General features: G+C 59.6%; 50 protein-coding genes and 3 pseudogenes (1 of these 53 cut by a window edge). 23 read left to right on the top strand and 30 right to left on the bottom strand.

Translation table 11 applies throughout. From position 1 onward, the window contains the following. The first annotated feature begins 278 nt into the window (after positions 1-278). The 4 genes from X757_RS136725 to X757_RS136735 all read left to right on the top strand — a co-directional run bounded on the left by X757_RS136725 (position 279) and on the right by X757_RS136735 (position 4,945). Entirely contained in the window at positions 279-1,571 is a 1,293-nt protein-coding gene (locus X757_RS136725) for an integrase arm-type DNA-binding domain-containing protein (protein ID WP_023727934.1), read from the top strand. Positions 1,572-1,901: 330 nt separating this feature from the next. Then, entirely contained in the window at positions 1,902-2,729 is an 828-nt protein-coding gene (locus X757_RS1000000168290) for a hypothetical protein (RefSeq protein ID WP_155923549.1), read from the top strand. 273 nt (positions 2,730-3,002) lie between these two features. Then, positions 3,003-4,088, top strand: a complete 1,086-nt coding sequence (locus X757_RS136730) for a type IV toxin-antitoxin system AbiEi family antitoxin (RefSeq protein WP_023727932.1) — start codon at positions 3,003-3,005, stop codon at positions 4,086-4,088. Next, the gene (locus X757_RS136735; protein WP_023727931.1) at positions 4,076-4,945 is read left to right on the top strand and encodes a nucleotidyl transferase AbiEii/AbiGii toxin family protein; all 870 of its coding nucleotides are present in this window, start codon (positions 4,076-4,078) and stop codon (positions 4,943-4,945) included. The genes X757_RS136730 and X757_RS136735 overlap by 13 nt, the downstream gene beginning before the upstream one ends. 316 nt (positions 4,946-5,261) lie before the next feature. On the opposite strand, the gene X757_RS136740 is transcribed toward X757_RS136735, so the two are convergent. From X757_RS136740 to X757_RS136840, 21 genes are all read right to left on the bottom strand, one after another. Next, complete coding sequence (locus X757_RS136740; protein WP_023727930.1) at positions 5,262-5,960, bottom strand: helix-turn-helix domain-containing protein; 699 nt, start codon at positions 5,958-5,960, stop codon at positions 5,262-5,264. A gap of 277 nt (positions 5,961-6,237) precedes the next feature. Then, positions 6,238-6,588, bottom strand: a complete 351-nt coding sequence (locus X757_RS136745; protein WP_023727928.1) for a hypothetical protein — start codon at positions 6,586-6,588, stop codon at positions 6,238-6,240. Positions 6,589-6,693: 105 nt separating this feature from the next. Beyond that, complete coding sequence (locus X757_RS136750) at positions 6,694-7,647, bottom strand: ParB/RepB/Spo0J family partition protein (RefSeq protein ID WP_023727927.1); 954 nt, start codon at positions 7,645-7,647, stop codon at positions 6,694-6,696. After that, positions 7,644-9,260: a DUF2130 domain-containing protein gene (locus X757_RS136755; RefSeq protein ID WP_084629728.1), complete on the bottom strand. Its 1,617-nt coding sequence runs from the start codon at positions 9,258-9,260 to the stop codon at positions 7,644-7,646. The genes X757_RS136750 and X757_RS136755 overlap by 4 nt, the downstream gene beginning before the upstream one ends. 446 nt (positions 9,261-9,706) lie before the next feature. Continuing rightward, on the bottom strand, positions 9,707-9,967 hold the full coding sequence (locus X757_RS136760; protein ID WP_023727925.1) for a DUF2274 domain-containing protein: 261 nt from the start codon (positions 9,965-9,967) through the stop codon (positions 9,707-9,709). Positions 9,968-9,979: 12 nt separating this feature from the next. After that, positions 9,980-11,197 carry a TrbI/VirB10 family protein gene (locus X757_RS136765; RefSeq protein WP_023834066.1) on the bottom strand — a complete coding sequence of 406 codons (1,218 nt, stop codon included), beginning with the start codon at positions 11,195-11,197 and terminating at the stop codon, positions 9,980-9,982. 11 nt (positions 11,198-11,208) lie between these two features. Then, positions 11,209-12,237 (bottom strand): P-type conjugative transfer protein TrbG, encoded by a 1,029-nt coding sequence (gene trbG, locus X757_RS136770; protein ID WP_023727923.1) that lies wholly within the window; start codon positions 12,235-12,237, stop codon positions 11,209-11,211. Then, positions 12,227-12,958, bottom strand: coding sequence for a conjugal transfer protein TrbF (gene trbF, locus X757_RS136775; RefSeq protein WP_023727922.1), 732 nt, complete (start codon positions 12,956-12,958; stop codon positions 12,227-12,229). Before trbF ends, trbG begins: the two co-directional genes overlap by 11 nt. After that, positions 12,959-14,281: a P-type conjugative transfer protein TrbL gene (trbL, locus tag X757_RS136780; protein ID WP_023727921.1), complete on the bottom strand. Its 1,323-nt coding sequence runs from the start codon at positions 14,279-14,281 to the stop codon at positions 12,959-12,961. A gap of 36 nt (positions 14,282-14,317) precedes the next feature. Beyond that, a complete protein-coding gene (gene trbJ, locus X757_RS136785) occupies positions 14,318-15,043 on the bottom strand; it encodes a P-type conjugative transfer protein TrbJ (RefSeq protein WP_023727920.1) in 726 nt (241 codons plus the stop codon). After that, entirely contained in the window at positions 15,040-17,490 is a 2,451-nt protein-coding gene (gene trbE, locus X757_RS136790) for a conjugal transfer protein TrbE (protein ID WP_023727919.1), read from the bottom strand. Before trbE ends, trbJ begins: the two co-directional genes overlap by 4 nt. Next, positions 17,484-17,756, bottom strand: coding sequence for a VirB3 family type IV secretion system protein (locus X757_RS136795; RefSeq protein WP_023727918.1), 273 nt, complete (start codon positions 17,754-17,756; stop codon positions 17,484-17,486). The genes trbE and X757_RS136795 overlap by 7 nt, the downstream gene beginning before the upstream one ends. Then, on the bottom strand, positions 17,753-18,064 hold the full coding sequence (locus X757_RS136800; protein WP_023727917.1) for a TrbC/VirB2 family protein: 312 nt from the start codon (positions 18,062-18,064) through the stop codon (positions 17,753-17,755). The genes X757_RS136795 and X757_RS136800 overlap by 4 nt, the downstream gene beginning before the upstream one ends. Before the next feature lie 11 nt (positions 18,065-18,075). Next, the gene (trbB, locus tag X757_RS136805) at positions 18,076-19,044 is read right to left on the bottom strand and encodes a P-type conjugative transfer ATPase TrbB (RefSeq protein WP_023727916.1); all 969 of its coding nucleotides are present in this window, start codon (positions 19,042-19,044) and stop codon (positions 18,076-18,078) included. Continuing rightward, positions 19,041-19,454, bottom strand: coding sequence for a hypothetical protein (locus X757_RS136810; RefSeq protein ID WP_023727915.1), 414 nt, complete (start codon positions 19,452-19,454; stop codon positions 19,041-19,043). The genes trbB and X757_RS136810 overlap by 4 nt, the downstream gene beginning before the upstream one ends. A 119-nt stretch (positions 19,455-19,573) precedes the next feature. Continuing rightward, a complete protein-coding gene (locus X757_RS136815) occupies positions 19,574-21,604 on the bottom strand; it encodes a conjugal transfer protein TraG (protein ID WP_023727914.1) in 2,031 nt (676 codons plus the stop codon). 255 nt (positions 21,605-21,859) lie between these two features. Then, complete coding sequence (locus tag X757_RS136820; protein WP_023727913.1) at positions 21,860-22,714, bottom strand: hypothetical protein; 855 nt, start codon at positions 22,712-22,714, stop codon at positions 21,860-21,862. 368 nt (positions 22,715-23,082) lie between these two features. Then, entirely contained in the window at positions 23,083-24,303 is a 1,221-nt protein-coding gene (locus tag X757_RS136825) for a response regulator (protein ID WP_023727912.1), read from the bottom strand. After that, a complete protein-coding gene (locus tag X757_RS136830) occupies positions 24,300-24,767 on the bottom strand; it encodes a response regulator (RefSeq protein ID WP_023727911.1) in 468 nt (155 codons plus the stop codon). Before X757_RS136830 ends, X757_RS136825 begins: the two co-directional genes overlap by 4 nt. Continuing rightward, positions 24,745-27,948: a hypothetical protein gene (locus tag X757_RS136835; RefSeq protein WP_156933497.1), complete on the bottom strand. Its 3,204-nt coding sequence runs from the start codon at positions 27,946-27,948 to the stop codon at positions 24,745-24,747. The genes X757_RS136830 and X757_RS136835 overlap by 23 nt, the downstream gene beginning before the upstream one ends. Before the next feature lie 1,067 nt (positions 27,949-29,015). Next, positions 29,016-29,405: a phage integrase N-terminal SAM-like domain-containing protein gene (locus X757_RS136840; RefSeq protein ID WP_023727909.1), complete on the bottom strand. Its 390-nt coding sequence runs from the start codon at positions 29,403-29,405 to the stop codon at positions 29,016-29,018. Between the two features lie 378 nt (positions 29,406-29,783). On the opposite strand from X757_RS136840, the gene X757_RS136845 reads away from it, so the two are divergent. The 4 genes from X757_RS136845 (at position 29,784) to X757_RS01380 (ending at position 32,886) form a co-directional block, all read left to right on the top strand. Further along, positions 29,784-30,935: a PIN domain-containing protein gene (locus tag X757_RS136845; RefSeq protein ID WP_023727908.1), complete on the top strand. Its 1,152-nt coding sequence runs from the start codon at positions 29,784-29,786 to the stop codon at positions 30,933-30,935. 433 nt (positions 30,936-31,368) lie between these two features. Next, entirely contained in the window at positions 31,369-32,103 is a 735-nt protein-coding gene (locus X757_RS136850; RefSeq protein WP_084629725.1) for a helix-turn-helix domain-containing protein, read from the top strand. 109 nt (positions 32,104-32,212) lie between these two features. Further along, positions 32,213-32,401: a hypothetical protein gene (locus tag X757_RS136855; RefSeq protein ID WP_023727906.1), complete on the top strand. Its 189-nt coding sequence runs from the start codon at positions 32,213-32,215 to the stop codon at positions 32,399-32,401. A gap of 20 nt (positions 32,402-32,421) precedes the next feature. Beyond that, positions 32,422-32,886, top strand: a complete 465-nt coding sequence (locus X757_RS01380) for a hypothetical protein (protein ID WP_023727905.1) — start codon at positions 32,422-32,424, stop codon at positions 32,884-32,886. A gap of 61 nt (positions 32,887-32,947) precedes the next feature. Here X757_RS01380 and X757_RS1000000169480 read toward each other — a convergent pair whose 3' ends face one another. Further along, on the bottom strand, positions 32,948-33,082 hold the full coding sequence (locus tag X757_RS1000000169480; protein ID WP_023727904.1) for a hypothetical protein: 135 nt from the start codon (positions 33,080-33,082) through the stop codon (positions 32,948-32,950). A gap of 305 nt (positions 33,083-33,387) precedes the next feature. Next, on the bottom strand, positions 33,388-33,537 hold the full coding sequence (locus tag X757_RS1000000168285) for a hypothetical protein (RefSeq protein ID WP_023727903.1): 150 nt from the start codon (positions 33,535-33,537) through the stop codon (positions 33,388-33,390). 367 nt (positions 33,538-33,904) lie between these two features. Here X757_RS1000000168285 and X757_RS136860 point away from each other — a divergent pair, with 367 nt between their 5' ends. The 4 genes from X757_RS136860 (at position 33,905) to X757_RS136875 (ending at position 36,856) form a co-directional block, all read left to right on the top strand. Next, the gene (locus X757_RS136860; protein ID WP_023727902.1) at positions 33,905-34,201 is read left to right on the top strand and encodes a DUF2604 domain-containing protein; all 297 of its coding nucleotides are present in this window, start codon (positions 33,905-33,907) and stop codon (positions 34,199-34,201) included. A 22-nt stretch (positions 34,202-34,223) separates the two neighbouring features. Continuing rightward, positions 34,224-34,811 carry a putative metal-binding protein gene (locus X757_RS136865; RefSeq protein ID WP_245274146.1) on the top strand — a complete coding sequence of 196 codons (588 nt, stop codon included), beginning with the start codon at positions 34,224-34,226 and terminating at the stop codon, positions 34,809-34,811. A 98-nt stretch (positions 34,812-34,909) separates the two neighbouring features. Further along, complete coding sequence (locus tag X757_RS136870; RefSeq protein ID WP_245261414.1) at positions 34,910-35,296, top strand: hypothetical protein; 387 nt, start codon at positions 34,910-34,912, stop codon at positions 35,294-35,296. A 3-nt stretch (positions 35,297-35,299) separates the two neighbouring features. Continuing rightward, on the top strand, positions 35,300-36,856 hold the full coding sequence (locus tag X757_RS136875) for an E2 ligase fold family C protein (RefSeq protein ID WP_023727900.1): 1,557 nt from the start codon (positions 35,300-35,302) through the stop codon (positions 36,854-36,856). Between the two features lie 198 nt (positions 36,857-37,054). Here X757_RS136875 and X757_RS136880 read toward each other — a convergent pair. The 7 genes and pseudogenes from X757_RS136880 to panB all read right to left on the bottom strand — a co-directional run. Next, a pseudogene (locus X757_RS136880) lies at positions 37,055-37,645 on the bottom strand (cupin domain-containing protein); the annotation flags it as partial. A 6-nt stretch (positions 37,646-37,651) separates the two neighbouring features. Beyond that, complete coding sequence (locus X757_RS136885) at positions 37,652-38,062, bottom strand: DUF2285 domain-containing protein (protein ID WP_023673629.1); 411 nt, start codon at positions 38,060-38,062, stop codon at positions 37,652-37,654. A gap of 58 nt (positions 38,063-38,120) precedes the next feature. Further along, the gene (locus X757_RS1000000169855; RefSeq protein WP_352498917.1) at positions 38,121-38,495 is read right to left on the bottom strand and encodes a transcriptional regulator domain-containing protein; all 375 of its coding nucleotides are present in this window, start codon (positions 38,493-38,495) and stop codon (positions 38,121-38,123) included. Between the two features lie 22 nt (positions 38,496-38,517). Then, positions 38,518-39,139: pseudogene (locus tag X757_RS01000000165395) on the bottom strand (acyl-homoserine-lactone synthase). A 92-nt stretch (positions 39,140-39,231) separates the two neighbouring features. Beyond that, positions 39,232-39,957: a LuxR family transcriptional regulator gene (locus X757_RS136890; protein WP_023708081.1), complete on the bottom strand. Its 726-nt coding sequence runs from the start codon at positions 39,955-39,957 to the stop codon at positions 39,232-39,234. A 93-nt stretch (positions 39,958-40,050) separates the two neighbouring features. Next, positions 40,051-40,914 (bottom strand): pantoate--beta-alanine ligase, encoded by an 864-nt coding sequence (gene panC, locus X757_RS136895; RefSeq protein ID WP_023685567.1) that lies wholly within the window; start codon positions 40,912-40,914, stop codon positions 40,051-40,053. Beyond that, positions 40,911-41,771, bottom strand: a complete 861-nt coding sequence (panB, locus tag X757_RS136900) for a 3-methyl-2-oxobutanoate hydroxymethyltransferase (RefSeq protein WP_023707031.1) — start codon at positions 41,769-41,771, stop codon at positions 40,911-40,913. Before panB ends, panC begins: the two co-directional genes overlap by 4 nt. A 162-nt stretch (positions 41,772-41,933) precedes the next feature. Between panB and X757_RS136905 the strand changes: the two genes are divergently transcribed. From X757_RS136905 to groL, 11 genes and pseudogenes are all read left to right on the top strand, one after another. After that, positions 41,934-42,902: a membrane protein gene (locus X757_RS136905; protein WP_023673634.1), complete on the top strand. Its 969-nt coding sequence runs from the start codon at positions 41,934-41,936 to the stop codon at positions 42,900-42,902. 67 nt (positions 42,903-42,969) lie between these two features. After that, positions 42,970-43,944 (top strand): quinolinate synthase NadA, encoded by a 975-nt coding sequence (nadA, locus tag X757_RS136910; RefSeq protein ID WP_023697792.1) that lies wholly within the window; start codon positions 42,970-42,972, stop codon positions 43,942-43,944. Further along, positions 43,941-45,485, top strand: coding sequence for an L-aspartate oxidase (locus X757_RS136915; RefSeq protein ID WP_023697791.1), 1,545 nt, complete (start codon positions 43,941-43,943; stop codon positions 45,483-45,485). The genes nadA and X757_RS136915 overlap by 4 nt, the downstream gene beginning before the upstream one ends. Then, positions 45,482-46,336: a carboxylating nicotinate-nucleotide diphosphorylase gene (gene nadC, locus X757_RS136920; RefSeq protein WP_023713016.1), complete on the top strand. Its 855-nt coding sequence runs from the start codon at positions 45,482-45,484 to the stop codon at positions 46,334-46,336. Before X757_RS136915 ends, nadC begins: the two co-directional genes overlap by 4 nt. 92 nt (positions 46,337-46,428) lie before the next feature. Further along, positions 46,429-47,442, top strand: coding sequence for a biotin synthase BioB (gene bioB, locus X757_RS136925; protein WP_023727898.1), 1,014 nt, complete (start codon positions 46,429-46,431; stop codon positions 47,440-47,442). After that, entirely contained in the window at positions 47,439-48,590 is a 1,152-nt protein-coding gene (locus tag X757_RS136930; RefSeq protein WP_023727897.1) for an 8-amino-7-oxononanoate synthase, read from the top strand. The genes bioB and X757_RS136930 overlap by 4 nt, the downstream gene beginning before the upstream one ends. Next, the gene (bioD, locus tag X757_RS136935; protein WP_023673640.1) at positions 48,587-49,222 is read left to right on the top strand and encodes a dethiobiotin synthase; all 636 of its coding nucleotides are present in this window, start codon (positions 48,587-48,589) and stop codon (positions 49,220-49,222) included. The genes X757_RS136930 and bioD overlap by 4 nt, the downstream gene beginning before the upstream one ends. Then, a complete protein-coding gene (locus X757_RS136940) occupies positions 49,222-50,487 on the top strand; it encodes an adenosylmethionine--8-amino-7-oxononanoate transaminase (protein ID WP_023727896.1) in 1,266 nt (421 codons plus the stop codon). Before bioD ends, X757_RS136940 begins: the two co-directional genes overlap by 1 nt. Continuing rightward, on the top strand, positions 50,484-51,467 hold the full coding sequence (locus X757_RS136945; RefSeq protein ID WP_023727895.1) for a beta-ketoacyl-ACP synthase III: 984 nt from the start codon (positions 50,484-50,486) through the stop codon (positions 51,465-51,467). Before X757_RS136940 ends, X757_RS136945 begins: the two co-directional genes overlap by 4 nt. A gap of 432 nt (positions 51,468-51,899) precedes the next feature. After that, positions 51,900-52,196 (top strand): co-chaperone GroES, encoded by a 297-nt coding sequence (groES, locus tag X757_RS136950; protein WP_019863563.1) that lies wholly within the window; start codon positions 51,900-51,902, stop codon positions 52,194-52,196. Positions 52,197-52,335: 139 nt separating this feature from the next. Then, a pseudogene (groL, locus tag X757_RS01480) lies at positions 52,336-53,276 on the top strand (chaperonin GroEL) (it continues 698 nt past the right edge of the window).

The following is a 53,276-nucleotide window of genomic DNA, read 5'->3' as shown; positions in this document are numbered from 1 at the left end:
TGCTCTCCTTGCAAAGGGCCGAAAGTGTAACCCATGTCTCCGGAATGAACTGTCACCCATCTCTCGGGAAGGGCACCTCTCCCCATACTCCGTTTTGCCGAAGCTTCTACGCTTCCGTCTTTGCAAGCGGTTGAAATCACTTATTTTTTCGGTCCTAGTGGCGCACTTGGACGCATCTCGACTGCTTTCAGCGTATTTGGTCCAACGGGGCGCGGGGATGGTATTTCCGTTGGTATTCGGCATCCTGATGGTATCGAAACAGCCAAAGGAGATGTCGAATGGCCCTTTCCGACGTGAAATGCCGAAACGCTCGCCCAGGTCCCAAACTCGTGAAACTGTCTGACGGTGGCGGGCTCCAGCTATGGGTGCAGCCCACAGGATCTCGCCTTTGGCGGCTCGCCTACCGCTTTGACGGCAAGCAGAAACTTTTGGCGTTGGGCAGCTATCCCCTTATCTCCCTAGCCGAGGCACGTAAGGCCCGCGATGATGCTAAGCGTCTTCTGCTGGCTGGCATCGACCCCGGACAGGAACGCAGTTTGCGCAAGGCCGGTTCGGCAAAAGACTCCTTTCGGTCAATCGCGGACGAATACGTTGACAAGCTGAAGAAGGAGGGGCGTGCCGATCGGACGATTACCAAGGTCAAATGGCTGCTCGACTTTGCCTATTCGGCCATCGGCGACAAGTGCATTCGGGAGATCGATACGGCCACCGTCCTTACTGCCCTACGCCGCGTAGAGGTTCGCGGTCGATACGAGTCGGCCAGACGATTGCGCTCCACCATTGGCACCGTGTTTCGATACGCAATCGCGACCGCACGTGCCGAAGCAGATCCGACGATCGCACTCAGGGGCGCACTCATCAGTCCGACGGTCACGCCGCGCGCCGCGATTACCGATCCGAAGGCCTTGGGAGGCCTGCTGAGGGCGATCGATGCATTTGACGGACAGCCTACGACCCGAGCGGCCCTGAAGCTGATGGCGCTGCTGTTTCCCCGGCCCGGCGAACTGCGCGCGGCCGAATGGCACGAGTTCGATTTCGAAAGCTCGGTGTGGATCATCCCTGAAGCACACATGAAAATGCGACGGCCGCACCGCGTACCACTTTCAAGGCAAGCTGTTAGCGTCCTGACCTTACTCAGAGAAATCTCTGGCGGTGGATCGCTGCTGTTTCCTAGTGTTCGATCGGGTTCGCGCCCGATTTCCGACAACACGCTTAACGCCGCCCTGCGCCGTATGGGCTACGGCAAGGAAGAAGCTACCTCGCACGGTTTTCGAGCAACGGCATCAACTCTGCTAAACGAATGCGGAAAGTGGCACCCGGACGCCATAGAGCGGCAACTGGCCCACGTAGAGAACAACGACGTTCGTCGCGCCTACGCTAGGGCGGAGCATTGGGAGGAGCGCGTCAAGATGATGCAATGGTGGGCCGATTATCTAGATGAACTGGAGAGCAAAAAAACGCGGGTGATCTCAATCGGGGGACGCGGCAAGCCTACTCTCCATATACCATCGCGAGGGTCTGCGTTGAAACCAAACAGCGACGGTTCGCCAAAGGTCGAGGCGAACCTCTAACCTCCGAAAATCAAGCTGACAATCAAGAGACGAACGACCGTATGATAGACCCGAGGCTCTGCCGTATTCGAGCGAAATCAGCCGCAGCGCGAAAACCCCGTTTATTAGAAATCAATGGCTTTGCAAACGCGCCTCACTTTTTCCGACCGCCTCCGATCCGGCGACCAGTGACCGGCCAAGGCATAGCCTGACTTGCGGAGTTCACCGTCCGCACGTCCGAGGCCTCGAGGGGACGGAAAACCGTGCATGTATAGCATTTGTCGGCAGGTTACATCTTGACAAAGGAATGCGGCATTCTCGTATAGGTTGGGACCTAGGGGGATTCGCAGATTGTTGCTAGAGAAAAATACACGGCGGCGGAAGAACGATAGACCGCATTTAGGTTGGCTAAACCCCTACACGGGAATAATTAGCACCGTTTCCGCCATAGTTGTTTCTCTTGTGAGTGTTTACAATATTTATCTCACGACTCGCCAATCCGAAATTGCTGAGCGTGCGATCAATTTGTCCAACCGTAATACTGAGATGGCAAACCTCCTCGTATCACTTCGAAAGACTTGCCAATCTGCTGCAGCACTACGCGCTGTATTTTTCGGAAATACTAGCTTTTACTATAAGCCAGACTTTAATATGAGGGACCCGCAAAAACCGACCGATGGAGAAAAACTCAAGATCACATTTGTGGAACCTCCAAAATACCCAAATCCTAGTACACCACAAGTTTTAAAGATCGGAAAAGAATACTTGAGTTTTTCGGAAGATACTCTTAGCCGTTTTCAAGTAGTTGAACTGTACCTTACGGACCAGGAAGCGGCCGAAGAGGAAGCTAAAAACCTCCGATATGCTTTTGAAGAGCTGGTTGACGTTGCCGATATGGTGACCAACGAGGAAGCCAGTACACAGGACCTAATCGGCAACATGATAGTCGCGTCATCGATGTGCCGGCTGTTACCGGAAAAGCTTTCGCCTTGGTTTCGGAACTCTCAAGCCAACAGGCTCGGATACATTTTTACCGAGAGCGACGTCAGGTTTGAATGGATTAAAGAACCGGAAGACTTTGTCGCTACCCGCCAATCTTGGGGCCTAAGCCTTGAAGACCGGACAGAGAACGAAGGCACCATGCGTCAACGATTGCTGAATCCCCCGTCTGAATTCTGAATTGTCAATGAAACCGGCGACAACTTTCATAACCCAGGACGAGGGGCAGATCCATTACCGAACTGCCATGAAGCTCAGGACCGCCGATCGACTCCAAGCCACCGGTCGTAGACGTGATCGCTGGGCGTACCTCCTCCCCTCGATTACCCTTAGTGACGGATCGATCGAAACTGCCGATATTTCACTAAAAGTAAGCGTTTCAGCATACGTTGAAATTGCCATTTTTGGTGAAAGTAGCTGTACTTGTTTTAGTGAAAATGCTATTTTCAGCAAATGCTGAAAGCGCCAAACTCATTGAAAGAGGTGGAAGAGCAAGCCGCGCAGGCCTTGAAAAGCCTGCTTGGGTCGATTCCTCCGATCAAGATCGATAGAATCGAAGAATTCCCTTCCGGGCCCGACCGCGGCGTCGATTTGATCGCCCACATTCGCGCTTTCGGGTCCAGACATGTTCTCCTCTGCGAAGTCAAATCGACCGGACAGCCTCGCCACGCCAGGGACGCCATCACACTGCTTCATCGAGCAGCGGCTGGGTTGAACGAAAAACATGCTGTTCCGGTTTTCATTGCTCCGTTTCTGATGCCGCAGACGCGGGATATCTGCACCGAGGCCGGCGTCAGCTTTTTAGACTTTGAGGGTAATTGCCGCCTTGCGTTTGATGGAGTCTTTGTCGAGCGCGTCGTCCCCACCAAGCCCGCCACCGAACGGCGAGAGGTCAAGTCGATCTTCAAACCGAAGTCGGCGCAGGTCTTGCGAACCATGTTGCGCAACCCGGGCCACTTTTGGCGTGTAACCGAGCTCGCAGAGCGCGCTCAGGTGAGCCTCGGCCATGTAAGCAACATGCGCACCGCGCTCGTAGCGCGGGAATGGGCAAAGATCGGTGAAGACGGGATATCGCTGACGGAGCCGGATGCTCTGCTCGACGCCTGGCGGGATGTCTACGAACCACCCGCTGGACGGCGAATGGGCTTTTACACGACATTGCACGGGAAGGCCTTCGACGAAGTCATTCGGCGCAACGGCGAGCCTGATCCATCATTGAGCCAGATGGCGCTGGCGTCGTTTTCGGCCGCGCAGTGGCTAGCTCCGTATGCGCGTACCGGAACACATTTTTTCTACGCAAGTGGCAATGGTCTCGAGCGGGCTCGTACCGCCCTCAATTTGAGTTCAGCCGCACGCGGCGAGAATGTTGTGGTTACGGTCTTAAAGGACACGGGCCCGCTGCTCGATGCCATTGAACCCTCCCCAGGGATCTCCACCACCAGCCCAGTGCAGACCTATCTTGACCTCTGGGTGGCGGGAGAACGCGGCAGGGAAGCGGCGGAGTACTTGCGGAAAGAGAAACTCAAATGGCACGTGTAACCGTTCCGGAAGCGCAGTCTGCCGCTGAATATGATGACCGCACCACCCAGGCGGTGAAATCCGTGCTACTCGAAATCGGCCAGATCCTCGGCAGTTTCAAAGGCAAGTTTGCCGTTATCGGTGGCGCGGTGCCCTGGCTCCTGCTTGAGAACGATGAGATGCGGCATGTCGGTACGCTCGATGTCGATCTCGGGCTCGATGCGGAGGCGCTAGGCGACGGCGAGTATGCCAAGCTCGTCGAGTCGCTGATGGAAAACGGCTACAAGCAGAGCGAGGAGTTGCGAGCCTTCCAGCTCGTCCGCAATGTGCCTGCCAAAGATGGCGGTGAAGCCATCGACGTGGTAGTCGATTTCCTGCGGCCGATCGACGCCAAGATTGTCAAGAACCGGCCGCCGCTTATCGAGAAATTTGCGGTTCAGCGAGCTGACGGCGCGGAGCTTGCTCTTCGCTTTTATCTGTACGTCGCAATAACAGGCGACATGCCTGGCGGCGGTACCAATCAGGTCAAGATCGCTGTCGCATCAATTCCCGCCTTGCTCGCGATGAAAGGCTTTGCCATCCAGAACCGGCTGAAGCGCAAGGACGCCTATGACATATATTATTGTGTGCGCAATTATGGTGGAGGGATCGAAGCCCTGGCCAAGGATTGCGAGCCCGTCCTCGCAGTGAAGGAAGGCCAAGAAGGATTCGGATATATCAACGGCAAATTCGACCAGGTAGACGGGTTTGGTCCGACAAGTGTTCGCCAGTTCGTTGAAGAGACAGATCTACTCGGAGAGCGGACCCCTGATCAGTGGCAGCAGGATGCATTCGGTCAGGTCGATGCCTTGCTGCGGGCGCTAGGGTTGAGGAAATAGTCCAGCCACGGCCATTTCGGTTGCCGGCACCAGCGGCGCAATCGTCAGGTGGTGCTGCGCGGGACAAGTCGAGACTGGCGCGGCATTGAAGCGAGAAAACATTGCTCGATGAGAGCTGCCGCGGCGTTTAAAGCGACTCGCCGGCCTCTTGGTTGGCGCAATGAAAGATCAACTCAAGGCCAACATGCACCGGGCAGAGGATGCCGTCAGCGGCATCCTACGCTCTACGAAGCCATCGGCCGCGAGCTCGATACCGCCCCAATGACCGACATTTCATTTGGCGGGCTGTCATCGAAGCCTCTACATCGCTACGGATCTAAGAACCGCGGCGTGGGACCATCATCTCGGACAGAACCTTCTCGGAAGGAACAACCGTCAGGTAACCGATCGTGAAAGGCAGCGGCGTTTTCTCGACCCAATTGGCGCCTACCAACTTGGTCGCGCGAAATGCGAGGTAGCAGGCCGCGCCAAGCTCCTCGAGTTGCCTGAACAACCCGTCGACTTCCTGCTGATAGGTGCGCTTTTCGGAAAACGAGATGTCATCGGCAATGTCGCCAAGGTCGCGCAGATAATCGAACATGGATGCTGCGATCTCCTTCGCCTCTGCAGCGATTGCGTCATCGGTATTGAACAGATAACCGTCCGCCTCATAGGCTATGCGCGCCAACGCCTCTCCGGAGACGGCTTTCGTCACCGGCACGCGGATATGGTCGGGAAACTGCTTCTGGACCTCGTCGTCTTGAATCTTCCGAAGGCCTTCAAACAGCTCGTGGACGCCCTTGATAAATTCCGGGTCGTCAAACACGTCGGGATTGTCATAGCCAAGACCCCGAGCCAAGGCCCGGCGTGTCGTGACGCTAACTGGGTTTCCGGCTTCAATCCTCTGGATCGTGCGCACGTCAAGTCCGGACGAGGCGGCAAGCGCTTCTTGCGACCAGTGCGAGGTTTCGCGGATGCACTTCGTCCAGAAGGCAAGAAACTTGGGATCCTTTGTATCGATGCTCGGTGCGTTCATGTCGCGTTCCTCAGGTCAATGTTCCGAGTGAGGACGCTATCTTTAACGGAGCTAACGCACCACGACAGAACCCCGACAACAAGCCGTCACCAGGCGGCTGGATGCACAGGCGCGCCGTACAAACCGGCCTCCCCGGTGCGGTGCTGCTCAAGAAAGGCTTCCGTCTCGATGCCTTGCTGTGGACGGTCACTGGTAAACTTCCCGGTCTTGGCCACGGGCCTGTTGGAACAGTGGATTCCGGTCGTCGGCGCGGTATTAGCCGGTTCGATGATGCTAATCAGTCGTCCCATTCGGTGCGACGGCCAGGTGGGCGCGTGTCAGCGGTTCGCCAGACTTTGCTCCCTCGCTCACCACGCAGCTTGTGCTCGCCATCAGGCGTCCAGGCAATCACCGTCCCGCGGTCGATGTTGCGGTATTTCTGGTTCTCACTCCACTGCCATTCGAAGCTGACCACTTCGTTCTTGTAGACGAACTTACCTGACCAGGGTGCAAGGAACGAGTATGTTTCCCCAGCAACGACCAAAACATGGCTGTGCCAGGCATGCTTGTTCCCACTGCGGCTCGGGGGGCGGGATTTGTCCTTGAGATAGACGTCGTAGCTTTCGACTTCCGCTCGCTCGACCTTCACCGGCTATTCCTTTTCGAGGCGTCCCTTTGTGCCGGAACCTAGCCAGCACAGCTTCCTACCCCTAGACGCTGTGGCCGCCCGTTTTGGACGAGCATCGACACCGCGTTACGAAAGCGCTTTGCGCAGTGATCGCAGCAGGGCCTCGGCGTCATCAATTTTTTTGAGAATATCCGGGTCGCCTTTGAGTTCCTGCAATGTGGTCCAGGGAAGTGTTTTCATCGCTTCCACGACTATTTCGAGATCGCTGGAAAGGCCACCCTTCGCTTTCTTGTCGGAGGCTCCGAGACGCAGCATCGCGGATTCGAGATCGCCTGCGTCGCTCAAGAAGTGTGCCCTCGCCACCGGGTCGGGCAGGATCGTGCGCAGCTTGCGAAGATCCTTGGAGTTGGTAATGCGCTTCTGGTTGACCTTCTTGACGACGGCTTCGACGACGCTTGGTGTCAGGAGCTTCTTGCTGACGCCCATCATTTCCCGAGCCCAAGTGATGGCGGCACTCGGATCGCGAAGACTCGTGAACTTTTCAGAGAGCTCGAACACGTCCACCAGCTTGTCGAGTTCCCGAACCGTGATGCCAAGAATGTTGGCCGCACTGGCTCTGCCCATCAGATCGACCAGCCGATAGGCGACCATTTCCTTTTCCTTGGCATCCCATTCCTTGCGCTGGCGGTGAATGTAAATCCATACGCGCAGCCGCTCCTCCTCACCTAGCGTGCCGTCGGTCACCTCAATAGGCACCTGCCGAAATTCGTCCTTCCCCTGCTCTACCAGAGCGCGCGAGTTGGTCCATCGCCGGTCGCCGTCGATGATGCGGAACTTCCCAGGCAGCGTCGGATGAGGCTCGACCAGCAAAGGTTCGAACAAGCCTCCATTGGCCTCGATCTGCCGTTGCAACTCCTCGTCCAGCTTTGGCCCCATGCGCGGCTGCTTGTCGTTCGGGACAATGTCATCGATGTCGGCCTTCCTGCGATAGGTACGCAGCACGGTGCGGTCGAGCCTGCGCTCCTGCAGGTTGACGACGACATTATTTTCCCGATCCGGCTTGGCGGCAGCGCTGGTCATTGCAAGTCCTCCAACGCATTCTCGGAGGTGCCGACGATGGCGTCGATCTCGCCAGTCAACTCGCCGCGTACCCGTTGCACCGAGCGGATGAGTTCACCTTGCCGCCGCCAGGTCGCGTCGTGCGCCTTTTTCTCCTTCACTTGCAGGTCAAGCAGGTCCTCGGTGTGCGTATCGATCCTCGCCAGCATGCCGGCGCAACGTTCGGAGGTGATGAAGTCGTAAAGAGCCGCCGTCTTTTGCGTCCGCTCTTCGGTGCTGAGCCTGAGCTTGTGAGTCTGAATGAGGTGCTGGCGGACAATCTGAACAATCGCGACAACCCGTGCCGGATTGGCGAGAATGACGCCGTCCTGCAGCTGCAAATGGCGGACCTTGGCCGGGAACACACGCGTCGACAAAATGGCATGGTCGGCTTTCGCAGCCATCTGGTCGGAAGCCAATTTCGTCACAAAGTCAAAGCGCCATTTGGCGTGATTTTTTGAGTCGTAGATGATAGTGCCGCATTCCTTGCCGTTGTGCATCACCGTGTGGAGGATGTCGGCACCTGGCTGACCGCGATTGACCCGTTCGATCTTGTCTCCCTCAAATTCTCTCTTCAAATCCTCGTAGAGGTCGACTTCGGCTCCCTCGCCGAGCTCGTCGGCGGTTTTCTTGTCATAGGCGCGCTTCAGCTCCTCGAATTTGGTCTGAAGCTTCAGCCTTTCCTCGAACGCCAACGATTTCTCCGCATTCACCGCCTCGTCCCTCGCCTTCTCCAGCACTTCGCGTTGTTCCTGTAATTGCGCTTCGTGGGCATGGTGGAGCGTCTGGACTTGCTGAACGGCCGAAGTCGCCTTTGCTTCGGCCTGTGCCTTCGCTTCCTCAAGCCCGGCGACCTTTTCCTGAACCGCAGCTGCGGCAGCCGCATCGGCCCGCTGCCGGTATTCAGTTTCGCGCGTCACCGCGTCCGACTTCACCTTCTCGATCGCCGCCCCGTGATCCAGCTGTTGCTGCTCCAGCTTGCCTTCCAGCGTCACACTGGCGGCTTCGGCGGCCGCCTTTCCGGCTTCGATCGACTCGATCTTCAGATTAAGGGCGGCCTCGCTATCTTTGCGCTGGCGCTCGCTGTCCGCGAACTTATCCAGCATTGCCGCCTCCGCGGCGCCCATGGCCTCGGCGCGGATGGTCTTCTCCTTGTCGGCCATCTCCTCTTTGAACTTCTCGATCTTGGCTTCCGCACCTGCCTGGGCTGCCTGCGCATCATCGAGTTTCGCCTGCAGCCCGCCCAGTGCCTCTTTGCCTGCGCGTTCGGCAACCGAGACACGCTCGTTCGCCACAACCTCAAGTGCGCGGCGCTCATCTTCACGGGCTGCGGCGATCCTTGCTTCGGCTTCCTGCCGCGCCTGTTCGAGCGCCTGCGCTTTCTCACGCGCGTGCTGCTCTTGCAGTTCTTGCAGTCGGCCGGCGATCTCTGCCAACTGCTCGCGTTGGCGGAGCTCGATCTTCTCTTTGATCTCCTCGTAATGATCGTGCGGAATGGGCTGGTCGCAAGTCGGACAGACCTCATCGGCGAAATGCAGATGCGGCGCAGCCTGACCGGGGCCGGTTTTCAATAGTGGGGCATGGGATGCGGGCATAAACGCTCTCCTCAAGAAAAACTAGGTCCTATTTTCTCCTACTTGATCCCAATGTCAATAGCTGATATAGAGTCTCGCACAGGGCGAGAACGCTAGATGTTGTGGCCTTGATCAAAACTTGAGGTATTGAAATGACAAAATCGTATAAGCCGGGGCAGACCGCGCCTCGTTCAGGACAATATGGAATTATCGGAACGAGGGGTGGCAATACCGGCCAGGAGAGGACCGTGACGAGGGGCGAGCCGCTGCCTCCGACGCCGAGGGCAGGGCAGACCTACAAGCTCAACGACGCCACCAAAAACAAAAGCGGGCGCCCTTAAAGGGGCCTGAGAAAAAAGAACGAGGCGGTCCGACCGCCTCGTTCTTTTTTCATGAAATCGCCGATGGAGGCGACGGTTGGTCGGTCGCGCGATTCGAATAGCTCCGTGCTGGAACTCGATGTAGGTTTAAGCTGATTGCTGTGGTGGCTTCGCCGACGCTCGGACGCCCGGCAGGCCTTCCTTTCTGGCCTTGGCAAAAGCTCGGTCGCTTTCGAGGAACTCGGACAGCATGAATGGGATAAGTTCAGCCACCGTCTCCGACTCACCATAGGTCTGGCGGTAAAGCGCTGCATAGTCGTTGAGTGCCTGGCTCAGGTCGGCGCTAATGGTGATGGTGATCTTCGAAGGCGTCCGTTCCGGAAGTTTTCCGAGCTTTAGATTGGCCATGACTGCTCCTGTTCAACCCGTGTATGGCCGGAGCACAATGTCCTTGTGCACGATGACGCGCAGCGGCCAACCCGGGCGGACGGTGATGGTTGGTTGAATATCGAGGTTCTTCTCGGTGATGCGTTGGCCGGCTCGGCTGACATTCTGCTGGGTGGATTCCCGGATCGCCTTGACGAGGTCGCTCTCATTGTCTCCAAAACTCAGCTCAGTGCCAACGCCCAGCAGCGTAGCCAGAGCAACTCCCTTGATCAGCTGCCAGGTGTGGAAATCCACCTCGTCCTCCAGACCCGCATAACCGGCAGTATCTGTCGCTGGCAGATTGTCGATTTCGATAGATGAGCCGTCCGGCATCACGATGCGTTGCCACACCAACAGAGCGCGCCTTTGGCCAAAGGCTACAACGCTATCGTAGGTGCCGATCAGCCGTGAGCCCTGCGGGATGAGTAGGATACTGCCGGTGACGCTGTCGCGCACATTCTCGGTAACCTGCGCGACGACGAGGCCGGGCAAGTCGGAATTGATGCCGGTGATCAGGCTTGCCGCAATCACGCTGCCGGCCATGATCTGGTACGGCGAGGCCGGCGTCTGCAGCGCATGCGGATTGTAAATCCCGCCGGTGTTCCGTTGATCGATAAAATCGAGCTTGCGCTGTTGGTTGTTCTGGTCGCCCTCGGCCGGTGCCACGGAAGCTCGCATACGCTCAGCATCGGATCGGGCCGGCAGCGCTTCAAGCGGCGGGCGTGCTCCTTGCCCATTACCGGCGGCGTCCATTTGCCGGGAGCGGATCTCGATGCGGAAGAGGACTTGCGACTCTCGCGCCTCGATCGCCTGCTGAGCAAGACGCTGCTCTTCGGCGGAAACCTCCTGCCCTGGCGCGATACCAAGCTGGCGCTGGTGTTCCAGGATAGGGCGGCCGAGATCGCCAGGCAGGGGCGGCCCAAGCACTGGGGCCTGCGGTTTGATCCCGGAATAGTCTTTGGGGAGCGCCTCGAGTCCCTCGGCGGTCGGGTTGCGGTCGGTGCTGTAAAGCTCTTCAGCCTGCTGCTTCAGGCGCAGTGCCGGCCCCTGCAGCGCCATCATGGTGACGCCAAAGATGGTGCCTGAACCAACAGCTGCAATCCCAACGATTATGCCGCGCCTGAAGCGCACGGCCCGGCGCGGTGAGGCCCGCAGCTGCAGCTGTTCGGGATCGAGTTTGGGCGGAACATTGGAGCGGGATGTGTCGGTCATGAGCATTCCCCTCACCTGCTAAAACGGGAAAAGAGGGACACCCGCCGCGGCGGTTGCCTGCCGTCAGTTCTCGTAATGCGCACCACCTGCTGCTGCTTCGTGCCTAAACGCAGTTCGGCGGCGGCAAAGAGGCGATCGACGATGTAGTAGTTGCCGCGCATGCGGTAATTGACGAGCTGGTTGTCTCCGTCGGCACCGACGATGAAAAGCGGCGGCGCCTCGCCTTGATCGATACGCCCTGGGAATTCGATATAGACTTTGCGGCCATCGTCGAAGGCGCGCGCCGGCCTCCAGGGCGGCGTGTCACCAGTGATGGTATAACGGAAGCGGATGTTTTCGAGGGTGACATTTGAGGCCAGCGGCGTCGCCGACTCGGCCTCAGCGTTGCGGCGGCGGAGCGCGATGATCTGGTCCTCGCTATAGGTCCAGGAGATCGCCGCCATTGCGGTCTTGTCCGTGCTTTGAAGCTGTAGGTGATAGCTCCGCCTATCCGTCGTGATGACCAGATTGGTGGCAAGTCCCGGCGCGAAGGGTTTGACCAGGACATGGGTACGCTGGTCGTCTCCAGATCCGCTCGTGGTGTCGCCAATCACCCAGCGCACCGTATCGCCGGCGGATACCGATGTGAGTTTCTCGCCTGGCTGCAATGAGATATCGGTGACGCGCTCCGGCGCGGCATAGAGCTGGTAGAGCGCGCCATCGGCAAAGGGGTAGACCTGCACCGCGTTGACATAGCCAAACTTCGTGGGTTGCTGCGTCGCCGCCTTGTTGGCATCGGCGACCCGTCCTTCGGGCGAGCGCTTATCTTCAGCGGGCTTGCCGGGTGCGGGTATCAACTGACCGGGCAATGGCAAGGGTTTTGGCACCTCCAGGACCTTGACCGGCTTTTCCGGCGCCTTCTCGATCGCGGCTGGTTTGAAGTCTTCGTAGTCATAGGAAATCTGAGGCGGTGGCACTGGCTTCGAGGCGCAGGCCGAAAGAACCGCAGCCGAGGTCGACAGGATCAGGACCGTTCGAAGCGATGAGACTCTATTTGTCATTGGCGGGCTCCTTTGGGGAAACGGGCGTCGGCGCAGCACTGTCGAGCTCGCGCGACCAGTCGATGGCGTTGACGAAGACGCCGAGCGGGTTTTTGCGCAGCTGCTCGGTTGTCCTCGGCGGTCGGATGACGATGGTGAGGATCCCGGTCCAGCGCGTCGTGCTGGCGAGGCTGCCGCGCTCGAACACCTGCTCGGTCCATTTGACCTGGAACGAGCTGTCGGAAGCCCGGACCACGCTGGTCACCTGCACTGACACGCTGCGCGTGCCGATTTGGCCGAAAGGGTCGTTCGCCTTGGCATACTCGTTGAGGAAGAACGCCGCTCGGTCGGTGGCAAAGTCGTAGGCCGACAGCCAATTCTGCCGCACCAGAACTGCATCGGTGGAAACCGAACGGACATTCTGGATGAAGCGGCTGAGATGCCAGGCGATCTGGGCATCGTCAGGCTGGTAGTTTTGGACTGCCGGCGCGACCGCGTGCGCCTCGCCAAAGCGGTCGACCTCGACGACATAAGGCACGACGCGGCCCTGCATCGACTGCCACAGAAGCCCACCGGAAAGCCCCGTCGTCAGAGCCAGGCAGCCAAAGGCCATGAAGCGCCAGTTCTTGGCCTGGACGCGCGCCGCGCCGATGCGCTCATCCCAGAGTTGGCTGGCCTTCTGGTAGGGTGTTACGGGTTCGGACGTCTTTCCGTAACGCTGAACGGGTCGCTTGAAGAGCATCTAGTCTTCCTTGTCATTTAGGGAGGGATTGACGCCACTTCCGCCCCGATCTCCATCGCGCACCGCCTGTGTAGCGGCGTGGCGATGGGCACGGGCTGTCTGTTCGGAACGCAGGCGCTTTGCCCAGGCAGGCGCCGAAGCGGGAGCTGCAGTGGGAGAGCTTCCGGTCATCGAGCTGGTCGGCGTGCCGCCGCTCGCTGTCCAGGCGGCCTCGCGACCGGCGTCAGCGCTACGGCGGAAGGGTTCTGCGGTGGATCGCACTCCAACCATCGCGGCGCCGCCGGCGGCACTCGCAACGCCGTGCAGGCCAGCAGATAATCCCGAGAGGCCGGACTCGGGCGAGGTTGCTCGGCCCATTTGCCATGCTGTGCTGGTGGCCGACCCCATGGCCGTGCCGGCCCGAACGGCGGCAAGACCGCCACCGGTTGCCAGGCGCACCCCGGCGAACGCGGTGCCTCCGGCGACGAGCGCTGAACCGCCGGCGGCCGCAGTGGTTCCAAGCGCGGCGCCGGCGCCAAGCTGCGGCGCGCCGGAAACGAGACCTGAGGCAATTCCTGGCCCAAAAATGCCGAGACCAAGCAGGGCAAGCGCACTCAACACCTGCGACATGGCTGCGGCGAGGTCCGGCTCCTTGCCCTGCAGCGCGGATGCAAATTCGCCGAACAGCGTCGAGCCGATGCCAAAGATGACGGCAAGCACCATCACCTTGATGCCCGAGGAGATCACATTGCCAAGCACGCGCTCGGCCAGAAACGCCGAACGGTTCCAGAGCGCGAAGGGCACCAGGACGAAGCCGGCCAGTGTGGTCAGCTTGAACTCCAGGATGGTGATGAAAAGCTGGATGGAAAGAATGAAGAAGGCGATGAGGACCAGGAACCAGGCGAGAAGCAGCACGAAGATGGTCAGCGCGTTGCCAAAGATCTCGGGGAAGCCGACTAGCTGGCTCGCTTGATCGAGCAGAGGCCAGGCGCCCTCGAAGCCGGCCGCGGCAATGCGGCCTGGCCGCAGGAGATTGTCGGCGGACAGGTTGCCGGCGGAGGCATTGATGCCCAGACCAGCAAAGGAGCGGTAGATGATGTCGGCGAGATTCTTAAAATTGTTCAGGATGAAGGCGAAGGCGCCGACATAGAGCACCTTGCGGACAAGCCGGCCAAGAATGTTTGGTTCGCCGCCGAACGCCCAGACCAGGCCGGCCAGCGTGATGTCAATGCCAATCAGGATGGTGGTGAGAAAGGCGACGTCGCCCGAAAGCAGACCGAACCCGCTATCGATAAAGCGGGTAAAAGTCTCCATAAAGCGATCGATGACCCCCAAGTCGTTCATGCCGCCGCTTTCCTCGTCGTATTGAAAAACTGCTGATCAGTTGCCGGGATAGGCCCTGCCGGTACCCAGGAAACGCTTCGTCGTCTCGCGGGCGGCTTCCTCGGACTGCGCCTTACGCGCAGCATCCTCGGCCTCGGCCCGGAACTGCGTCGCAAGCAGCGTCTGGATCTGCATCTGCTGCTTGGTCGAAAGCGCGATCAGCTGATTGGTGGCCTGGCTTGCCTCTAGCGCGCCGGCCGCCCCCTGGCTGCGGTTGACGAGATCGGTAAGCAGATCGCCGTCGGCCTGCACGTTCTCGACGATCTGCGACTGCGCGCTCATGGTCTGGCGGAACGCCTGCATGGCGCTCTGCCAGCGCTCGCGCGCGGCGCTCGCCACATCGCTGACCTTGATCGTGGCGTCGTAGCTTTCCGGATATTGCTGGCGCCACTGGTCCTGGAGCTTGTCGAGATCGAAGCTCAAGCCGCTCGCCTGGGTCATCAAACCGTCGATCCGCTGGAGCGAACCGGTAAGCTGGCCCACGGAAGAAAAATCCAGGCGCTGAAGGTTGCGCGCCATGTTCTGCAGCATGGTCGCTTGGTTCTGAAGCGATTGGATTTGGTTGTTGATCTGTTCCAATGCGCGTGCTGCTGACAGCACATTTTGCGTATAGTTGGACGGGTCAAACACGATGAGCGCATAGGCCGGCTGGACGTAGTCAGCCATTGGTTTGGCGATCAGGGAAACGGTGACCAGGCTAGTAAAAAGGCGGCGTCCGATCATGACGATTGCTCCTTGTTAGGTTGAGGAAATTGCTGGAGAAGCTCGGCAGCCCACTGAAGGCCGCGCGCATTGAAGAAACGGGCGGCAAAGCTGCCCTCCCCTTCTTCGGAAAGGACATTGTCGATCAGGGTCTGGGCGGCCGGGTCGGAGGCGCCGCAAAGCGCAAGAGCGATCGGGCCGAGTCCGAGCTCAAAAAGCCGGTTGCCGCGGCGCGACTGAAGATAGTAGTGGCGCTTCGGCGTCGCGCGGGCGACCAATTCGATCTGTCGCTCATTAAGACCGAAGCGCTCATAGGCTGCTCGTGCCTGCGGCTCCACCGCACGATCATTGGGGAGAAATATGCGCTGCGGGCAGCTCTCGATGATTGCGGGTGCAATAGAAGAGCCGGCGATGTCGGCAAGCGACTGCGTAGCGAAGATCACCGACACATTCTTCTTGCGCAGTACCTTCAGCCATTCGCGGATGCGGGCGGCAAAGAGCGGGTTGTCCAGATAGACCCAGGCCTCGTCGAGCATGAGCAGCGTCGGCCGCCCGTCAAACCGGTCCTCAAGACGATGGAACAGATAGGTGAGCACAGGCAGCACAGCGCCTTGGCTGTGCATCAGCTCCTCGGTCTCGAAACACTGCACATCCGAGATGGCCAGCCGGTCGTCATCGGCATCGAGCAGCCGGCCGAATGGACCGTCGAGCGTGTAGGGCATCAACGCCGATTTGAGCGCATTGGACTGAAGCAGGACCGACAGCCCAGTGAGCGTGCGTTCCTGCGCCGGCGCGGTGGCGAGGCTGGTGAGCGCCGACCAGATTGTCTCCTTCACCTCCGGGGTGACGGTGACATTCTCGTGGGCAATGAGGCCGGCGATCCATTCGGCTGCCCAGCCACGGGTTGCCTGGTCGTCGATGTTGCGCAGCGGCTGAAAGGCAAGCGCACCATCCGCACCCAGCGCATGGTGGTCGCCGCCCATGGCAAGCGTGGCGGCGCGGGCCGAATTGCCTTTGTCGAAGACATAGATTTGGGCGCCAGCGTAGCGCCGGAACTGCAAGGCGATCAGGGCAAGCAGAACCGACTTGCCGGCACCGGTCGGCCCGACAATCAGCATGTGGCCGACATCGCCGACATGGGTGGAAAGCCGAAACGGCGTCGATCCGCTGGTCTCAGCGAAAAGAAGCGGCGGCGAAGCTGATCCGGTGACCTTTGTTAGATGCTCATTATCCGCAGGACCAGCCCACACCGACGACAGCGGCATGAGATGGGCAAGGTTCAGCGTGTGGACGAGCGGCTGGCGAACGTTGGCGTAGACATGACCCGGCAATGAGCCGAGCCATGCCTCGACCGCATTGATGCTTTCGCGGATGGTGGTGAAGCCGAGCCCGTTGGCGATGCGCTCGACCGCCCGAAATTTTTCCGCGGCCGCTTCACGGTTCTGGTCCCACACCGTCACCGTTGTGGTGAGATAGCCGAAGCCGACATGATCGCCGCCCAACGCCTGCAGTGCTGCGTCGGCATCAAGCGCCTTGTTATCGGCATCGCTGTCGACGAGAGGCACCGGTTCGTTGGTCACCACCTCGCGCAGAATAGCCGCGATCGATTTGCGCTTAGCAAACCACTGCCGGCGCAAGCGCGTCAGCGTCTTCGTGGCTTCCGTCTTGTCGAGTGGAATGAAGCGCGTTACCCACCGATAGGCGAAATCCTGGTGATTGAGCGCATCCAGGATTCCTGGCCGGGTGACGTTCGGAAAGCCGAGAACGGTGAGCGTGCGCAGATGCTGGTCGCCCAGCATCGGCTCTAGGCCGCCGGTCAGCGGCGCGTCAACCAGGACGCCGTCGAGATACATTGGCGTTTCAGGCACGGCGACCGGATGACGGCGGGTCGAGATCGTGCCGTGCAGATAAGTCAGCGTCTCGGCGTCATCCAGCGCACGTATTTCAGGCATGAAGCCCGACAGAAGATCCAGAACCCGGTCAGTCTCATCGCCAAACCACGCCAGTTCCTCGCGCCAGTTTCTCGCGGCTCCTGAATGATGCGACTCGACGAGGGCGCTTTCGGCCCGCGCCTGACCATCTGGTGGCGGCATGAACAGCAGGGTCAGATGGTGAGAACTCTCGAAATGCGCGACCTTGCCCTCGAAGGCAGCGCCGCGTTCTTCTTCAACCAACCATGACGCGGCATCGGGAAAACGCGAAGTCGGATAGTCCAACGCCTCAACGCGCTCGGCCTCGAAGAACAATGCCCAGCCAGAGCCAAGCCTCCTCAGCGCATTGTTCGCTCGCGCGCAAACGCCGATGAGCTCAGCTTCCGTCGCGCTTTCAAGGTCGGGGCCACGAAACCGCAACGTCCGCTGGAAGCTGCCGTCCTTGTTGAGCACGATGCCAGGCGCAACGAGTGCTGCCCAAGGCAGATGGTCGGCAAGCCGGTCGGCTTTGCCGCGATATTCCGAGAGCTTCAGCATGCCAGCCAGCCCTTCTGGCGAAGATGGCGGACAAGCACGCTGGCAAAGTCCGGATCGCGCCTCGCGGCAAAAACCGCGAGCGTGTGTCCAGCGATCCAGAGCCCGAGACCGGCGATCCACTGCTGCAGGCCAAGCCCGATGGCCGCTGCCACCGTGCCGTTGAGAATCGCTACCGCCCGTGGCGCACCGCCCAGCAGAATGGGCTCGGTCAACGCCCGGTGAACGGGAACCTCGAACCCTTCGATATGCTGCTCTCCAGTGGTCATCCGACGAGTGCCCCGCCACCAAAGGAGAAAAAGGAGAGGAAGAAACTCGAAGCCGCGAAGGCGATCGACAGGCCGAAGACGATCTGGATCAGCCGGCGGAAACCGCCCGCCGTGTCGCCGAAGGCAAGGGTGAGGCCAGTGGTGATGATGATGATCACCGCAACGATCTTAGCGACCGGCCCTTGCACCGATTCCAGGATCTGCTGTAGCGGCTGTTCCCACGGCATTCCGGAGCCGGCAGCGCGAACAGGGGTGGTGAGAAGAAACGCCAAGGCTGCCGACGAAAGAAATCGAAGTTTTTTGCGCATGAGGTGACCTTTCAAAGCTGCTGGAGTTGCGGAAGGGTGAGCTGGATAACGGCGTAATCGCCATTGCCGTCGAGGCCCGTGACCTCGGCAATCGCGTCGATTCGGCGCGAGGATCCCCGGCCAGCGATGAAGACAATCAGATCTATCGCCTCGGCGATGAGTCGGCGGGGGACGGTGACAACAGCTTCCTGGGCGAGCTGCTCGATGCGATAGAGGCCCGAGCGCGCCGAATTGGCGTGTACCGTGGCGATGCCGCCGGGGTGACCGGTGTTCCACGCTTTCAGCATGTCGAGGGCTTCCGCGCCTCTGACTTCGCCGACGATGATGCGGTCGGGCCTTAGCCGCAGGGTCGAGCGCACAAGATCGGCGAGCGTGACCGAGCCTCGCCTCGTCCTCAACGCAACGCAGTCTTTGGCTGCGCATTGCAGTTCGCGCGTGTCCTCGATCAGGATCACCCGCTCATCACCTTCGGCGACTTCCGCCAGCAGCGCATTGGCAAGTGTGGTTTTGCCCGACGACGTGCCGCCGACGACCAGGATGTTGCTCCGCTCGCGGACTGCCTTCTTCAGCGCCTCGGCCTGAAGTGGCAGCATGATGCCGTCGGCGACATAGTTGGCCAGGGTGTAGAGTTTTGCCGCCGGCTTGCGGATTGCGAAACACGGCGCCAGAACGACAGGCGGTAGCAGCCCCTCAAACCGCTCGCCCGATGGCAGTTCGGCGCTGACAATCGGATTGTCAGCATGTGCCTCGGCGCGCACGTGGGAGGCAACGAGGCGGATGATGCGTTCCGCCTCGGAAGGGTGCATATGCACACCTGTATCGACCCGGCCGTCTCCCAACTTGTCGAGCCGCAGCGCGCCGTCGGGATTAACCATCACCTCGATGACGGTCGGATCGGCAAGGGCCTCGGTGATCGCGGGGCCCATGGCTGTGCGCAGCATGGCGCGGCGGCGATGGTCGGCCTCTGGATGAGAGCTCATCCTTCGCCTCCGTTGCCATTGCCGTTGCCAAGCGAGCGCTTCCCGGAGGCGATCTGGCGACCGACCTGCTCGACGAATTTGTCAAAGCGCTCTTGGGCAATCGCCTGTGTCGCCCGATCCGGGACTGGCGTGTGGGCATGAAGCGTGATCGAAAAGCGTATGAAGAGCGCTAGGCTCTCTAGGATCACCTCGATATCGGCTCGGATATGGTCGAGGTCGCGGAAAAGACGGTCGAGCCGCCTGCCATAACGATTGTCGAGCTCGTTCTCGCCACGCCGCTCGATGAAGGCCTCGACCGCTTTCGCGACGATCGCCGATTTTGTGGTCGACGGGTTGCGGCTGAGGGTTTCCAGCTTCTCGCTTAACGCGGGTTCGAGCAGAAACTGGTGGCGAATGCGGTGGGGCTTCATATGTCTCGTTCCGACTGGCCGGCGCTGATGCGCCGGCGGCGGGAACGAACATCGTCGAGATCGGCAAAATCGCTTATGGGCGTTATCTACGCCGAGATACGCCTGAGCTGCGGAAGCACTTAGAAGCCGGGGATGATGTCCTTGTCGTCGCCCCTTCCCTCGTTGATACCGTAGGCGCTCGCCGCGGTAGAAACCCGGTCCATGACGCGCTTGTCTGCGAGTGCCTCGGCGTCATCATCCGCCGGATTGAAGAGGTCGTCTTGATCAGGCTCCTGAGAGACGACGACGTGTTCTTCAGGCAGGCCGGGATGACGCTGCTGTTGCATGCCGCCCTCTTCTTCGATTGCCGCGCCGGCGTTTTCGTCATCGGCAGCGAGACGGCGGTCAACATTGCGGACTTGTCCGCTCCAATCGTCGGGGCGCGACGCAGGACAGTCCGCGTACAGACCGTCGCGCAACACCGGCGCCGGCAGCACCCGTTCGGTGAAATTCGGATCCTGATAATAACGCAACTTCTGGGCGCGGATCGGCGGCAACCCCGAAACAAGGATTAATTCGTCAGCTTGCGGCAACTGCATCACCTCGCCAGGCGTCAGCAGCGGGCGAGCGGTCTCCTGGCGACTGACCATGACGTGCGAGAGCCAGGGCGCCAGCCGGTGGCCGGCGTAGTTGCGCATGGACCTGAGTTCCGTCGCCGTACCGAGCGCATCCGAGATGCGTTTGGCCGTGCGCTCGTCGTTGGAGGAAAAGGCAATGCGCACATGGCAATTGTCGAGAATGGCGTTGTTCTCGCCATAGGCTTTGGAGATCTGGTTCAAGGATTGCGCGACCAGATAGGCGCGGATGCCGTAACCCGCCATGAAGGCGAGCGCGGTCTCGAAGAAGTCGAGGCGGCCAAGAGCCGGAAATTCGTCCAGCATCATGAGCAGTTGGTACTTGCGGCTCTTCTTCGGGTCACCTTCCAGCCGCTCCGTCAGTCGCCTGCCGATCTGATTGAGCACCAGTCGCACCAGTGGCTTGGTGCGCGAGATATCCGATGGCGGCACCACTAGATAGAGCGACATCGGTCGTTCCGCATCCATCAGGTCGGCAATGCGCCAGTCGCAGGCCGATGTTGCCGCGGCCACGGTCGGGTCACGATAGAGACCGAGAAACGACATGGCGGTCGAGAGAACGCCTGAGCGCTCGTTCTCTGATTTGTTAAGCACCTCGCGAGCCGCCGAGGCCACGACGGGATGGACCCGAGGTTTGTCCGCCGTGCCGAGGTGGTTGGTGGTCATCATCCGCAGCAGTGTCGTGGCAAACGAGCGTTGCGGATCCGACAGGAAAGTGGCGACGCGGGCGAGCGTCTTTTCTTCTTCGGCGTAGAGCACGTGCAAGATGGCCCCGACCAAGAGTGAATGACTAGTCTTCTCCCAATGATTCCGCCGCTCCAGCGCGCCTTCCGGATCGACGAGAATGTCGGCGATGTTCTGAACGTCGCGGACCTCATCTGAGCCCCTGCGCACTTCCAGCAGCGGGTTGTACCGCGCCGACCTTGGATCGGTCGGGTTGAACAAAAGGGAGTACGAGAACTTCGACCGCCAGCCGGAGGTCAGCTGCCAGTTCTCGCCTTTGATGTCGTGAATGACGGCCGAGCCGGTCCAGGAAAGAAGAGTTGGAACGACCAATCCGACGCCCTTGCCCGAACGTGTCGGCGCAAAGGCCATGACGTGTTCCGGCCCGTCATGGCGCAGATAGTGATCCCTCAGTTTGCCAAGGAAAACGCCGGTCGGCTGAAACAGGCCTGCTTTCTCGATTTCCCGAGCCGCGGCCCATCGTGAGGAGCCATAGGTGGTGACCAACCCCCTCTGCCGCGCGCGCCAGAGGGAGCCAGCTATTGCGGCCGCACAGCCCAGGAACCCGCTGGCTCCGGCAAGCATGCCGGCCTTGTCGAAGACCTCAGGGGCGTAGGCGTCGAATTGAAACCACCATTCGAACAGTTTCCACGGCTTGTAGATCGGCCAGGCCGCCGCGACAAACCATGGCGCGCCAAGCTGCAGCTGATTATCCAGCATGTGGGCGCACCATTGAGTCGCTGTCCATACGCCGAGGATGACGATGGCGAATACAACTACGATCTGACCGACCAGGAGCTTCGTCGGTGTCATGGGCGCAGCCTCCGAGGTTTGTTAAACGGAAGCAGCATGGCGTGACGTTTCAGAGTATCGAAGATACCCAATATACGCGCCCGTGCGATCCAGCGAACGTTGCAGGCTTGGACGGTTGGGTTCGCCAAGAAATGTCATCGCGAAGGTGACCAGCGAATGACTTGTATGGGGCCGACAGCAGAACGTCCGGTTTTCGGAGCGCCCGGCGGCAAGCTGCCATTCTGGTTCCGCCGCGTCAGGCTATGTTCGCCCCGCTCAATTCGGGATCATATCGATTGCTTGGTCGCCGATGGTCCCTGTGACTGTCTCCGGCGACTTCCACCACGCATCGTAAGCCGCCGCCCCGGATTGCACGATCCCCACGACGATCAGAACTACCGTCAGCCAGAAGATACGGTTCTGCGTATTTTTGTTGTCGGTGTGACGCTGTTCTTCGAGGTCGAAACTGGTGATCGTGTTCAGCGCCTGCGGCTTGAGCTTGTAACCATGATGCTGCGTTTCTTCGAGATCTTGCACGTCCTTCATCGAGTCTAGGAGGAGCGTATAGTAGGTCATCAGCTCTTCTTTATCAGGCCGATGAACCCATCGGACCGTATAGAAGTGGGTCAGCAAGCTGGTCGGATGCGTCTGGAAGGCCCGATCCTTGACGGTCTCTGATAGGATGTAGCGCAGCACCTTCATCCGATCCTGACGAGGCAGCTCCCGCTTATTGAAACGCAACTGCAGGTATCTGTCGTATGTCACCTGGATCCAAGGCCAGCAGCTCCATCGGTAGCGGAGGAATTTCGGGAGCCCGATCGTGTAGAAGGTCCAGCCTCGATAGTAGTGCTGGATCCATGGCTGGAAGTCGGCCAGTTCGCTAATGTCGAGGGATCGTTCTTCAGTGAAATTCTGGCCGTCGAGCGACCACTTCCCCTGCACCTGATCATCCACGAGGTCGTAGACGAGGAACCTTGCCACACCCGCGCTGTCGAGCAAATAGACCAGATAGATGTCGTTCTTCCGAGCCTCGTCACCAGAGGTCGGTATTGTCAGTCCGCTTCGTTTCACCAACGCCATACGAAGGACGCGCCGCATGGCAAACTGCCGAATCCCCGCACGTAATCCCATCCCGCCTCCCATCGATGCTTGAGGGAGATATAAGTCATAAATTGTTCTGTTTCTCTCTGTTCCTTTCGGCTATTTTGAATAGTGGCGACGAATGGCATGCGGTGAAGCCGCAGCGTCTAGCGACACGCAGAACAACCGGGTCGCCACCCTTACAAAATCGGAGAGCTTCTTTGTCCTGGTCGATGGCTATGTCGAACCTCTACTCGGCTCCGGCAACCGCGGTGCCCGTCAATGTAAGAGACTAATTTTACACTGAACGCTCCTATCCACCCCACCGACGCTCCGCGCAGGCCGCTATCTGACGATGTCAGCACACCTTTGACCTGATGATCGAGAACGCCTCTCGTCACCAGGCTATCCTTCCGCCCTCAAAGGTCGAAGAGTTCGCACAGGGCAGTCATCGCTCGAGCGCTAGCATAAGCTGCGTAGTGCCGAACCTTGTCCCCTTTATCCACGTCGGCGAAATCTGAAACCCCTTTGAGCACCAGACAGTCTGGCTGAGGCATGGGAAGCTCGCGACTCGCCGCCATTACACCATAAGCCTCCATATCCAGCCCGATTAGCTTACGATGCTGCTGTGTTTGAATCTTGGTGAACAACGCTTTGTTCGCGACTACAGCCGCACCGGAAGCGAAAGGGCCGACATGCAAGCGCGGTCTTGACGATGGTTTGCTTCCTGGAAAATCATTCCATACCTTCTCCAACAAGTCATGACGTTCATCAAGACGTTCCAAGAGGCCTCTAAGTCGAGACGATATCTGAATCTGATAGGGTGCCGGTTCAAAGGTGTCATTGGACTCGTCCCCAACATGTTTTCCGCTTCCGTAGTCCCATACTGGGCTAGCCGCGATGAGGTCTCCCAACTGCACTTCAGTAGAGTCGCCCGCGCAAATCCCCGTCATGACGAGTGTGCGGGGACGAAATTGGTAACCGAGTTTTGTGGCGAGCACAGAGGCAGCTGACATGCCCATCAAAGGAGCTTTCGCCAAAACCGCAGAACCCTTGCTGCCGTCCAATCGCGGAAATTCCGCCCTGTAGTAGAGCGCGGCGTCACCCGGAACATCCTGGCTCGACCATTCCCACCCATTCCTTTTGACCTGTTCAAGCTCGTCCCCTACAGCAACTATTATCGCAACATCGACCTGGTTCGGCTTAGTAGAAACCCTAGAACTCTCAGCAGCTAAGACGTGACGGACCTTCCGCGCAATTCTCTCCAGCCAACTGTCCGATGTAACGTCGTAGTAAATCAAAGACCAAGTTTCAGTTGAAAAACGATCCACTGCCAACTCGTATACGTCAGACTTTGCTGTAAGTCCGATGACATGTCCTGGTCTCTTGTAAATCGTCCTAGCGAGAATCTCTTCGAGAAGTTCTATGCCCCCTTCTGGGCGAACCTCGTCGCCAGGCCTAAGCGGCAAAGCAATATCCAAAATCACTAGGTCGAAATAGTCGGCTCTCAACGCCCTTTTCGCAGCGTTAGCATCGTCAGCGACGATCAACTCGTAACCGCCCTCGGGGACTTCGTCATGAAGCCCACTTCTAACTCGATCCGCCTTTTCTGCAGAGTCCTCAACCAGAAGTATCTTCACTCTACCCCACCTTGAATTTCTTCACTGATCAAACGTGTTAGTTCCCTGCTCCACTCATCGATCGATGCATGATAGTATACCGCTCCTCTATAGAACGGCGAAAAGCTGTCACGCATTTCCGCATCTAGTTCCGGTAGGTCCTTTACGTCTGGAGGCTGGCCAAACGTCTCGAACTGAGTAATGACTATGACCTTGGTTGGTATTTTAAGGCGCCTAATCTGCTTTAGATATTCGACACCACCAAACGCATGCATACCGCCCCCGGTTTCGCCATCACGGAGATCGTAGTTTGGAAGCGTCATATCTAGGAGGACGAGATCAGGTCGATCAGCCCTAGTCTGCCTAACTCCCGCCATCAACGACGCAGCAGTCTTGACCTCCAGATCCGGGAACGCAGCACTGAGCAGTGCTAGAACTTGGGTCCGCTTATTCTCGTCATCCTCAATCAGAAGCAACTTGCTCATCATCCACCTCATCTGACATGCCGAAGATTCGAGCCGGGAGACTGAATTCCAACCAAAAGATTCGCGCGTCACAGTCCAGGGCGAAATCGAGCTCGCCCTGGCCAGATTTGTACCCGACCAGCTTCGCAAGTTTGGGTAACCCGGTACCGCCTTCTCTATTAACGTCGCTCAAGTACCCACCGGTTGCGATGCGCTCTCTCGAGCGTGCAACACGCTCAACATTCTCCGCCCCGCACCTTTCCGCAACCATGGAATTTTCGACGCGAATTGAAAGCGATCTATCCCCCATCACGGCAGTTATCCGCACATCTGGGCTTGATGATCCGCAATGCGTGTAGATATTCTCAAGTACCACAAAGAACATATCCGAAAATAAATTCAAAGCGCCGATCAATTGGGGGATGTCGTCAGCAGGCATAACTAGGGTCGGCAAGAAGTCCCTGTGAAAACTCTTGATCGCCTCGAGGGCAACCTCGATCAGCTGGTTCAGAGTAAAAGTCAGAGTTGCTGTCGCAGTTGGGAGCTCGAACCAGTCCCGAACGCGATCCAGGGACAGTTCGACGTCATTTCGAGCGCGAATAACAGCGTCTGCAAGAGGTGCCAAGGCAGGCTCCCAGCGCAAATCGATCTCTAAGTTGTTGAACAGCGAGCGGAAGCGTAGTCGAGCGTCTCCGTCTAAGAATTCCCTCACCTCATTAAGACTGCGCTCAACCAGACCCCAGAAAATAACGAGCGTTCGAGTCAACATTTCATCGAATGACGTTTCGTCGTCGATCTCCGTTGCCAATCCATAAATAGAAATTGGATTTATATCGACGTTAAATAGCCCCTTTGGCTTCTCCTCACGCTTAACCTGAATGTAGTCGTTGGTAATTTCACGAACCAATCCGTCGAAATCACCGGAGAACTTCGAAAGACGATCTTGTGTCAATTGCCATGCATCGTCGTCTAATTGATCAGCCGTGGCTGTCCGCCAAAACGAATTCTCCCGATAGTCTCCCGTCTCCGTCGCTCGGCGGGTAACAACGCGCTCCATCTCCGGTGCGCTACGCATCACGCCTGAGAAGGTCCCGTGCCTAATTCTCAGACTTAGATAGCAATCTAGGCCGTGCTCGGGGTCAAATGCACATTCTCGGACGAACTGCACTACAATCTGGGTGAATAACGCGCCTGCCTCATTCTGCGGAACATCGTACAGAGATTGGCTTATCTCACCACTTTCAAGCGCCTGGAGCAATGCCTCGCGATACGCCTGATCGACAACTACCAATCCACTCGCGTAGAGGGATTGATACCGGGCGAAGTCTTCGCGAAGGTTGCGCGTGCCCCACACACGAATTGCGTCTTCATCAATCGATATTTTACTTGCCTGTAGCTGTTTTATTGCTTCCTTTACCAATCTCGACGTGACAATGCTTCTAGCCTCATCTTCATACTTGCCCCTTCGATTGCTATCCAAACGAGAGAGCAATTGACAAATTGCAATTCGCTCTTCCTCGAGTTCTCGCTCTGACTCAAATGCTGTGAACAACCTTAGCGTGGCCGGCGTGCAGACCTCCGCCAAGAAGTGTACAAGCAAGGCATCGTCGCCGGTTGACAACTGCCACTCGACCCTAGACGGTCTATCAGCATCTTTCGTCAATATGAAGTCTTCAGCGGTATAGGACACGTACGACGACAATTCCTGATCGACGTGCTTTGACGCAAAGTCAAATAGTATAGGCGTCTCAATATCACCCGCAAACTCGTTCTGGTCATTGCGGTAAACCAACCTGATTAGATCTCTAACCGGAAGCCAGGTGATATAAAGTGGGTCGCTGACCAGCAACTCAACGGCATTCGATAGCGCATCTCGAACTCGGCCAAGCTCCAGCAGCGCTCCTTCCCTGAAGAAAAGGGCTTCTCGGGTTCGACTCAGTTGAAGCATTTGGCTCGCAGCATCGAGAACTGCGTCTGCATCCTTCTGTAAAACGGCCCGCTGTAGCGCCAGGCTCATTTGGGTTGCCTTGGACAAGTTGGCCAATGCCGCCTCTGCGATCGGCTGACCAACCAAGATTCTGGCTGCAGCAGCCACGGGCGATGGGCCATAGATCTTTTCGATCTGAAGTGCAAAAGCGGCCGCACACTCTGCGGTCAACGCAGAAAAGGCTTCGAGCAAGCCATCACTTGCAGCGACAAACCTTGCGCCGTCAAAGCTGGGATCGAAGGGGTTTGCTCTTGGCGCGTACGCCTGCGCGACTGACGTCGCCCACCGACCGACCGACGTATGGCCTAACATCAGCCCTAGCTTCCACAGAGCGATCGATGCACGAGCACCTTCGTCGCCTGGCTGGTCTATTGCCCTTAAAGCTCCCTCGAGCTTTGAAACTAGCTCGTTGGATGGAGTTCTCGCGATACCTTGCAGCACCGCAGCGTTTAGTTCTTCTAGGCTTTCTGCGCTACCCTGTTGCGCATTGCCAATTCCGGACAGCCGCGCATCCAGGTAAGTGGTCGACTTCCGTGATAGCTTGGCAGCACTATCAAGGCTTCCGCAGAGCAGAAGAATCTTGGTGACCCTTTCGTCGCTTATTCGAGTTGCGATCCTACTCATTGCCCTCTTGAACAAGTTTGCCGTCGAACGCTTCTCCGCAGCTGCGACTGTTGCGATGCCAATCAACATTTCGTATGTATCGATCACGCCACTTGAAGTCGCGGCTGTCAAAAGGTTGCTCTCACCGCCCTCCGATGGATATTCTTTCAGTAAGAAGTAGCTTATGTGAGCCCTGGCTTCTGCGTCGACCTCCCATGAGTCCATCCTTCGACGGATTTCCTTAGCGAAATGTTCGGCGGATGTTCCGTCTTCGGCCAGAACGCTCCACCAGAACGTATAAAATAGTGCCATCGGCGACGCACTATTCTTTCGGAGCCCGGAAACAAGGTCTTTTTGAGCCTCCAAACCCTCAGAGAGTTGGGTTAGCGCAATGCGCGTCGACAACGACTGGAATGATTGTCCAACCTGCTCATCCAGACGATCAAGTTGCTCAATCGCCTCCGCCAAAGAACTTCTGTTCAAAAGTCGGTCGAAATCTCCTTTGCGCTGGAGATACCGCTCAATTGCCTCAGCCTCTCTTAGAATGGCAGCGGTAGCCCACTCTATGTCGCGGGAAAGGCCGATTGATCGAAGAGGTGCATTTGCGCTCAAGTCGGCCAGACGTTTTGGAGTCAGCCGTCCTAGGACCCCTAGCGTTGGCAACCAACTGAAGCTCCACCTAGCGAGTGGGTCTAAGACCGAAAGGTCTGCATTCCGGCCTTTCTCCAGAAAAGCGACGACCTTATTGTCTGCTCCCCTGATACTATTTTTAATTTTGGTAAGAGGATCTTTGGATTTTCGGCGTCGTCTAGGCATTTGAACTCTACCAATGAAACGGCGACACGAATCACCGCTAGGGGTGAGATTATAGCTGCAATCCGGGAGTCAAAGCGGCACAACAATAGAGCTGTTAACAGAAATGACGCAAAACGAGCGGAGGATTTGCATCGTGGTGACGCTACTTGACCCAGGTTACTGAAGGTGGCTGAGAAATGGCGCGATTGGCTTGCTCTAAGGCTGATTGCAGCGAACGAGGCGCGGTGGCAAAGGCCAGTTGGCGACCTTAGCGGTCGCCCGCGATGGCGAGCGCAGCAATCCCGCGTTGCACAAGGGGTAGCAGCAGACGGTGATAGCGGCAACCTGACCGATCGACAGTGAGTAGCATCGTGAGCGCGCGAACCTCACGACGACGGCTGCAGCGTGAAGCCGGTACAATGACTGGCCATTTTACCCTTGGTAACCTGCGCAAAGGGGTTCCGCGTCAAATTGGCGGGTGGATAACGCCGTTGGCGAGCCGTCTACCCATTTTACACTCTCGGTCATTCGCAGAAATTGTGAGTCTGCTTTTAGGAACCTGAACAACAGTCTCAATGACCGATATGCTCAAGGGTTTCGGGTGCCGTCAGGCGTACGAAAGTCTCTCATGCAGGAACCCGCGGGCCGCACGCGGTGAGCTATGGGGATTTGTTTCGGGGTGTGCCAGCGCCTGTCGCGAACTTCCGAATAGGGTGCGAGGGGCATGTCGTGGAAGCGGCGTCCGGGCCAGGTCGCGGCGCCAGTAGCGTTAATTCCCGCGGGATTGGTGTGCGTGACGACCGGCGCCACGGCAACGTGCACATGACATCCCGTTGACCGGCGCCAGCGTGACGCGGCCGTGTGTGCAGACGGACCATGCCGGGTCATGGGGCGTTTTCCCGGTTCGGCGGTTCGAGCAGCCGCGCCGCTTCCTCCACGCTCAGCACGTCGGGCAGCTTGCGCGGATACCGGGTGATCACCAGCGCACGCGCCAGATCCCGACGCTTCAGCGTCACCAGGAACAGGAACCGCAGTGCCGAGACCGCGCCATTGATCGTCGCAGGGCCGACGCCGCTCTCATGCTGATGCAGCTGGAATCGACGGATGTCCTCAGCCGTCGCCGTGTCGGGCGAGCGGCCAAGGAACACAGCGAAGCGCCGGACGTGACGAACGTAGTCCTGCTGGGTATGGGAGCCCAGGCCACGCATGAGCATGACGTGCTGCATGCGCTGGCGAAGCGGAGAGATTGGTGCATCGGTCGACAGGGTAGCCATGGCGAGTTCCTCTCGTTGAAGGGAACTCCATGGTCAGATCGACGCCTCTACCCGCTCAAATCAAAATGGCAGTCGCGCCATCTCAGGCCGAGGCGCCCCTCCCGCGAAGCGGGTTGGTGCATGAGGCGCGTAGCGGACGGCCCAGATTACCAGGCCTGAACATCTGCTCTCAGATGGACGCAAAGTTTGGGGCGCGGAGCCATCGAGGCAAATTCTGCTTGAATCGGGATCGAGCACAGACTTTCTGGTATTGGATAGAGGCGGCGCTTGATCAGGCGCTGCGATAGCAACCGCCCGTTCGAACGATCGGCTTGTGATATCTCGCAACCCGCGCTACCGCAGAATTACTGTCGTAATTTTGTGGTTGGCTGCGAGACGATGCCAGAACTTACTGAGCAACAGATCAAGGAAGGTATCGCTGATCATTCGATCGCGGCCATCACGCTCGATACCAATGTATTCGACCGGTATGGGTGCAGCCTCGGATTTCCCGTGCTGCGCAAACTCGATCAGTTCCGCGGCAGCGATATCCATTTCGTCCTTTCTGATATCGTCAGCAACGAAGTTATCAATCATATCGCCACCGAGGCCGAGGAAACCGGGCGCCTTCTGAAGAAAGCCTTTAAGGACCACGGACGGCGGTGGGCGCTACCTGCTGTAGACCGTGTTCCTGCGCCCGGCCTGCGGCTTGACGATGAACCCCGCCAACTGGCTGCAACGCAGATGGCCAACTACATTGCATCAACGGGGTGTGAGGTGATCGCGCCGACCGGTATTAACGATGTCACGGCCCATGTCCTGCAGCGCTATTTCGCGAGCCAGAGCCCATTTGAATCAGCCCTCAAAAAGAAGAGTGAATTTCCGGACGCCTTCGCGCTTTGCTCGCTGGAATCCCACGCGCATCATGAGAACATTCGCATTCTTTGCATCAGTGCCGACAAAGGATGGCGTGACTTTTGCGCCGCTTCTGCGCACCTGGTTTGCGTCAATGATCTGGAGCGCGCGCTTTCTTACTTTAATGAAACGGGGGCAGCGTTTGCTGCGACCGTGGTCGGACTTCTTCGGCAAGGCGCTTCGCAGGAGCTCATCGATTCCGTTGGATCTGCACTCGAAAGCCGGCTTGACGATCGCGACTTTCATGCCGATGGCTGGTCCAGCGTTGAGTTCGAAACCGAGCCGCTTGGCGCGGTGGCTCAGCTGATCCGCTGGGATACCGCAACACCCCCTGTTGTCGTGGCCGCCGACGAGGATGTCGTTACATTTTCGACCCGGCTTGAGGCACGCGTGGCTTTCGAAGCGTCGTTCTCATTCTCAATCCGCGATGCGATCGATGAGGATTATGTACCGCTGGGCTCGGAGGAAGTGTCTACTGAAGAAGAAATCACCTTTGAGGTTGTGATCACCGTTGCCCGAAATATGGACCAAGGGCTCGACGTCGCTGAAGCCGACGTCGCGTTGAGCCAGGTGACGGTCAATTTTGGCACGGTGGAGCCCTTTCAGAGCGAAGATCCTACACACGAGAAATACTAAGCAGGGTGCGGCAGGAACCGAGCCACGCGGACGAACAACGGCAGCGTTCGGTTCATATAGCTACCGCATAGTCATCGGTCCGCAGCCTCATTTGTGCCTGCCACATCGAGGAGAGGAAGGCACCTTTTTGGAAACATAGGGCGGTTCCTCAATGATAGAATATCGGGGCGCATTTCTGCTCTTCTTGTCGATAGCCCGAATGTCCGCTTCTGGCCTAAGCCAAAGTTGCCTGAACGACTGAATTGAGGCGCATTGCCGCCCGGCAGCATTGGGCCGTTACGGTCTGGCAGCTTTGGGAAACGGGATCTAGGAAGCAGACTTGATAGCCCCACGATGCTATGCAGCGCCATGATCGAACGCCCCTTGGATCAGATCACGCTTGACGAAATCGAGGCGCTGGTGACTTTCCGGCGTAGCGAGAGCCGAACGCTGGATTTCAAGGAAAGCGCTCCCGGCAGGCGACCACAAGGGCGTCCGGGATTTCCTCGCCGATGTGACCGCGTTCGCAAATACCGATGGCGGCGATATCATCATCGGCGTGCGCGACGACAAGAACGGCGTCGCCGCCGAAGTGGTCGGGATCGGCCGGATCGGGCTTGACCACGAGTTGAGGCGCATCGACGATCAGTTACGCACGCTCGTTGATCCCCGTGTCCCGCAGTTCGCGCTTCGGGAACTAACGCGGCCCGACGGCACGGTCGTACTCGTGATGCGCGTCTGCGCCAGCCTCGTCGCCCCCCATAGGGTCACATACGACAAGAGCAGCCGCTTCCTCCGGCGCGCTAACAGGAGCAATTTCGACATGAGCACGACCGAGCTCAGGCAAGCCTTCGCCGCATCTCAAGATTTCCCGAACCGCGTCCGGGATCTCCACCGCAAAGCGGTCGAGGCGATTACAGGCAAGGACATGCCGAGACGCATCGTCGATCGGCCAACGCTCATCCTGACCATCGCGCCGCTGTCTGTGCTTCGCGAGGCGCGGGATATCTCTGTCTCACGGGACTATGCCGTCCTTCCGCTAGAGCCCATGGGCGGCATCCACTACATGGTTGGGCTAGACGGACTGATCGTCCTTGTCGATGTCGATCAGGAGCAGGGCGCGCGCCTGGTCGGTCAATCACGGGATCGGCTATGTCGACCTTGCCTGGGCGATTGGCCGCGAGGTTGATGGGAAGAAGATCATCTGGCCAAAGTATGTCGTTGATCACCTGCTTGGCGCAGTGGTGAGCTTGATCGCGAGACTGCGGCCTCATGGGATCGAAGGACCGTGAATTGTTATGGCGACGATGACGAGGATCAAGGACTACCGTTTGATCCTCGGCGACGGCTATTCTGTCGGGCCCGCCTGGCAGGATCCGGCCTATCTTAGTGAGGTCGTTGACGACGCGATGGCGGAAGGCGCGCTGCAGCCCCTCACCGAAGGATTCTGGCGCCTATTCGGCGTCGACCAGCCATCAAAGCTCTAACGGTAGATCGGAAGGCTCGGATGGACGCGCGCTATTTCCTGAAAAGCCGCACGGCGTTCGTCCACTTCTTCTATTCGGAGAGCGCAAAGGCCTTCGTCGATGTGCAACATCGCATCGAGAACCAGCTCCCACCGTTCGACAATCCGCCCTATAGCGAGGACGGCGAGCCCGCCTTCCTTGAGGAATGGATGGATGCCGACACAGTGCTGGAGGTGCTCGGCCTCGCCTGCATCTCGATGCTGTCCGACGCGCTGAAGCTCTATTTCAACACGCTAGCGAACCGCGTGATTGGCTTTTCGTTCCAGAACAAGAAGGCTGCGTTCCGTGGCGGTTTCGCGCCGGCCTATTTCGAGGCGTTGGGCGAGATTCTCGATACCGATTGGAGCGATTGTCCCGCCGATCGCGCGCTGATCGAGCAGATCGCTCTACCTCGCAAATCGCGGCCAGCATGGCGAGGATCTGACGTCATTCCTGGTGACCCATGACAAGGCGACGCTCGATAAGCATCCACGACCATTCTTGTCAGCGACATAGAGCTGTCGGCGCTCACCTCTCTGAAGAAGGTTCGCTCGCATCGTTGTTGATGCCGACGATCAAGATCAGTTCGACCGGGCTGGAAAAGGCGATCGATGAGGTCAACGTGCTTGCCGAATGGATCGAGGGGGGATCGACCACGCCCATGACTGGCGGCGCGCAGCGGCTTCGCTGCGCATTATTCCGCACCCTTTGCGTCCGATACCGAGCGGCACGGGCTGGCCGGTCAGGTGTTTGATGTCCGATTCGGTGACACCCGCGCCCGAAAACTGTCAGGTCGCTTCCGGCCCATTGCTGCCAGGCAGCAAAGCGCCGATCCAAGTCGTTCCCGCCACCTTCCCGCGACGCTAAAGCGCTCACTGGCCCGCGAACAAAGGCTTCAGCTTTGTGGCTTGCTGTGTTGGCGCATGCGTTTCGGGTCCCGCCAACGTGTAGCCGATTGGGTAGCGCAGCTAGCCCGGTTCGGCCAGGATTCGGGCACGCGAACCCTCGGCCCAGGCCACCTCGATCGCCAGCCGGGCCTTGCGAACATAGAAATCCGGTACGTCATGCTGCGTCCCGCGCGGCCGCGCGATCGTCCGGGTGATTACGCGCTCGTGCACTGCGTGCTGCCCATCGGGAGCATCGATTTCGCAAGTACGCGAGAAGACTTGAAACTTGCCTTTTCGAGCGCACGGGTCGTCGCAAACGAGAAGCTGGTCCTGCCAAGCCGGTGGTTGCGCAATTAGGTACGGCGCCAATATTTTATCAATTCTCTAATCGATTATAGTTGTGAAGAGCAGTTTCGGCCATTTACTTGCCGCTCAAGTCCCGCATAAAAGAAGACAGCACCGATTCGGTAGCTTGTCCCTGTCTTTCGCGTACTCGCGGTTCGTGGTGCCGAGTGGACGATTGAAGACCGCCAGCCCGCTCACCAGCAGGTCTGCACTGGCGCCTTGGGGGCCGTTGGTAAGCCACAGGAGTAGGGCAATGTCGAAGGATTCGGGCAAGGGCGAAAATCACGGCGGCGGCCCCGGGAAGATCGAGATCACGGTGGTGGTGAACGGGCAGCCCACCCAGGTCGAAGCCAATCCCAACCAGCCGCTTCACGTCGTTCGCACCAAAGCACTTGAGAATACGCAGAACGTCGCCCAACCGGCCGAGAATTGGGAATTCAAGGATGAGGCCGGCACCTTGCTCGACGTCGACAAAGAAGTTGGCGATTTCGGTTTCGCGACCCCTGTGACCCTGTTCCTCAGCCTGAAGGCGGGTGTCGCAGGTGCCTGAACTCCAAACTGTGGACCCTGGGGTGTCCCGAGCGAAGTTCGATCGGCAGATCGGCTGGTTCCAAACACAAGCAGGTATTTACCGGGCTCAGGGTTGTTTCCTGATCGAGGCGAGCTTCCCGACGGCCTTCTTCATCTTCGCACCGCCGAAGATAAAGCCACAGATCATCGGTGCAGCTGTCGAGATCGACTTCTCCAATTACGACCTCCGACCTCCGTCGGTGGTCTTCGTCGACCCCTTTATACGCCGGCCGATTGCCCGGAAAGATTTGCTGCTTAGGATGCTGAGACGACCGCATCTACCCGGAACCCCACCGGATATGATTTTGGTCCTCATGCAGCAGAACGCTCTGTCGCTGTCGGACTTCATCCAGGCCAACAGTGCGGAACACACGCCATTCCTGTGCATGGCAGGCGTCCGGGAATACCACGACAATCCAGCCCATTCAGGTGATTCATGGCTTCTCCACCGGGGTTCTGGCGAAGGCTGTTTGGCCTTCATCCTGGACAAGATCATCAAGTACGGGACCGGTCCCGTGGAGCAGCTTCAGTATCAGTTCCAAATCTCAGTGGGAGCCATGATAGCCCCCCTACCCGCCATTCCAGAATGACCGAGCTCAAGGATGTCGGGACAGTCGCTCTTCCCCGAGACTGTCTTTCAAGTGTCCAGGCGCACCTGCGCTCAGTTGGGCGACAGGGCCATGAGGGGATGGCGCTCTGGGTCGGCGTTCAGCAAGACCAACACTTTGGCGTAACAGAGACCGTTATCCCGGCACAGCGTCACATTCGGACGGGCGACGGCGTTTGCGTGATAGTTCCGGCCGAAGAACTACACCGGCTCAATGTCTGGCTCTACAAGAGCAGCCTTAAACTCTTCGCCCAGATCCATAGCCATCCGGGCCGAGCCTACCATTCGACGACCGACGACGCCTACGCGGTCGCTACCACGGTTGGGTGTCTGTCGCTGGTGGTGCCCAATTTCGCCCGCGAGCCTTTCGATCTTGCTCGGGTCGCCGCCTATCGACTTGACGCGAAGGCGAACTGGAATGAGGTCCCATCCGCGGCACTCAGGCGGATGATCACGATAACGGGTTGAACGATGGCACTCGCTAACTTCATCGACCGCGCCGCCACGGCAGCTTCTCAGGTGCTGGCCGACTTTCATCTATGCGACTTCAAAGCAGCCCTCGAAAAGCAGGTCGTGGCTGTGGCCTTCGACAGCCAAGCCGCTTCGTGTGCCGAGGGCCAGGCGACGCTTGACCTTACGGTCAGGTTGCTTGCCAGACTGTATCCGGTTCTGGCCATACTCCCCCTGGATATCGCCGCGAGCTCTCAAGCCCAAGCGCTCGAGCGCTTGGCAAAGTCGATCAATCCAAAAATCAGCATCCGGCGTTCCGGCAAGTTTGCGACGGTCTGTGTAGCTGCAGGCGCGGTGCGCCCATCACTTCGGTGCCCAACGTTTTTCATGGGATCGCAGGGTTGGGCGGCAAAGCTGTCGCGTACGGACCCGGTGGGCTCTGGCTCGAGCTTGCTGCCCTATGGAGCTGGCGCCGCAAGCTGCTTCGCCGCGGCCAACGTCTTTCGAACCATCTTTGCTTCCCAGCTGACCGGCGCCGAGCTGGACGAGAACATCGGCCTCTCTTTATGCACCTACAACAAGAGCAACGCCGGCGATTCCGGCCCCTTAAACTTCCCTGTCGACCTTGGCGAAACGCACCTCGTTGGGCTCGGCGCGATAGGCCATGGCTCGCTATGGGCGCTGGCGAGGCAATCCGGTCTGTCGGGGCGCCTGCATGTAGTTGATCACGAAGCTATCGAACTCTCAAACCTGCAGCGCTACGTGTTGGCAGGTCAGGCGGAGGTCGGCCTCTCTAAGGCGGCCCTCGCAACCAACGCCCTTCGGTCCACCGCCCTTGAAGTCGAGGCGCACCCTATGAAGTGGGCAGAATATGTTGCGCGCCGGGGCGACTGGGTATTCGACCGAGTGGGTGTGGCGCTTGACACCGCCGCCGACCGTCTAGCTGTCCAAGGTGCTCTGCCCCGATGGATCGCGAACGCCTGGACTCAGGAGCAAGATCTAGGCATCTCGCGGCATGGTTTCGATGACGGCCAGGCTTGCCTTTGCTGCATGTACATGCCGACCGGGAAATCCAAGGACGAACACCAACTGGTCGCGGAGGAACTCGGAATGCCGGAAGCACACGAGGAGGTAAAAACGCTCCTGCAGACCAATACCGGAGTCCCCAATGAGTTCGTAGCTCGGGTGGCTACGGCGATGGCTGTGCCGTTTGAGCCGCTCGCCGCGTTTGTTGGTCAGCCCCTCCGTTCCTTTTATCAGCAGGTTATCTGCGGCGGTCTGGTGTTCCAGCTTAGCGATGGAAGTCGTCTCGTTCGAACCGTGGTTCCGATGGCCTTTCAATCAGCGCTTGCCGGGATCATGCTTGCCGCAGACCTGGTCAAGCATAGTGCGGGTTTTCCGATGAGTCCGACGACCAGCACTCGCGTGAATCTACTGCGCCGCCTTGGTTCTCACCTCCATGATCCGAAAGCCAAAGATTCCAGTGGCCGCTGCATCTGCAGCGATGAGGATTTCATTGCCGCCTACAGGCTGAAATACGGCTGTGCCGTTGAACAGCTGAGCAACGGGTCCGCCTAAGAAAGATCTGAAGTCTTCGTTACCGCGGACGGCGCGCTGTCAGGCGCTCACCGATGTTTTCGACCACGATCGAGTGCCTGATGAGAGTGCGGGGCGGATTATGACACGCTCGGCCCGCTGCTTGCCAATGTCAGGCCCAGAACCCACGACAGAGATCCTTGAGGGACGGCTCGCCGTTAACGTTTTTTGTACTGTTATCTACGTTCGACCATATTCGTCGTCGAAGCGAACGATATCATCCTCGGCGAGATAATCGCCGCTCTGCACTTCAATGATCACCAGGTCAATTCTGCCTGGGTTCTCGAGCCGATGCTTATGGCCGCAGGGGATGTAAGTAGATTCGTTTGTCCCCAGGAACAACTCCTGCTCGCCATTGACGATTTTAGCGGAGCCGCTGACCACGACCCAGTGCTCCGAACGATGATAGTGCATCTGCAGGCTCAACTGGCGACCGGGCTTCACCTCGATGCGTTTGATCTTGAAGCGCTCGCCTTCCTCCAGAACCGTATACGTACCCCAGGGCCGGTGTACCGTGCTATGGACCAGATGAGCTTCATGTCCGGAAGCCTTGAGGCCCTCGAAGAGCTTCTTAACGTCCTGAACGCGGTCGCGGGATGTGACAAGCAAAGCGTCCGGGGAATCCACGATCACCAGATCGCTTACGCCCACCGTGCCGATGACGCGCTTGTCGGAGCTCACATAGGTGCCGGTCGTGTCGACCATGTGCACATCGCCGCGTATCCTGTTCCCGCTTTCGTCGGGGGCGATCAAATCGGCCAATCGCAACCACTCCAATTACCTCAGGAACTGTCTGTAGCCGCCGCCCATCAGGTAGCGGCCGCGTTGGATGGCGCGACGTACCTGATCGCGAAGATGGCCGCCTGGATGACGCCAATCTTCTTCGACACGGCGTCTCCCGAACAAGGCAATGGCGACCTCCTGATGAGATGCTCCCGCCAGCGAGCCATCCAAAGCCTGCAGTACAATACGCAGACGCGCTCCGCGGTGTTCCGGCGGAAAGCAAGCAGCTGACACGCGGCGGCAATCATTGATGTCGTTCAGGAACTGAAGGGCAGCGACATGGAACTTGAGGTGCTGCGGCTGAAGGATCGCGTCGACATATAGCCGCAACGGGCGGAGTACGGACGCACCGGAAACGGCGATCTGCAGACTCCGGCAGTTCTCCCTCAGCAGCACGTGCTGCATGCCCGCAGCTGTCAGCAGGATGTCCTTGCAGCATGAGAGCGAAGAAAGGTGAAGCGGTTCAAAATCGTGGTCGAGCCCCAGCGGCTCCGCGGCCGCTCGTAGAATACAGGCGCAATCGCGCGGATCCCAAAAGACCCTCGCCGATGTAGCGTCCGACTGTGGCGCGTCCGCGAAAAAGGAGGCTCCATTGTCTTAGGAAAGCTGATTCTGTCGTCAACTCGATTATCTTCATGTCGGCCTGGGTTCCGACAAAGCAGGCGGACGGTGCCATTTTGGCGTGGTCGCGCTGGAATTGTGGATTGCGCCGAAGAAACTCCCAGGCCCAGCCAGTGCGTGGCAATCGTCTGGCGTAGTGGTAAGCGTCCTGGCGACGCCAGTCCGGCCAGCATACAAGGCCGACCGTCGCTTCCTTGGACAAACCAGCATCCTTCATGGCACAGGTGTCCACAATGGCGCTATGCTGACGGGCCTAGAACCGGTTGCCACAGTACCGGTCCGCTCAGACGTCCCCTGCTGCGGATGCGCAAAAGGCTCGCGTGGGAAATCTCGAGAAACCCAGCCACCGCCTCCGTTTTGCCGACGCACTTGGGTTCTCCGATGCGCGACAATGGCCACGTAGCAAGGCGGAGGATCCGCTCCATGCGCGTGTCCGTCACCGTTACGATCCGGGTCAGATCCTTGGCCAAGCCGAACTCGATCATGCCCGCGAAGAGCTCGTAGNAGCCCGCCCGCTGCCTTGGGCGCCGACGGAGGAAGATCGAGCGCGAAACGACTGCTCTCCCATATGTCGGTGGTCGAGGGCACGACGTCAGCACCCAGCAGCACCGGGAAGGTGTCGCGCAACATTGTGGGTCCGGTGCTGGGCAAAAGACGCACGCAACCGCGAATTCGCCAGTCGGATCCTTTGAGGAGCAGATAGACAGGCTTGAGAGCATCAAACGGATCGGATTCCATCTGGTCTTCGGTATCAACTTCCCAATCGAGCCTTTCCTTGAACACCCGAAACCTGAGCCCGTGCATCTCTTTGAGCTCGCCTGCAAAATCACTGTAAAAGTCTGGTGCTATCAGTTGCATCATGGTCGCCTCCATGTGGGATGTGTTCCCGCCATCGAAGGGCAAAGCTGACAGCGATGCAGCCTGTAGAGGTTTACAGGTATCGTGGCTGAGAATCAGGATCTCGTCAGGCCGGAGGCAGCCATTCGTGCAACGGCTTGGTTGATCGTTCGAACGCCAAACTTTGCCTTGGCGTTTTCCAGATGAAAGGTCACGGTGCGCTTTGAGACGCCGAGAAGCTGGCTAGTATCCCAAGCCGACTTGCCGCGCGCCGCCCATTTCAGGCACTCGAACTCCCGCGGGGTGAGCGTTACACCATCCACCACGCGATGATCGGCGAGCCTTCGCCGGACATGGATATGAAAGTTGATGGCCACCAGCTGCAATGCTTTTTCGTAACGTGCCAGTGACCGCAACAGAGGCGGACGGGACTCGTCGGAAGCAAAGGTCAGGGCAGCAAACCGGCCGAGATGATCATGCATGGACATCGTCAGGCCGCCGCAGATGCCAAACTCAGCCGCACTCTCTAGAATTTGTTGCTGCGAATTCGGCAGACCGTGCCGAGCGCGATCCACACCCCAATCGAATGTATCCCAGCCTTGCAGCCCGCGCAGGATGACCGGATCGAGACTGTGGTACCGCTGTTGCAGATAACGTGACGTCCAGGATGAAGGATAGTTTGAAATCAATTGGGGGGCGTCGCCGGAGGCTGACGGGTAGGTGAAATAGGCGAATAGCGGGAAGTCGAAGCCGGCTGCAGCGGAGGCCATTGCCTCACCGAGATCGGCAGCATCAACACTTGCAGACAGTTGCTCGACGAAGTTCTCAAACACGCGATGCATGTGTCCTGTGCGTAACCTCCGTAACGCTCAATGCCAGGCAGAGACCTTGTTTTAGATGATCCCGGACGAATACGGCGCGTGCCGAGAACGTGGCTAATCTGTTGAACCAATCCGAAATAGTCTGACGTTGTCTATGAGCCGTGTGCCGCCGAGCCAGGCGGCGGCAAGCAACCGTGCCGGTCGATCGAGGCTCGTTATCGGGTGCAGATCTGCCTCATCGCGAAGTTCCAGGTATTCGACCTCGCGATAGCCTGCAGCCAGAATTGCTGCGCGAGATTCTGCAAGCGTTGGCAGGATGGGTGAGCCGCGCTCAAGCCGCTCAGCCGTCTTGAGCAGGACCGATGATAGCTTGGGAGCAACAGCGCGTTCCGCTGGCGAGAGCCGCACATTGCGCGATGATAGCGCAAGACCGTCGGCTTCACGGACTGTCGGACAGGCAACAATGGTGATTGGAATATCCAGATCCCGGGCCATGCGCCTGACCAGGTGAATTTGCTGAAAGTCCTTTTCGCCAAAGAAGCCGAAGTCAGCGCTGGTCTGCAGGAAGAGCTTGGCGACGACGGTCGCCACGCCGTCGAAATGCCCCGGCCGGAATGTACCGCACAGGCCTTCGCTGACACCGCAAACCGAAACGGTGGTGGCGAAGCCCGCCGGATACATCTCCTCTGCATCTGGCGCATAAAGCAGGTGCGCGCCAACCGATGCCAGTTTGGCGGCATCCTCGTCCTCGGTGCGGGGATACGCGGCAAGATCGGCCTGGCTGTTGAATTGCTTCGGGTTGACGAAGAGCGTCACTATCACACGGTCTGCCTTCTCGAGTGCAGCGCGCACCAGGCTGAGATGGCCCTCATGCAGGACGCCCATCGTTGGCACCAGGGCTATCCTCACACCTTCGCAGCGCCATGCGGCGACGCTTTCGCGAAGCTGGTCAACGCTCCTGACGATCGGCACGCTCACGCTGCTTCTCCGCTCTTGGTGGCGTCCGTGTCGGCGGGCTTGGGCGCATCGGCAAACACATGCTCTGCGGCGGGAAACTGGCGCTCCTTCACCTCGCGCGCATAGGAAGCGATCGCAGCCGCAGCCGCCTCCCGGAGTTCAGCATAGCGCTTGACGAACTTGGGCCGGAAGTCGCCGAAGAGGCCCAGCATGTCGTCGACGACGAGAATCTGGCCGTCACAGGCTGCCGAGGCACCGATGCCAATGGTCGGGGTCGCCACCTCCTTGGTGATCCGGCGGGCGAGCGCCTCAGGAACCTTCTCCAGGACGACCGCAAAGGCGCCCGCTTCGCCCACCGCAATTGCGTCGCGCCTGATGCGCTCGGCATCCCCGCCCCTGCCCTGTACGCGGTAGCCACCGATGGTGTTGATGGCCTGCGGCGTCAATCCGACATGGGCCATGACGGGCACGCCGCGTGCGGCGAGGAAGCCGATCGTCTCTGCCATCGCTTCGCCGCCTTCGAGCTTGACGGCCGTGCAGCCGGTCTCGGCCATGACGCGCGCGGCATTGCGGAAAGCCTGCTCTGGGCTTTCCTCGTAGGAACCGAACGGCAGGTCGACCACCATCAGCGCCTGCTTGATGCCACGGCGCACCGCCTGGCCGTGCGTGATCATCATCTCCAGCGTGACGCCGAGCGTCGAGGGCAGGCCGTGGAGAACCATGCCGACGCTGTCGCCGACGAGCACCACATCACAATGGGGATCGACAAGCCGGGCGACTGGGGTGGTGTAGGCGGTAAGGCAGACGAGCGGCGTCCCACCTTTGCGCGAACGAATATCCGGCGGTGTGATCGCCCTGGTGTCACCATAAGCGCTCATGGGACCCTCCTTCCCCTACGTTACCAGCTGCGGCTGTCGCCTTTGGCACATTTTTGTGCAGGTGCGAAGAGCAAAAAAATGGCCATGCAGCTGCGGGGTGTTGACGTGCCAATTGGCACGCTTACACTAAATCGATTAAGGTGCCCCCGAGTTGGCCAAATAATGGACGATCAGGCAATAGGACTCAGGAAAGACAGAGCCGCCGGCAAGGCCGACAACGTCAAAGTGGACTTGATCGCCTTTGTGGTCGCCGTAAACGGCAGTCAACCCTGTGTCCTCACCATCGGCCAGGCGGACACCTTGCCCTCCGGTCCCTTTGCGCTTGAGCACCGATCGCTGCAATCCGGCTTGAGGGGGTGGGTCGAGCAGCAAACCGGCCATCGGCTGGGGTACATTGAGCAACTCTACACGTTCGCGGATCGGGATCGCATCGGCGCCGAGCGCCAGCAGCGCGTCATCTCCATCAGCTATCTCGCATTGACGCGCAAGGAACAGGCAGCGGGCTCGCCCAAGTGCGGATGGCAGAGTTGGTATGAATATTTTCCATGGGAGGACCACCGCTCCGGCACGCCTGCGGTCGTGCTGGACGTTCTGCGGCCGCGCCTGATCGAATGGGCAAACGGGGTTGGCGATTCGGCCACGCGACGTGAACGCTGGCAGCGGGCGACGATAGCCTTTGGCTTCGACGACCGCCTTTGGAACGAGGAACTCACGCTTCAACGCTATGAGTTAGTCTACGAAGCAGGCCTGGTCCAAGAGGCCGTAAGAGGGCGGGACGCAGGACCCCCGCCGCTGGTGCCCAGCAAGTCCATGGTCGCCGATCATCGCCGCATCGTGGCGACCGGCATTGCGCGGCTGCGCTCCAAGATCAAATACCGCCCAGTCGTCTTTGAGCTGATGCCGCCGGTCTTCACGCTTTTGCAGCTGCAGCGAACCGTGGAGGCGCTCGCCGGCAGGCTCATCCACAAGCCGAACTTTCGCCGACTGATCGAACAGCAGGAGCTGGTCGAGGAGACCGGAGAGGCCACCACTGAGACCGGCGGCCGGCCAGCGAAGCTTTTCCGTTTCCGCCACGCCGTTCTGGACGATAGACTCATCGCCGGGACAAAATTGCCGCTGGCGCGGGGTTGACATCCCTTATACTCACAGCAAGTATATGCTGGTTATTTTCAGTTAGAGTATAAGCGGGAGGGGGTCGATGGGCGCCATGCTGCCTACGGCCGCGTTGCTCTACGAGCGCGTCCGACGAGTGATCCCGCCGATTGAATGGCCGGCTTTCGCCGAGGATATCGAGGCGATCCTTGCGCTGAAGCGCGAGCGCAACGCGATCATCCTGGCGCACAATTATCAGACGCCCGAGATCTTCCACTGCGTGGCCGACATCGTCGGCGACAGCTTGGCACTAGCCCGCACGGCTGCGACGGTCGAGGCGCAAGTCATCGTGCTGGCCGGCGTCCATTTCATGGCCGAAACGGCCAAGCTCCTCAATCCGGGCAAGACCGTGCTCATTCCGGATCTCAGCGCCGGTTGCTCGTTGGCGGACTCAATCACGGCAGAAGACGTGCGCTTGATGCGCCAGCGTTATCCCGGCGTTCCGATCATCACTTATGTAAATACGTCCGCCGAAGTGAAGGCCGAGTCGGATATCTGCTGTACATCCGGCAACGCCAAGGCGGTCGTCGAATCCCTTGGGGTTCTCCGGGTGATCATGTTGCCGGACGAATATCTGGCCCAGAATATCGCCGCCCAGACAGATGTGCAGATCATCGCCTGGAAAGGGCGTTGTGAGGTGCATGAGCGCTTTTCACCGGCCGACATCCGCGAGTTGCGCGAAAGCCATCCCGGCGTGGTCGTGCTCGCCCATCCCGAATGCCCGCCCGACGTCGTGGCTGAAGCCGATTTTTCCGGCTCGACGGCTGCCATGTCCGACTATGTCGAAAGGCAAAGGCCGCCACGTGTCGTGCTGATGACGGAATGCTCAATGAGCGACAACGTCGCGTTAGCCCACCCAGAGGTCGAGTTCATCCGGCCCTGCAATTTGTGCCCGCATATGAAGCGGATCACGCTTGCCAACATCCGCACGGCGCTCGAGCAGAACCACCATGTCGTAACCGTCGAACCCGGGATCGCCGGGCGCGCGCGGCTAGCGGTCGAACGGATGCTGGCAGTTTGAGCGCCGACCCCCGCAGCTTCTTCGGGCGGCCCATCATCATCGGCGGCGGCATCGCCGGACTGATGACCGCGCTTCAACTGTCGCCGGAGCCGGTGCTTCTTCTGTCAAGGTCGCTGCTGGGAGCTGACAACTCGAGCACCTGGGCCCAGGGGGGCCTGGCTGCAAGTTTCGGCGAAGACGACGATCCGGCAATGCACCTGGCCGATACGGTTGCCGCCGGGGATGGTCTCTGCGACAGAGACGTGGCGAGCCGCATCCTCCAAGCCGCGCCTAAGGCCATAGAGGGGCTTGCGGGCTTTGGGGTTCGCTTTGACCGCACGCCGGAAGGATCACTGTGCCTCGGATTGGAGGCCGCACACAGCCGACGTCGCATCGTTCATGCGCATGGGGACGGCACCGGGCGTGAGATCATGCGTGCGCTGATCGCGGCTGTGCGTTCCACTCCGTCGATAGTTGTCGTGGAGGGCGTGGAAGCGCGCCGGCTCGCCGTGCGAGAGAATGCGATCCGAGGCGTCTGGGCGAGCTGTTCGATCGCACCTTTCTTCTTCGGCTCACGGCGGGTCGTCCTCGCCACCGGTGGCATCGGGGGACTGTTTCTCGACACCACGAACCCTTGGGGCAGTTGCGGACAAGGCCTTGCGCTTGCGGCCCGCGCTGGAGCTGTCCTAGCCGACCTCGAATTCATTCAGTTCCACCCGACCGCGCTTGACGGCCCAGAACGACCTATGGCGCTGGTCAGCGAGGCTGTGCGAGGCGAAGGTGCTGCCCTGATCGATGAAACCGGCCAGGCTTTTCTCCAGAGCGTGCCCGGGGCGGAACTTGCGCCTCGCGATGTCTTGGCCCGCGCCGTGTGGAACCATCTTGCGGACGGCCACCATGTTTTTCTCGATGCCCGACAACGGCCAGGCCCGGCATTCGCTCGACATTTCCCGACAATCGCATCAGCCTGCCTTGGAGCGGGCATCAATCCCGCGCGCGATCTCATCCCCATTCGTCCGGCCCAACACTACCACATGGGTGGCGTTGCCGTGGACAGCTCGGGCAGGACCTCCGTCAAGGGGCTGTGGGCCTGCGGCGAAGTCGCTTCGACAGGACTGCATGGCGCCAACAGGCTCGCCAGCAATTCCTTGACGGAGGCAATCGTGTGCGCCCGCTGGGTCGCTGAAAGCGTCGCCGGAACGCCTGCGCGCAGAACAAGGCCTGCGTTTGCGAACGTTTACCCACCGCCCGCTCCGATAGCCGTGCGCGTTTTTCTGTCGCGCGCACTCGGCATCGTCCGGGATGGTCAAGCGTTGAAAGCAGCCGCGCGTGCCTTATTGCCGCTCGCCGAAAGCAAGGATGCGGCCTCGGATCCGGCGGCTGTCGGGCTAATGATTGCTGTTGCCGCCTTGTTGCGCGAAGAAAGCCGCGGCGCTCATTACCGGACAGATTTTCCTCATCATGCGACTGCCGCCCGACGGTCCGAAATCACGCTCGAAGCCGCCTTGGCGGCTGCGCGGGAACTCGGACACTCGCCAAGCTCCGAAGGTGCAAAGGGATGATGCTCTCACCGCTCCCCACGGTCCTGCTTGAGCCGCTTGTACGGGCATCTCTTCTTGAAGACCTTGGCAGAGCCGGCGACTTGACCACGGACGCCATCGTCCCGAAGGAATGCCAAGCGGGAACCGTGTTGGTGGCGCGACAGTCCGGAGTTGTCGCCGGCATCGATCTGGCGATGCTCGCTTTCGGCTTGATTGATCCCGGTGTCGAAATCTCCGTGGAGCGGGCAGACGGCTGCAATGTCGTGGATGGAGAGGTCATTGCATCAGTGGTTGGCCCGGCCCGGGCCATTCTCACAGCCGAAAGGACGGCACTCAATTTTTTGTGCCATCTGAGCGGCATCGCCACAGCAACGGCATCGATCGTCGCTGCGGTTCGTGGATATGGCGCGAAGATCGTCTGCACCCGCAAGACGACGCCCGGATTGCGGGCAGTCGAAAAGTATGCCGTGCGCGCAGGTGGCGGGTCCAATCACCGCTTCGGCCTGGACGATGCAATTTTGATCAAGGACAACCACATCGCCATCGCAGGCGGCGTCCGGCCAGCGCTCGAGCGAGCACGAAGAGCGGCCGGTCATCTCGTCAAGATCGAAGTCGAGGTCGATACTCTGGCCCAGCTGGAGGAGGTACTTGGCTTCGCTCCCGATGCGGTTCTGCTCGACAACATGTCCCTCCCCGATCTTCGCCGCGCCGTCGCAATGGTCGGTGGCCGCGCTATCACCGAGGCTTCTGGCGGGATCACGTCGCATACAGCGCGAGCGGTTGCCGCGACCGGCGTTGATCTGATTTCGGTCGGCCGACTCATCCACAGCGCGCCGATCCTGGATATCGGCCTCGACCATCGGGGCTCATGATTGTCTGAGTAACGAACAGGATTGGGTCAACTGTCCTTTCCGATCATCATAGTCAGATAGCAAAGACCCGCAAGACAGACCGGAGGAACAGCATGGAGATGCAAACGACAAGTTCAACGCAGACATCGCCGCACGCTCAATCGCCTGACCCGCCTGACGCTGGAGCGTGGACCCTGGAAAAGGCTCAGGCACTTTACCATGCCCCCTTCAACAATCTCCTCTTCCTGGCGCAGACCGTGCACCGCCAGAATTTCGATCCAAACAAGGTCCAGCTCAGCCGGCTGCTCAGCATCAAGACCGGAGGATGCCCGGAGGATTGTGGCTATTGCAGCCAGTCGGCGCGTCACGAAACCGGGTTGGAGGCGTCCAAGCTGATGGATGTCAGGCGCGTCATCGCCGAAGCGACCAAGGCGCGTGATGCCGGCGCCACCCGTTATTGCATGGGCGCGGCCTGGCGAAACCCCAAGGCGCGCGACATGGATGCGGTGGTGGCGATGGTCGAAGGCGTCAAGGCGCTGGGCCTGGAGACCTGCATGACACTCGGCATGCTCGATCTTGAGCAAGCCGCTCGACTGAAGCAGGCGGGTCTCGACTACTACAACCACAACATCGATACGTCAGAACGCTACTATAGCGAGATCATCGGTACGCGGAGCTTTGCCGAGCGGCTCGAGACGCTCGAGCACGTTCGCAAATCCGGCATCAAGGTCTGCTGTGGAGGCATTGTCGGCATGGGCGAGGAGCCGGTGGACCGGATCGACATGCTGGTGACGCTGGCCAATCTCCCGGAACATCCGCAAAGCGTTCCGATCAACATGCTGATCCCGATCGCCGGTACGCCGCTTGCAGACGCCAAGCCCATTGAGCCGATCGAATTCGTGCGCGTGATCGCGCTGGCGCGCATCATGATGCCGAAATCGCATGTCCGTCTGTCCGCCGGCCGCACCGCGATGACCGACGAGATGCAGGCGCTGTGCTTTTTTGCCGGCGCCAACTCGATCTTCTTCGGCGACACGCTGCTGACGGCGGACAATCCCGGTGAGGACAAGGATACCCTGCTGTTCCGGCGCCTTGGCATCGATCCGATGGAACTCGAGGCGCAATGAACGGGGCGCTGCTTGCCCGTTTTGATGCGACCTTGCAGGGACTAGCGCGCAAGGACCGGCTGCGGACGCTTTCGCCCCGCGCCGGGCTGGACTTCTCGTCGAACGACTATCTCGGGCTGGCCGCGTCCAGAAGACTTGGCGATGCGGTTGTGGCGGCGATTGCGCGGGGCACGCCGGTTGGCGCCACCGGGTCGCGGCTGTTGCGCGGCAATGCACCGGAACACGAGCAGCTCGAGGCAGATGCGGCGGCATTCTTTGGAGCCGACCGCGCGCTGTTCTTCGGCAGCGGCTACATCGCCAACTTCGCTCTGCTGAGTGCCCTGCCGCAGAAGGGCGATCTTTTGGTCCTCGATGAGCTCGCCCATGCCAGCATGCATGAGGGTGCGCAGGCCGGGCGCGCACAGTTCGTGCTGGCCGCGCACAACGACGCCACCGCTGTCGAGGATGCGATTACACGGTGGCGCGTCGCAGGCGGCATGGGATGCGTCTGGATCGCGGTGGAAAGCCTTTACAGCATGGATGGCGACTGCGCGCCTTTGGAGAGCCTGGTCGCGCTTGCCGATCGGCACGGCGCATTCATCGTCATTGATGAGGCGCATGCCACCGGCGTCTGGGGATCGGACGGCCGGGGGCTTGCCGCCGCTTTCGAGGGCCGCGACAACATCATAGCGCTCCACACCTGCGGCAAGGCGCTCGGCGCATCTGGTGGGCTCGTGACCGGGCCGAGGGCACTGTGCGAATATCTGATCAACCGTTGCCGGGCATTCATCTACGCGACCGCGCCATCGCCACTGATGGCGGTCGTGGCGCGCGAGGCACTCGCAATGCTCGCCGACGAGCCTATGCGGCGTGTTCAGCTGCATGAACGCGTCGCCAGCGCCGGCCGGTTGGTCAATCGCTGTGGTGTGATACCAAGTGGCTCTCAGATCCAGCCCTTAGTAATCGGCGATGTCAGGCGCACCATGACGGTGGCGGCGCGCCTGCAGGCCCGCGGCTTCGACATACGCGGCGTTCGTCCTCCGACCGTGCCCGAGGGCACGTCGCGGCTGCGCATCTCACTGACGCTCAATATTGGCGAAGCCGACATTTCCGCCATGGTCGAGGCGCTGGTCGAGGTGTTGGCCGAAACATCACCGGAGGCGATATGACCCAACGCATCGTCATCACCGGAACGGATACCGGAGTTGGCAAGACCGTGTTTGCGGCTGGGCTCGCCGGTTTGCTGGACGGCTTTTACTGGAAACCGGTGCAATCGGGCCTCGACGGCGAGACCGACAGCGAGGTTGTCGCGCGGCTTGCCGGCTTGCCCTCAGAGCGCGTGCTGCCGGAAGCCTACCGCTTGCGGAGCCCGCTGTCGCCGCATCGTTCGGCCGAGATCGACGGCGTGGCGATCAAGGCTGCCGATCTTGCTTTTCCCGTCCTACCGACGCCGCTCGTCATCGAAGGCTCCGGCGGCCTAATGGTGCCGCTCAACCGGCGCACAAGGTTAATCGACATCTTCGCTGAATGGCGGCTGCCCGTTATTCTGTGCGCCCGCACCACACTCGGCACCATCAACCACACCTTGCTATCGGTCGAGGCGCTCCGCGCCCGCTCCATCCCGTTGGCGGGCATCGCTTTCATCGGCGATGAGATGGCCGATACGCAACGGACCATCGTGGAATTCAGCGGTGCCCCGCAGCTCGGCAGGCTGCCGCACCTCGATGTGCTGACGGGGAAAACACTGAGGGACGCAATGGTTGCCGGCTTCGCCTTCGCCTCGATTACTGGAGGTGACTGATGTCGCAGTCTCATGTGTGGCATCCCTTCACCCAGCACGCACTCGAGAATGCGATCCCAGAAATCGTCCTGACTGAGGGCGCCTATCTCCACAGGGCCGACGGCGCCCGCATCCTGGACGCCATCTCCTCCTGGTGGGTCGTCACACATGGCCACCGCCATCCCCGCATCATGAAGGCAATCGAGACAACCGCGTCGAGCCTCGACCAGATTATCTTTGCGGGCTTCACGCACGAGCCGGCAGAGCGCTTGGCCAAGGCGCTTGTCGGCCTAGCTCCCGCTGGACTCGACTGGGTGTTCTATTCCGACAGTGGCTCGACCTCAGTCGAAGTCGCGCTGAAGATGGCGCTCGGTTATTTCCGCAACATCGGCGCGCCGCGCTCGCGCATCGTCGTCATGGAGCACAGCTATCATGGTGACACGATTGGAACGATGAGCGTCGGTGCGCGTGGCGTGTTCAACGCCGCCTATGAACCCTTGCTGTTCGAGGTCGACATCATCCCCTTTCCGGCCGCGGGGCACGAGCAGGAGACGCTGGATCGTTTCGAGGCTGTGACCCGCGATCGACGAGCCGCAGCCTTGATCGTCGAGCCGCTGGTGCTGGGCGCCGGCGGCATGCTGATGTATCCAGCATCGGTTCTGGCCGAATTGAAGAAGATCACTGAGGCCTCCGGCTCGCTGCTGATCGCCGACGAGGTGATGACCGGCTGGGGACGCACCGGAACCATGTTCGCCTGCGAGCAGGCATCGATTTCTCCAGATATCCTGTGCACCTCCAAAGGCTTGACCGGCGGCACCATCCCGCTGGCCGTAACGCTTGTCACCGATGCCATCTTCCGGGCGCACTATTCCGAGGACCGGAAGAAGACGTTTTTCCATTCGAGCTCCTACACCGCCAATCCGATTGCCTGTGCGGCAGCACTCGCCAATGTCGAGATCTGGCGCGACGAGCCAGTGGCCGGGCGGATCACGGCCTTGAGCGTGATGCAGGCCGTCGGGCTGCAACGCTTTCGGGACAATCCATATTTTGCCGACTGTCGAGCCACGGGAACGATCGCGGCGCTCGACCTGCGAACCGGTTCAGCAGGTTATCTCGCCGAGATTGGTCCGAAGCTGCGCGCTTTCTTCCTCGAGCGCGGCCTACTTGTGCGCCCGCTCGGCAATGTCCTCTACCTTCTGCCACCCTATTGCATCGCAGGCGACGAGCTCGAACGACTATATGACGCCATCGAGGAGGCCGGGGAACGCTTCGGGTCAAGGCCATGAGCAAGTCGTCGCGCATTCTCGGACTTGGCCATCACGTGCCTGGGCGCAAGGTGGCCAATGCCGAGATCGAGAGCAATCTCGGCCTCGAGCCGGGCTGGATCGAAAGGCGTACCGGAATCCGTTCGCGCTTCTGGGCAACGGACGAAGACACGCTGTCGGGTCTTGCCACCCGGGCTGGCGACATGGCGCTGGTGAACGCCGGTATTGCGCGCCACGACATCGGTCTGCTGTTGCTTGCCACCTCGACGCCCGACCATCTTCTGCCGCCAAGCGCGCCGCTGGTCGCACACAAGCTTGGCCTTGGCCGCGCAGGCGCGGTCGATCTGACCGGCGCCTGCGCCGGCTTCATCTATGCGCTCATGTTTGCGGACGGGTTCACCCGCCTGCATGGCAAACCAGCGCTGGTCATCGCCGCCAACATCCTCAGCCGCCGCATCAATCCAGCCGAGCGCGCGAGCTCAGTCTTGTTCGCCGATGCCGCCGGCGCCCTGGTGATCGGTCAGTGCGATGATGCTGATCGGGGCATTCTCGGTGCCTCGGTGGCTTCGGACGGCTCGCGCTACGGGCTGATCCAGATTCCCGCAGGAGGAAGCAACACGCCGTTCCATGGCGACCTCGACCTCGGGCAGACCCGGATGACGATGACCGACGGGCCCCAAGTGTTCGCAAAGGCCGTCGAGATGATGACCGATTGCTCGACAGCCGCGCTAGCCACTGCGGGAGTGCGGCCACACAATGTCGGCCGGTTTGTGCCGCATCAGGCCAATACTCGGATTTTCGGCGCGGTCGGAAGAAACCTCGGCATTGCGGACCAAGCAATTGTCAAGACGATTGCCGAATACGGCAACTCTTCGGCCGCGACGGTCCCGCTGTCGCTCTCGCTCGCCAACCAGATGAAGCCATTCCAGCCAGGAGAGAAAATCCTTCTGGCGGCGGCGGGTGCGGGTCTCAGCGGCGGCGCTCTCGTGGTTGGAATCTAGCCGGCCGGCTCACGCGCGCAGGATTGGTCATGAATGGCAATAGGAGCAACAGAACCAATGCCAAAAAATGGCCTTCTGAAGCTCGACATGACCAAGCTGACGCAGCACGACTCGTGCGAGCCTCTGGATGAGTTCAAATGCAACACCCGTTGCACCAATCGTACCATCTGAATAAAGCTCAATTACAGAGGGTGAGCCGCCCCATATATGTCGGATACCCGACATTGTTCACATAAAAGGCTCGGTGCTTACACGCTCTTTGCTGGCTGCTCTTTGCTGTCTTCTCTTTTCTCTTTGCTCTTTGCTCTTCCGTCTTGACTAGCAGGAGCCTGCGGCTTATCTCATTGCCGCGTTAGCACTCGCTTCGGCTGAGTGCTAGGCATGCTCCGGCAACGGAGCACCGTTCAACATCCGCACCAAGGAAATCCAAAAATGGCAAAGTCGAATTTCCGGCCGCTGCATGACCGCGTGGTCGTACGCCGGGTCGAATCCGAATCCAAGACCGCCGGCGGGATCATCATCCCGGATACGGCGAAGGAAAAGCCGCAGGAAGGCGAGATCATCGCCGTCGGCTCCGGCGCTCGCGACGAAGCCGGCAAGCTGGTCCCGCTGGACGTCAAGGCCGGCGACCGCATCCTGTTCGGCAAGTGGTCGGGCACCGAAGTCAAGCTCAATGGCGAAGACCTTCTGATCATGAAGGAATCCGACATTATGGGCATCATCGGCTGATNGCACCGAAGTCAAGCTCAATGGCGAAGACCTTCTGATCATGAAGGAATCCGACATTATGGGCATCATCGGCTGATTATCGGCCTCACCGTCAACTGAATTTCGGGCTTGATCGCAAGCCCCTGCCAGGAGCTAAAAAATGGCTGCCAAAGACGTAAAATTCTCCCGCGACGCGCGCGAGCGCATGCTTCACGGCATCAACATCCTCGCCGACGCGGTGAAGGTGACCCTCGGCCCCAAGGGCCGCAACGTCGTCATCGACAAGTCGTTCGGCGCACCGCGCATCACCAAGGACGGCGTCANCCTCGGCCCCAAGGGCCGCAACGTCGTCATCGACAAGTCGTTCGGCGCACCGCGCATCACCAAGGACGGCGTCACCGTCGCCAAGGAAATCGAACTTTCCGACAAGTTCGAAAACATGGGCGCGCAGATGATCCGCGAAGTTGCTTCGAAGACCAACGACATCGCCGGTGATGGCACCACGACCGCGACCGTCCTGGCGCAGTCGATCGTCCAGGAAGGTAACAAGGCCGTTGCCGCCGGCATGAACCCGATGGACCTGAAGCGCGGCATCGACCTGGCCGTGACCGAAGTGGTCGCGGCTCTCGGCAACGCTGCCAAGAAGATCAAGACCTCCGAGGAAGTTGCCCAGGTCGGCACGATCGCCGGCAATGGCGACGAGTCGGTCGGCAAGATGATCGCCGAAGCGATGCAGAAGGTCGGCAATGAAGGCGTCATCACGGTTGAAGAAGCCAAGACCGCCGAGACAGAGCTGGAAGTCGTCGAAGGCATGCAGTTCGACCGCGGCTATCTCTCGCCCTACTTCGTCACCAACGCCGACAAGATGGTTGCCGAGCTCGAGGACGTCTACATCCTCCTGCACGAGAAGAAGCTGTCCAACCTCCAGGCCATGCTGCCGGTTCTCGAAGCCGTCGTGCAGACCTCCAAGCCGCTGCTCATCATCTCGGAAGACGTCGAAGGCGAGGCTCTGGCCACGCTGGTCGTCAACAAGCTGCGNGGCCTGAAGATCGCCGCCGTCAAGGCGCCGGGCTTCGGTGATCGCCGCAAGGCCATGCTGGA

Origin of the sequence: Mesorhizobium sp. LSHC412B00 (genome assembly GCF_000503035.1) — a bacterium.
Lineage (GTDB): Bacteria > Pseudomonadota > Alphaproteobacteria > Rhizobiales > Rhizobiaceae > Mesorhizobium.
The sequence above is the reverse complement of the archived record's forward strand: the minus strand, read 5'-3'. Positions and strand labels throughout refer to the sequence as shown.

Bases quoted from the DNA above. Each gene is read 5' to 3' on its own strand.
- X757_RS1000000169480 (WP_023727904.1), bottom strand. From the start codon at position 33,082: ATGGGCGTGGTCGATCCCCCCTCGATCCATTCGGCAAGCACGTTGACC.
- nadA (WP_023697792.1), top strand. From the start codon at position 42,970: ATGGGCGCCATGCTGCCTACGGCCGCGTTGCTCTACGAGCGCGTCCGA.
- X757_RS136930 (WP_023727897.1), top strand. From the start codon at position 47,439: ATGAACGGGGCGCTGCTTGCCCGTTTTGATGCGACCTTGCAGGGACTA.
- X757_RS136725 (WP_023727934.1), top strand. From the start codon at position 279: ATGGCCCTTTCCGACGTGAAATGCCGAAACGCTCGCCCAGGTCCCAAA.
- X757_RS136760 (WP_023727925.1), bottom strand. From the start codon at position 9,967: ATGGCCAATCTAAAGCTCGGAAAACTTCCGGAACGGACGCCTTCGAAG.
- trbE (WP_023727919.1), bottom strand. From the start codon at position 17,490: ATGCTGAAGCTCTCGGAATATCGCGGCAAAGCCGACCGGCTTGCCGAC.
- X757_RS136845 (WP_023727908.1), top strand. From the start codon at position 29,784: ATGCCAGAACTTACTGAGCAACAGATCAAGGAAGGTATCGCTGATCAT.
- X757_RS136730 (WP_023727932.1), top strand. From the start codon at position 3,003: ATGCTGAAAGCGCCAAACTCATTGAAAGAGGTGGAAGAGCAAGCCGCG.
- X757_RS136800 (WP_023727917.1), bottom strand. From the start codon at position 18,064: ATGCGCAAAAAACTTCGATTTCTTTCGTCGGCAGCCTTGGCGTTTCTT.
- X757_RS136735 (WP_023727931.1), top strand. From the start codon at position 4,076: ATGGCACGTGTAACCGTTCCGGAAGCGCAGTCTGCCGCTGAATATGAT.
- X757_RS136905 (WP_023673634.1), top strand. From the start codon at position 41,934: ATGGACGATCAGGCAATAGGACTCAGGAAAGACAGAGCCGCCGGCAAG.
- groES (WP_019863563.1), top strand. From the start codon at position 51,900: ATGGCAAAGTCGAATTTCCGGCCGCTGCATGACCGCGTGGTCGTACGC.
- X757_RS136755 (WP_084629728.1), bottom strand. From the start codon at position 9,260: ATGCCCGCATCCCATGCCCCACTATTGAAAACCGGCCCCGGTCAGGCT.
- X757_RS136810 (WP_023727915.1), bottom strand. From the start codon at position 19,454: ATGAAGCCCCACCGCATTCGCCACCAGTTTCTGCTCGAACCCGCGTTA.
- nadC (WP_023713016.1), top strand. From the start codon at position 45,482: ATGATGCTCTCACCGCTCCCCACGGTCCTGCTTGAGCCGCTTGTACGG.
- trbF (WP_023727922.1), bottom strand. From the start codon at position 12,958: ATGCTCTTCAAGCGACCCGTTCAGCGTTACGGAAAGACGTCCGAACCC.
- bioB (WP_023727898.1), top strand. From the start codon at position 46,429: ATGGAGATGCAAACGACAAGTTCAACGCAGACATCGCCGCACGCTCAA.
- X757_RS136815 (WP_023727914.1), bottom strand. From the start codon at position 21,604: ATGACACCGACGAAGCTCCTGGTCGGTCAGATCGTAGTTGTATTCGCC.
- X757_RS136795 (WP_023727918.1), bottom strand. From the start codon at position 17,756: ATGACCACTGGAGAGCAGCATATCGAAGGGTTCGAGGTTCCCGTTCAC.
- X757_RS136740 (WP_023727930.1), bottom strand. From the start codon at position 5,960: ATGAACGCACCGAGCATCGATACAAAGGATCCCAAGTTTCTTGCCTTC.
- X757_RS136830 (WP_023727911.1), bottom strand. From the start codon at position 24,767: ATGAGCAAGTTGCTTCTGATTGAGGATGACGAGAATAAGCGGACCCAA.
- X757_RS136870 (WP_245261414.1), top strand. From the start codon at position 34,910: ATGGCGCTCTGGGTCGGCGTTCAGCAAGACCAACACTTTGGCGTAACA.
- X757_RS136890 (WP_023708081.1), bottom strand. From the start codon at position 39,957: ATGCATCGCGTGTTTGAGAACTTCGTCGAGCAACTGTCTGCAAGTGTT.
- trbB (WP_023727916.1), bottom strand. From the start codon at position 19,044: ATGAGCTCTCATCCAGAGGCCGACCATCGCCGCCGCGCCATGCTGCGC.
- X757_RS136860 (WP_023727902.1), top strand. From the start codon at position 33,905: ATGTCGAAGGATTCGGGCAAGGGCGAAAATCACGGCGGCGGCCCCGGG.
- X757_RS136885 (WP_023673629.1), bottom strand. From the start codon at position 38,062: ATGCAGCACGTGCTGCTGAGGGAGAACTGCCGGAGTCTGCAGATCGCC.
- bioD (WP_023673640.1), top strand. From the start codon at position 48,587: ATGACCCAACGCATCGTCATCACCGGAACGGATACCGGAGTTGGCAAG.
- trbG (WP_023727923.1), bottom strand. From the start codon at position 12,237: ATGACAAATAGAGTCTCATCGCTTCGAACGGTCCTGATCCTGTCGACC.
- X757_RS136840 (WP_023727909.1), bottom strand. From the start codon at position 29,405: ATGGCTACCCTGTCGACCGATGCACCAATCTCTCCGCTTCGCCAGCGC.
- X757_RS136820 (WP_023727913.1), bottom strand. From the start codon at position 22,714: ATGGGATTACGTGCGGGGATTCGGCAGTTTGCCATGCGGCGCGTCCTT.
- X757_RS136855 (WP_023727906.1), top strand. From the start codon at position 32,213: ATGGCGACGATGACGAGGATCAAGGACTACCGTTTGATCCTCGGCGAC.
- trbL (WP_023727921.1), bottom strand. From the start codon at position 14,281: ATGAACGACTTGGGGGTCATCGATCGCTTTATGGAGACTTTTACCCGC.
- X757_RS01380 (WP_023727905.1), top strand. From the start codon at position 32,422: ATGGACGCGCGCTATTTCCTGAAAAGCCGCACGGCGTTCGTCCACTTC.
- X757_RS136765 (WP_023834066.1), bottom strand. From the start codon at position 11,197: ATGACCGACACATCCCGCTCCAATGTTCCGCCCAAACTCGATCCCGAA.
- X757_RS136945 (WP_023727895.1), top strand. From the start codon at position 50,484: ATGAGCAAGTCGTCGCGCATTCTCGGACTTGGCCATCACGTGCCTGGG.
- X757_RS136750 (WP_023727927.1), bottom strand. From the start codon at position 7,647: ATGACCAGCGCTGCCGCCAAGCCGGATCGGGAAAATAATGTCGTCGTC.
- X757_RS1000000169855 (WP_352498917.1), bottom strand. From the start codon at position 38,495: ATGAAGGATGCTGGTTTGTCCAAGGAAGCGACGGTCGGCCTTGTATGC.
- panB (WP_023707031.1), bottom strand. From the start codon at position 41,771: ATGAGCGCTTATGGTGACACCAGGGCGATCACACCGCCGGATATTCGT.
- trbJ (WP_023727920.1), bottom strand. From the start codon at position 15,043: ATGATCGGACGCCGCCTTTTTACTAGCCTGGTCACCGTTTCCCTGATC.
- X757_RS136940 (WP_023727896.1), top strand. From the start codon at position 49,222: ATGTCGCAGTCTCATGTGTGGCATCCCTTCACCCAGCACGCACTCGAG.
- X757_RS136875 (WP_023727900.1), top strand. From the start codon at position 35,300: ATGGCACTCGCTAACTTCATCGACCGCGCCGCCACGGCAGCTTCTCAG.